The 42062-nt window shown below is 31.4% G+C and carries 43 protein-coding genes (1 of these 43 cut by a window edge); 13 read left to right on the plus strand and 30 right to left on the minus strand.

All coding sequences use genetic code 11. The annotated features are described in order from the left end of the window. The 3 genes in view from ACQRC6_RS02695 to dpaL are tightly spaced (at most 11 nt apart) and all read right to left on the minus strand, a layout consistent with a single transcriptional unit that may run on beyond the window. A protein-coding gene (locus tag ACQRC6_RS02695; protein ID WP_427847622.1) for an N-acyl-D-amino-acid deacylase family protein crosses the window boundary here: on the minus strand, positions 1 to 1253 show its 5' portion. The gene continues 334 nt to the left of window position 1, outside the view; only the first 1253 of its 1587 coding nucleotides appear in the window; it begins with the start codon at positions 1251 to 1253; its stop codon lies off the left edge, out of view. Positions 1254 to 1264: 11 nt separating this feature from the next. Continuing rightward, a complete protein-coding gene (locus ACQRC6_RS02700) occupies positions 1265 to 2437 on the minus strand; it encodes a YgeY family selenium metabolism-linked hydrolase (protein ID WP_427847623.1) in 1173 nt (390 codons plus the stop codon). Further along, positions 2434 to 3648 (minus strand): diaminopropionate ammonia-lyase, encoded by a 1215-nt coding sequence (dpaL, locus tag ACQRC6_RS02705; protein WP_427847624.1) that lies wholly within the window; start codon positions 3646 to 3648, stop codon positions 2434 to 2436. The genes ACQRC6_RS02700 and dpaL overlap by 4 nt, the downstream gene beginning before the upstream one ends. 196 nt (positions 3649 to 3844) lie before the next feature. Here dpaL and ACQRC6_RS02710 point away from each other — a divergent pair, with 196 nt between their 5' ends. Next, positions 3845 to 4528, plus strand: a complete 684-nt coding sequence (locus tag ACQRC6_RS02710) for a GntR family transcriptional regulator (protein WP_427847625.1) — start codon at positions 3845 to 3847, stop codon at positions 4526 to 4528. A gap of 186 nt (positions 4529 to 4714) precedes the next feature. Here ACQRC6_RS02710 and ACQRC6_RS02715 read toward each other — a convergent pair whose 3' ends face one another. The 7 genes from ACQRC6_RS02715 to ACQRC6_RS02745 form a co-directional block, all read right to left on the minus strand. Beyond that, positions 4715 to 5734, minus strand: coding sequence for a transposase (locus ACQRC6_RS02715; protein WP_427847626.1), 1020 nt, complete (start codon positions 5732 to 5734; stop codon positions 4715 to 4717). A gap of 96 nt (positions 5735 to 5830) precedes the next feature. Further along, the gene (locus tag ACQRC6_RS02720) at positions 5831 to 6487 is read right to left on the minus strand and encodes a Fic family protein (RefSeq protein ID WP_427847627.1); all 657 of its coding nucleotides are present in this window, start codon (positions 6485 to 6487) and stop codon (positions 5831 to 5833) included. 62 nt (positions 6488 to 6549) lie between these two features. Then, positions 6550 to 6729 carry a hypothetical protein gene (locus ACQRC6_RS02725; RefSeq protein ID WP_427847628.1) on the minus strand — a complete coding sequence of 60 codons (180 nt, stop codon included), beginning with the start codon at positions 6727 to 6729 and terminating at the stop codon, positions 6550 to 6552. Between the two features lie 366 nt (positions 6730 to 7095). After that, a complete protein-coding gene (locus ACQRC6_RS02730) occupies positions 7096 to 7740 on the minus strand; it encodes an ABC transporter permease (protein ID WP_075660049.1) in 645 nt (214 codons plus the stop codon). Beyond that, positions 7733 to 8707: an osmoprotectant ABC transporter substrate-binding protein gene (locus tag ACQRC6_RS02735; RefSeq protein ID WP_427847629.1), complete on the minus strand. Its 975-nt coding sequence runs from the start codon at positions 8705 to 8707 to the stop codon at positions 7733 to 7735. The genes ACQRC6_RS02730 and ACQRC6_RS02735 overlap by 8 nt, the downstream gene beginning before the upstream one ends. Continuing rightward, positions 8707 to 9342 carry an ABC transporter permease gene (locus ACQRC6_RS02740; protein ID WP_427847630.1) on the minus strand — a complete coding sequence of 212 codons (636 nt, stop codon included), beginning with the start codon at positions 9340 to 9342 and terminating at the stop codon, positions 8707 to 8709. Before ACQRC6_RS02740 ends, ACQRC6_RS02735 begins: the two co-directional genes overlap by 1 nt. Continuing rightward, positions 9335 to 10555, minus strand: coding sequence for an ABC transporter ATP-binding protein (locus ACQRC6_RS02745; protein WP_427847631.1), 1221 nt, complete (start codon positions 10553 to 10555; stop codon positions 9335 to 9337). The genes ACQRC6_RS02740 and ACQRC6_RS02745 overlap by 8 nt, the downstream gene beginning before the upstream one ends. A 203-nt stretch (positions 10556 to 10758) precedes the next feature. Between ACQRC6_RS02745 and ACQRC6_RS02750 the strand changes: the two genes are divergently transcribed. Further along, the gene (locus ACQRC6_RS02750; protein ID WP_427847632.1) at positions 10759 to 11055 is read left to right on the plus strand and encodes an encapsulin-associated ferritin-like protein; all 297 of its coding nucleotides are present in this window, start codon (positions 10759 to 10761) and stop codon (positions 11053 to 11055) included. A 78-nt stretch (positions 11056 to 11133) separates the two neighbouring features. Here ACQRC6_RS02750 and ACQRC6_RS02755 read toward each other — a convergent pair whose 3' ends face one another. The 4 genes from ACQRC6_RS02755 to ACQRC6_RS02770 are packed head-to-tail and all read right to left on the minus strand — an operon-like array spanning position 11134 to position 15226. Next, positions 11134 to 12357: an AI-2E family transporter gene (locus ACQRC6_RS02755; protein WP_427847633.1), complete on the minus strand. Its 1224-nt coding sequence runs from the start codon at positions 12355 to 12357 to the stop codon at positions 11134 to 11136. 9 nt (positions 12358 to 12366) lie between these two features. Further along, entirely contained in the window at positions 12367 to 12879 is a 513-nt protein-coding gene (locus ACQRC6_RS02760) for a hypothetical protein (protein WP_427847634.1), read from the minus strand. Position 12880: 1 nt separating this feature from the next. Continuing rightward, positions 12881 to 13747 carry a radical SAM protein gene (locus ACQRC6_RS02765; protein ID WP_427847635.1) on the minus strand — a complete coding sequence of 289 codons (867 nt, stop codon included), beginning with the start codon at positions 13745 to 13747 and terminating at the stop codon, positions 12881 to 12883. Between the two features lie 24 nt (positions 13748 to 13771). Further along, a complete protein-coding gene (locus tag ACQRC6_RS02770; RefSeq protein ID WP_427847636.1) occupies positions 13772 to 15226 on the minus strand; it encodes a nicotinate phosphoribosyltransferase in 1455 nt (484 codons plus the stop codon). Between the two features lie 289 nt (positions 15227 to 15515). Between ACQRC6_RS02770 and ACQRC6_RS02775 the strand changes: the two genes are divergently transcribed. From ACQRC6_RS02775 to ACQRC6_RS02790, 4 genes are all read left to right on the plus strand, one after another. Then, positions 15516 to 16334, plus strand: coding sequence for a tRNA lysidine(34) synthetase (locus tag ACQRC6_RS02775; protein WP_427847637.1), 819 nt, complete (start codon positions 15516 to 15518; stop codon positions 16332 to 16334). An 8-nt stretch (positions 16335 to 16342) separates the two neighbouring features. Continuing rightward, on the plus strand, positions 16343 to 17107 hold the full coding sequence (locus ACQRC6_RS02780; protein WP_427847638.1) for an exodeoxyribonuclease III: 765 nt from the start codon (positions 16343 to 16345) through the stop codon (positions 17105 to 17107). 14 nt (positions 17108 to 17121) lie between these two features. Then, entirely contained in the window at positions 17122 to 18327 is a 1206-nt protein-coding gene (locus ACQRC6_RS02785) for an FprA family A-type flavoprotein (RefSeq protein WP_427847639.1), read from the plus strand. A gap of 653 nt (positions 18328 to 18980) precedes the next feature. Next, entirely contained in the window at positions 18981 to 19331 is a 351-nt protein-coding gene (locus ACQRC6_RS02790; RefSeq protein WP_427847640.1) for a Spx/MgsR family RNA polymerase-binding regulatory protein, read from the plus strand. Positions 19332 to 19396: 65 nt separating this feature from the next. Here ACQRC6_RS02790 and ACQRC6_RS02795 read toward each other — a convergent pair whose 3' ends face one another. Both ACQRC6_RS02795 and ACQRC6_RS02800 read right to left on the minus strand, forming a co-directional pair. Then, positions 19397 to 20923 carry a ClC family H(+)/Cl(-) exchange transporter gene (locus tag ACQRC6_RS02795; protein ID WP_427847641.1) on the minus strand — a complete coding sequence of 509 codons (1527 nt, stop codon included), beginning with the start codon at positions 20921 to 20923 and terminating at the stop codon, positions 19397 to 19399. After that, complete coding sequence (locus tag ACQRC6_RS02800) at positions 20920 to 22110, minus strand: hypothetical protein (RefSeq protein ID WP_427847642.1); 1191 nt, start codon at positions 22108 to 22110, stop codon at positions 20920 to 20922. The genes ACQRC6_RS02795 and ACQRC6_RS02800 overlap by 4 nt, the downstream gene beginning before the upstream one ends. A 208-nt stretch (positions 22111 to 22318) precedes the next feature. Here ACQRC6_RS02800 and ACQRC6_RS02805 point away from each other — a divergent pair, with 208 nt between their 5' ends. Further along, complete coding sequence (locus tag ACQRC6_RS02805) at positions 22319 to 22642, plus strand: type II toxin-antitoxin system Phd/YefM family antitoxin (protein ID WP_427847643.1); 324 nt, start codon at positions 22319 to 22321, stop codon at positions 22640 to 22642. Next, positions 22639 to 22968, plus strand: coding sequence for a type II toxin-antitoxin system RelE family toxin (locus ACQRC6_RS02810; protein WP_427847644.1), 330 nt, complete (start codon positions 22639 to 22641; stop codon positions 22966 to 22968). The genes ACQRC6_RS02805 and ACQRC6_RS02810 overlap by 4 nt, the downstream gene beginning before the upstream one ends. Positions 22969 to 23687: 719 nt before the next feature. Here ACQRC6_RS02810 and ACQRC6_RS02815 read toward each other — a convergent pair. After that, complete coding sequence (locus ACQRC6_RS02815) at positions 23688 to 25040, minus strand: MATE family efflux transporter (protein WP_427847645.1); 1353 nt, start codon at positions 25038 to 25040, stop codon at positions 23688 to 23690. Beyond that, positions 25033 to 25656: an NAD(P)H-hydrate epimerase gene (locus ACQRC6_RS02820; RefSeq protein WP_427847646.1), complete on the minus strand. Its 624-nt coding sequence runs from the start codon at positions 25654 to 25656 to the stop codon at positions 25033 to 25035. Before ACQRC6_RS02820 ends, ACQRC6_RS02815 begins: the two co-directional genes overlap by 8 nt. A 386-nt stretch (positions 25657 to 26042) precedes the next feature. Here ACQRC6_RS02820 and ACQRC6_RS02825 point away from each other — a divergent pair, with 386 nt between their 5' ends. From ACQRC6_RS02825 to ACQRC6_RS02845, 5 genes are all read left to right on the plus strand, one after another. Continuing rightward, on the plus strand, positions 26043 to 26678 hold the full coding sequence (locus ACQRC6_RS02825) for a helix-turn-helix domain-containing protein (protein WP_427847647.1): 636 nt from the start codon (positions 26043 to 26045) through the stop codon (positions 26676 to 26678). 56 nt (positions 26679 to 26734) lie between these two features. Next, complete coding sequence (locus ACQRC6_RS02830; RefSeq protein WP_427847648.1) at positions 26735 to 28174, plus strand: MBOAT family O-acyltransferase; 1440 nt, start codon at positions 26735 to 26737, stop codon at positions 28172 to 28174. Positions 28175 to 28182: 8 nt separating this feature from the next. Then, on the plus strand, positions 28183 to 29211 hold the full coding sequence (locus tag ACQRC6_RS02835) for a hypothetical protein (RefSeq protein ID WP_427847649.1): 1029 nt from the start codon (positions 28183 to 28185) through the stop codon (positions 29209 to 29211). A gap of 175 nt (positions 29212 to 29386) precedes the next feature. Then, the gene (locus ACQRC6_RS02840; protein WP_427847650.1) at positions 29387 to 30259 is read left to right on the plus strand and encodes a LysR family transcriptional regulator; all 873 of its coding nucleotides are present in this window, start codon (positions 29387 to 29389) and stop codon (positions 30257 to 30259) included. 1 nt (position 30260) lies between these two features. Continuing rightward, entirely contained in the window at positions 30261 to 30785 is a 525-nt protein-coding gene (locus tag ACQRC6_RS02845) for a phosphatase PAP2 family protein (protein ID WP_427847651.1), read from the plus strand. Between the two features lie 35 nt (positions 30786 to 30820). On the opposite strand, the gene ACQRC6_RS02850 is transcribed toward ACQRC6_RS02845, so the two are convergent. The 12 genes from ACQRC6_RS02850 to ACQRC6_RS02905 all read right to left on the minus strand — a co-directional run bounded on the left by ACQRC6_RS02850 (position 30821) and on the right by ACQRC6_RS02905 (position 41631). Beyond that, a complete protein-coding gene (locus ACQRC6_RS02850) occupies positions 30821 to 31516 on the minus strand; it encodes a hypothetical protein (RefSeq protein WP_427847652.1) in 696 nt (231 codons plus the stop codon). Positions 31517 to 31554: 38 nt separating this feature from the next. Continuing rightward, positions 31555 to 32211: a C39 family peptidase gene (locus ACQRC6_RS02855; RefSeq protein ID WP_427847653.1), complete on the minus strand. Its 657-nt coding sequence runs from the start codon at positions 32209 to 32211 to the stop codon at positions 31555 to 31557. Positions 32212 to 32240: 29 nt separating this feature from the next. Then, positions 32241 to 32906: a DUF4130 domain-containing protein gene (locus tag ACQRC6_RS02860; RefSeq protein ID WP_427847654.1), complete on the minus strand. Its 666-nt coding sequence runs from the start codon at positions 32904 to 32906 to the stop codon at positions 32241 to 32243. Positions 32907 to 33201: 295 nt separating this feature from the next. Continuing rightward, a complete protein-coding gene (locus tag ACQRC6_RS02865; protein ID WP_427847655.1) occupies positions 33202 to 34800 on the minus strand; it encodes a Na/Pi cotransporter family protein in 1599 nt (532 codons plus the stop codon). 136 nt (positions 34801 to 34936) lie between these two features. Beyond that, positions 34937 to 36160 (minus strand): MFS transporter, encoded by a 1224-nt coding sequence (locus ACQRC6_RS02870; protein WP_427847656.1) that lies wholly within the window; start codon positions 36158 to 36160, stop codon positions 34937 to 34939. 113 nt (positions 36161 to 36273) lie between these two features. Then, a complete protein-coding gene (locus ACQRC6_RS02875; protein ID WP_427847657.1) occupies positions 36274 to 36759 on the minus strand; it encodes a hotdog domain-containing protein in 486 nt (161 codons plus the stop codon). 116 nt (positions 36760 to 36875) lie between these two features. After that, the gene (locus tag ACQRC6_RS02880) at positions 36876 to 37289 is read right to left on the minus strand and encodes a hypothetical protein (RefSeq protein WP_427847658.1); all 414 of its coding nucleotides are present in this window, start codon (positions 37287 to 37289) and stop codon (positions 36876 to 36878) included. Continuing rightward, complete coding sequence (locus ACQRC6_RS02885) at positions 37265 to 38038, minus strand: cation:proton antiporter (protein WP_427847659.1); 774 nt, start codon at positions 38036 to 38038, stop codon at positions 37265 to 37267. Before ACQRC6_RS02885 ends, ACQRC6_RS02880 begins: the two co-directional genes overlap by 25 nt. Before the next feature lie 267 nt (positions 38039 to 38305). Next, positions 38306 to 38965 carry a TetR/AcrR family transcriptional regulator gene (locus tag ACQRC6_RS02890; RefSeq protein ID WP_427847660.1) on the minus strand — a complete coding sequence of 220 codons (660 nt, stop codon included), beginning with the start codon at positions 38963 to 38965 and terminating at the stop codon, positions 38306 to 38308. 191 nt (positions 38966 to 39156) lie between these two features. Beyond that, positions 39157 to 39675 carry a ClbS/DfsB family four-helix bundle protein gene (locus ACQRC6_RS02895; RefSeq protein ID WP_427847661.1) on the minus strand — a complete coding sequence of 173 codons (519 nt, stop codon included), beginning with the start codon at positions 39673 to 39675 and terminating at the stop codon, positions 39157 to 39159. 555 nt (positions 39676 to 40230) lie between these two features. Continuing rightward, a complete protein-coding gene (locus tag ACQRC6_RS02900) occupies positions 40231 to 40890 on the minus strand; it encodes a DNA alkylation repair protein (RefSeq protein ID WP_427847662.1) in 660 nt (219 codons plus the stop codon). Between the two features lie 123 nt (positions 40891 to 41013). Beyond that, positions 41014 to 41631: an SAP domain-containing protein gene (locus tag ACQRC6_RS02905; protein ID WP_427847663.1), complete on the minus strand. Its 618-nt coding sequence runs from the start codon at positions 41629 to 41631 to the stop codon at positions 41014 to 41016. Positions 41632 to 42062 lie beyond the last annotated feature (431 nt).

The raw sequence follows: 42062 nt of genomic DNA on the forward strand, positions 1-42062 counted from the left end.
TTTGCTCCTATTATTCCATCTGTACAAACATTTTGTTCATCTCTTTTCATAAATGTCTTTATATGTTCTTCCTTACCATAAAAATCTACTAAACCTACAATATTTTCTTCATCTCTGATTAAATCAAATATTGCATCATAGGGATCTTTACCAGTTGCTTCACCTAGTTCAATAAGATTCATTCCAACATATTTTTCTGACTCTTCGTTTTTAACAAAGGTTATAAAAATTCCCTCAAGCCCTGCAAAATCAATAAAGTTATCCCAGCCTGGTATTCCTTCTTTTATGTCTTTCTTCATTTTTTCGCGAAGTTCTTTATCATTAAGTCTTTCTATTAATTTGTCCGTTCCCCCATCGTGAACCCATGGTGGAAGAATTACAGACATCATTGTAGAGCCTGCAACATATGGATATTGGTCAAAAGAAATTGTAAGCCCTTCTTCTTTTGCGTCATCTAGTTTTTGTAAGATGTCAGGAATCATATCCCAATTGTTTTTTCCACAGATTTTAAAGTGTGAAAAGTGAGTTCTACATCCACCTTCTCTTGCAATTTTTAAGATTTCATCCATTGATTCAAGCATTGCATCTGCTTCTGATCTTTGATGAGTTACAAAAACCCCGCCATTTTTCTTTATTACTTTCCCTAATTCAATAAATTCATCTACATCTGCATATACACATGGCGGATAGATCATTCCTGTGCTCATCCCAAAAGCACCAGCATCAAAAGCTTTTTGAAGTTCTTCATTCATTCTTCTTTGTTCTTCTGCTGTTGGTTTTCTATTTTCAAGCCCCATGCTAACCATTCTCACATTTCCATGTGGTGCAAGATATGCAATATTTGGTCCAAGATCAAGTTTGTCAATTTTATTTAAGTATTCTTCTATACTTCTCCAGTCCCATTCATAATCATATTCACCTTCTAGTCCAGCCATTGCTTTCTTCCAAGGTTTTACTGTTTCATTGTTTACAGGAGCAGGTCCCATTCCATCTTGGGCAACAAGCTCAGTTGTTATTCCCTGAAATAGTTTTGGTGCAAGATAAGGATCTTCAATTACAAGCATTGAAGAATGGGAGTGTGTGTCGATAAATCCTGGAGTTACAATTCTTCCTTTAGCATCAATGACTCTCTTTGCTTCAACATCTCCTTCAACAAAATACATTTTTTCATCTTTAATAGCTATATTTTTATCAAAGGGTTTTGTTCCAGTTCCATCTACTATAGTTCCGTTTTTAATAAAGATATCGTACATATTTATCTCCTTTATACTAATAACGCTTCCATTACCGCTTCATAAGAATCCACAACTTTTTCAAGCTCGGAAACTTCTATATACTCATTGACAGTATGTGCTAAATTTTCTCTTGAAGGTCCAATGCCAAGTGTCTTTATCTTTGCCTCTCCAGCATAATGACTTCCATTTGTGCAGAAATTATATTGAGTTATTTCTGGATTTTGTCCCTTATCCTTTAGCTTTGCGACAACTTTTTTTACCCATACTTCATCTTCGTCAAATATCCATCCTGGGAAAAATCTTTCTCCTCCAATAGTTTCTCCAGTAAAACATTTTTCTTCAGCCTCTGTATAATAGGCTCTAACTTTTAATTCGTTATCTTCTTTCATTAACTTTTCTAAAAGTTCATTTATTGGAGCTAAAACAGATTCTTTAGTTTCATTAACTAATAATCTTCTATCATAAGTCGCAACACATTTTTCTGGCACAACAGATGCCCCTGGATATGGACTTGACTTAATATCTACAAGCTCTAAAATTCCATCGCCCAATCTATCATGATGAGTTGGTTTTAAATTTTTAATAGCCTCAATTACTTTACACATTTTATAAACTGCATTGATTCCCTTTTCAGGATTTGCTGAATGCGCTGGCTTTCCTAAAACTTCAACTTTAATTTCAGCTCTTCCTCTTTGCCCAATTTTAACATTGCAGTTTGAAGCTTCACCAATTATTGCATAGTCTGGATTTATGTAAGCGCTTACTTCTCTTGCAGCAACACCTTCAAAGCATTCTTCATGAACAATTCCTGCGACAAAAATTTCTCCAGCAAAATCCCCCTTAGTTTTTTCTTTAAAATTGCTTGCTGCAACTGCCATTGATGCCAAAGCACCCTTCATGTCACTTGATCCTCTCCCGTAAATTTTCCCATCGTGAATTTCTGCTTCAAAAGGAGGATACTCCCATTCACTCTCATCAGTTACAGGAACTGTGTCCATGTGACCATCAAATACAATTTTTGGTCCAGGTCTATTCCCTTTTATGTGACCAATAGTGTTTCCATACTTGTCTACATGAACATCATCAAATCCATTATCTCTAAAAAATTTTGTCAGTTCTTCTGAAACACCTTCCTCCTTTCCTGAATAGCTTTGTCTTCTGATTAACTTTTGCGTTAACTCTACTGCACTTATCTTACTCATTTTCTACCTCCTGTACTTTCATATTTTCCATCCCATACAATATCTAAATAGTTTTTAGCATCAGTATCGCCTTCCGTAGAAACAAATATTAAATTTGAATCTGAATTTATATTTAATTCCTTTCTTGCATTTTCAAAACTATCATCGGTTAAAATTTTAATAATTGCACCAAAAGGAGCTGCCCCACTTTCTCCCGAAATAATTCTTTTATCATCCTTATAAGGATTTCCAAGAACTCTCATACCAAAAGCCGCAAATTCATCCGAGGCCTTAATATAATGCTCACAATTATCTAAAAGGACTTTTAGTCCAAATGTATTTGGTTCGCCACAAGCAAGCCCTGCCATAATCGTTTTATGATCTCCCCCAACTAAAACTCTTTTATTTGCAATAGCTGATTCATAAATACAAGCAACAGTATCAGGCTCTACAATAGTAATACTTGGCTTGTCTTTACCTTCATACATATTTATAAAAAATCCAGTAGTTGCTGCTGCAAAAGAACCAACACCAGCTTGCAAAAACACATGAGTCGGTTTAATATTTTTTTCTTGCAAGGTTTCATACATCTCCCAAGCAAGAGTCATATAGCCCTGCATAATCCACTTTGGAATATCTTCATATCCATCCCAAGCAGTGTCTTGAACCATGATGTAACCCTTTTCCTCAGCTAGTTTATTAGCTTCTCTAACGCATTCATCGTAGTTCATATCTAAAACTTTTACAGTTGCTCCTTCTTTTTCAATATTCTTAACTCTTTCTTCAGCTGATCCCCTAGGCATAAATACAATTGATTTTTGATCTAATTTATTAGCAGCCCATGCAACTCCACGACCATGATTTCCATCAGTCGCAGTTATAAAAGTAATATCTCCTAATTTGTCTTTAACTTCTTTAGAAGTTAATTTTTCAAAATCCAAATTTTTAATGTCCATATTTAACTTTTCTGCAATAACTTTCCCAATAGCATAACTTCCACCGAGAACTTTGAATGCATTTAATCCAAACCTATTGGATTCATCCTTAACCAAAATATTTTTTACACCTATTTTCTCCGAAAGGTTTTTTAATTCAACAAAAGGTGTTTCTTTATACATTGGAAAGTTATTGTGATAATTATGAACTTCCATTGCTACATCCTTATTTAAAAAGCTTATATCATATCTTTCCCTTTTTTCTTTTTGATCTTTAGTAAAAATTTCTAATTTCATAGACTCCCCTTTTTATAAATTTTGAATATATTTTTTAACATCTTTTAATAAAAGATAAAATATAATTATTTATTAACTAATTTTTTAAGTATTATGTGATATATTACATAATACTTTACTTGTCTTTTTTTGTCAACACTACTTTTTATAATTATTTTATGATATACTTAAGATTAATAATGAAAACGAGGTTTTAATGTTGAATATGCTATTAGAAAATAGTAGAAACGAAAAAATAAATAGAACTTTTATTAAAGATGAAGTTTATGATACGCTTTCTAACTGGATAATAACAGGTTATTTGGAGCCTGAAACAAAAATAAATATAAATAGTCTTTCAGAGAAACTTGGAATAAGTAGAACTCCTATTAGAGAAGCCATCCTAAAATTAGAAAATGAAGGGCTAATACTTTCAAAGGCTAATCGTTGGACAATTGTTGCGCCCATTGATTTAGATGCTTCCTTTTATACTTATTCAGTAGTAGCCAGCTTGGAGATGCTTGCACTTGAACAAGCTTTTGATAAAATTGACGATGACTTTATTAATAACCTTCAAAAAATAAATGCAAAATTAGATCTGGCTTTTAAAAATCTTGACACAATGGAACTTTTAAATTACGACAATGAATTTCACGACAGTTTTATTTACTTGTCAGGGAATCCAGAATTGCCTTCTATTATCCATCCTCTTAAAAAGAAAATTCAACGTGTTGAGCTCTCTTTTTTTAAAGACAATGATGGCAAATCAAATACCTTTGGAGAACACAAGGCTTTGATAGACGCTCTTAAAAAAAGAGATTTGGAATTAGCTAAACTTTGTTTGAAGGCAAATTGGTACAACTCCATAAACTTAGTAAAAGAAAAAAATAAAAGAAAATAAAATTTCGCACAAAAACGGTGCTGTTGCAAAATAGAATTACCTATTTTGCAACAGCACCATTTTTATTAAATATTTAAAATTAGCCGTTCCATTTTTCCGCCTAAAAAAATTATTTGAACAGATTTATCCAATATTTCATAAAAATGGGTAACTTTAATAAAGCTATACTTTTGAAAAATTTTTTTCTTAAGCTGCTTTGTATTTTATGATTTCTAAGTCTTTTTTTATTATTTTTGATGCTAATTTATTTAGGTTTATGGCTACTGATATGAGATTTATTTCACTTATTATATTTGCCTTCCCTCTATGATGGAATCTAGTATAGGATAATCCTTCTTTTATTTTTGAGAATGCTCCTTCTGCTTGGATTGAGCGGTTTATTCTTTCTTCTATTCCTTCTTTTGATGTTATATTTTTTAAGGATTTTTCTCTATATTTTTGGAATGTTTCTGAGATATAGATTCCTTTTGTTTTTTGTCCTTTTGTATTCCAATCAAAGCACCTATATACTTTAGTTGTCGATATGTATCCACTTTTCTTTTTTGTATGTTTGTCTTTGCATCTTATGAATTCTTTTCCTTCCAGTGTTATGTATTTGTCTTGTTTTTCATCATATTTTAGGTTCTTTCTAAACTCCATGTCTTTTTTGTATTTTTCTAGTTTTTCCTTCCAGTCTTTTAGCTTTTTTTGATGTTTTTCTATTGACCCTCTCCATACAAAGCTGTATATGTTGGCATAATCCTCTATCTTTGTTCCGTCTATGTATATGCTTGATAGGTCTATTTGCTTTTCTTCTATTAATATTTGAACCATCTGATTAAGTAAACCTGGCGTTAATTCTGTTATTTTTTGTCTAAATCTATTTATTGTGCTATGGTCAGGTGCTTGTTCTGTATCTAGTAGATATTTAATTCTTAAGTCATATTTACAGGCTTTTTCTATTTCTCTTGATGAAAATATTCCTTCTGAATAGCAAAATATTAATATTTCAAGCATTGTTACAGGATTTACAACTGTTTTTCTTCCATATGATGAATAGACTTTTTTTAATTCTGATAGATTCATCCTTTCAATTATATTTTTTACAAGCCTTAGTTTTACATCATCTTGGATATATATTTCTGTATTAAAGTTTATTTTTAATTGAATTGTGTCATTAACTAGCGTATAATTAGTTAATGACAATGTGTGTTTTTTTATGTTCATAAATACATTGTATCAAAAAAGACGAGGTTTTTTTAATTATCCTCGCCTTTTTTATTTTGGGACTTTTGCAACAGCCCCTTTACATCTTATATTCTCTTATTCTTTATCAATCCCATTTATTGCATTATTATAAATAAAATTGATTAAATTTTCTTCTTCATCATATGAGTAATATCTATTTAAGAGTGTGTTAAACTCATTAATTTTATCTGTTGATATAGATATTATTCCATTACCTTTTTTTATCATCTCCTTATTAGCTATTAACATTGCTGTTCTCTTATTCCCATCCCAAAATAATTGGGATTTCATAAGATAAAGCATAATTTTTATTGCACTTAATGTATTAGGCTCTATTTTCTTCAGTTCTTCTAACTTATTTATTACTTCTTTTTCATCTGGTATTGGTGGTATATAGTCTGTTCCACTTATACCCACCTTTCCAGTTCTTAATTTTCCCCACTCTAACGCTTCATCTTTTGCAACTTCTTTATGAATGTTACATATATAATCAAGCGTTAAATCTTCATCATAACTTGTAAATATCTCCTGCCAAGCGTGTTTTAAGTTCAATATTGTGTTTACTTCTGCAATATCTGCATTTTTGACTTTTAACTTATTGACTATATCATAAGTATCTGGAAAAGTGATATTGATGCCCTCTAGATTTGCACTTTTCCAAATAGAATCCACAATATTTCTTTTTGCAAGGTATAGATTTTCTTTTTCTGTCATATTATATCTATCTTGCATTTCACACCCCCTTTAATTACTTAATTTTATTTTATATCATTTTTTCTCATCTTGTAAATAATCTAAACTTTTTTCAACATCTCAATCAGTTTATATTTGCAAGTCTGTTCAAAACCTACATTGAATTTTAACATAATATCCAGCAATTCACTATTAATATCATTGACTGTTATTTCTGACGTCTTATTTTTTGCAACTGCCATTATTCTATCCAGTTGTTTAATATATTCTTTTATCTTCATAAACAACTCTCCTTTTTTTTACCTGTCATTTCTCTTACTTACAAATAATAGATAACTTAAAAATTTAAAATATTATATAGAATTTTCAAAAAGAATATATAAAATCTCCTCTTGGAGTTTACAGTTTATACAACTTAATTGTAAATCTAAGTTCCTGAATTTCTTTTTATTTAATTGCTATTTTATACACTATAAAGGTGGTGTTGCAGAATAGAATTATCTATTCTGCAACACCACCTTTTTTATTTTGGGACTTTTACAACAGCCCCTTTTTCTTTGCTATTAAATATTTTGTCTTATAAATAGTCTTATTTATAATTTTTTTAATTTAAGTTGTTTTATAAACTTGATTTACTTTTAATGAAATTAAACTTTTGTAAATGTTCTTGGTGTTAGTTTGTTTTCTATTATTCCAAGTATAAAGTCTGCCAATACTGCCATTAGTGCCGTTGGTATTGCTCCTGCAATTATTATCGGGCTTCCATTGGCAACAGTTATTCCTCTTGTTATTATATCGCCAAGTCCTCCTGCACCTATGAAGGTTCCCACTGCTGTTACTCCTATGGCAAGGACTAGTGCATTTCTAATGCCGCCCATTATAATTGAAATTGCAAGGGGCAATTCAACTTTTGTCATTAGTTGAATTCTTGTCATGCCCATACCCATTGCTGCGTCAACAAGTTCTGGCGTTACAGAATTTATGCCAGAAACTGTGTTTTTTAATATGGGAAGAATTGCGTATAGAAATACGGCAAAGACCACTGTATTTGGCCCCGTTCCTATTAAAAACATGAGCATAGCAAGCATTGCAAGGGAAGGTATGGTCTGCATTACATTTGCAATGCTAATTGTAAGCCTTGAAAGTTTTCTTTTTCTCGCCACAAAAAATCCAAGAGGTATTGCAATTATTGATGCAAATAAAACTCCATAAAGGGAAATTAAAAAGTGCCTAATAAATTGCTCGAAAACATAGCTTGAATTTTGTGCGTAGTACATTATTACCTCAGACATTTTTTCCTCCTTCCACAAAAGTTTTATACTCTTGTAACTTATTTTTGTCGACTTTTACATCTTCAAAATAATTATTTTTTTTCAAAAAGTTTTCCGCTACCTTTGCTGGTTCAATTAAATCTTCATCTGCTTGTCTATTTAATTCCTGCATAGTTTTTGATGAAATTTGTCCTACTAGTTTCATTATTGCAATTTCTACTTCTGGATATTTTTCCACAATTTTTTCTGATGCAACAGGTGATGCGTCATAGGGTGGGAAAAGTCTTTTATCATCTTCTAATATTACTAAATCGTAAGATGAAATTTTTCCGTCAGTTGAATATCCAAGGACTACATCCATTTCACCACTGGCAAGTGCTGTATAGACAAGTCCAATATCCATTGGGTAGATGTTTTTAAAGCCGTAACCGTAAGTTTCTTGAAAGGCCTTATATCCGTCGCCCTCTCTCTTTATCCAAGCTGTGTCAACTCCAACGCTAACTTTGTCCTTTATTTTTTCTAAATCTGAAACTTTTTTAAGATTGTTTTCTTCTGCAAATTTTTTAGTAACCATAAAGGCATATGTGTTGTCAAAGCCAAAGGATGGATACCAAAATCTATTCCACCTCTTGTAATATTCTTTCATTACAACTTCTTGTGCTTTTTTTGGATCTCTTATTGGTTTCATGCCAAGCTCGCCACTAAGTGCAGTACCTGTGTACATAGCACCAACTACATTAACATCTCCCTTTAACATAGCTATGTGGTTTAAGACTGATGATGACAAATTTGTTATTAATGAAACATCAAGGTCTGTGTGATGTTCTATCATTTGCTTAACTATTTCTCCTAAAATTTGTCTTTCTGTATTTGACCCAGTGGCGACAACTACGTTTGTTTTTGTGTTTCCACCAATGCCAGGTAAGGTGCAAGATGTGAAAAATATGGAAATCGCAAAAATTAAAGTTAATTTTTTTAATCTCTTCATTACGCCACCTCACTTGTCTTGTTAGGTGAAAGTTTGTCTTCTAAAATTCCAAAGAAAAAGTCCACAATTATAGCCATTAGTGTTACAGGAATTGTACCCCATACCACCATTGGCATTATAGCATTTGTAAGACCATTGAAAATAAAATCTCCAAGTCCTCCTGCTCCAACATAGGATGCAAGAGTAGTCCATGCAAGTACATAAATGGCAGAAAGTCTTATCCCACTCATAATTACTGGCATAGCCATTGGTATTTGTACTTTAAAAAGAACTTGCGACCTCGTCATGCCCATGCCCTTTGCTGCATCAATTAGTTTGTCATTTACTCCTGCTATTCCAAGATAAGTGTTCCTCAAAATTGGAAGCAGTGAATAAATGAAAAGGGAAACTATGGCAGGCGTTTTGCCAACTCCAAAAATTGGAATCATTAGTGCCAATAATGCAAAGGAAGGCACGGTTTGAAGTACTGATGCAATTGCCATTACAATTTTTGCTATTGTCTTTGAACGAGTTAAAAATATTCCTAAGGGCACTGCAATTAAAACTCCAAAAAATAGCGAAATTGATGCAATAAAAAGGTGCTCTATTGACTTTGATAAAATTTCTCCACCATTAGTAAGTAAAAAATCAATCATTGTCTTCACCTATCTTTTTAGATGCTTCTCCCGATGCATCTTTAATAAGCTCTGACAGATTGTCCTTTTCAAAAATTTCTTCAGTTTCTTCGCCGTCTTCATTTTCCCAAAGGTTTGTGTAAATTGTATCTACTATGGAAGCTCTAGTTACAAGTCCAACAAGTTTATTATCTATATCCACTACTGGAAGGTTTTTTATATCCAAGTTGTAAATATCTCTTATGGCATTCATAATAACTGTGTCTTCTCTTATTGCGTAGACTTTTTCCATTACTTCGTCGAGAGATTTTATTTTTTTACCAAATCTTCCTATGTCAAACATTCCAACTGCTCCAAGAAGATGTCCTTCTTCGTCAGTTACAAAAATTGTGTCTACCCTTCTCTTTCTCATAAGGGCAAGGGCATCGTAAGTAGACCTGTCGCTAGAAAGTGAAACTGGATCTTTTAACATAATCGTCTCTACAGTTCTATAAGATGTTTTTGCTTCATTTAATTTTTCTTCGCCAAGCATATCTTCCACATATTTGCTCTTTGGATTTTTTAAAATATTTTCAGGCGTGTCAAATTGTTCCACATGTCCCTTTCTCATTATTACAATTCTATCTGCAAGGGATAGTGCCTCGTCCATATCGTGAGAAACAAATACTATGGTCTTTCCCATTTCCTTTTGAAGTCTTTTCACAAGTTTTTGCAAGGCATCTCTAGTTATTGGGTCAAGTGCTCCAAAGGGTTCGTCCATTAGAATAATATCTTGGTCTGCTGCAAGGGCTCTTATTACTCCAATCCTTTGCTGTTGTCCTCCAGATAGTTCTGATGGATATTTATCTAAGTATGATAATGGCAGGTCTACTTTTTCAATTAAATTTTCTGCTATTGGTCTAAGTTTATCCTCGTCCCACTTTAAAAGTCTTGGCACGAGGACTATATTGTCGTAGACTGTCATATGTGGAAGTAGTCCAATTTGTTGAATTACATATCCAATTTTCCTTCTCAGGTCAACTGGGTCCATACTTTTTATGCTAACTCCATTTATCAAAATATCTCCACTAGTTATATCATTCATTCTATTGATCATTCTCATGCAAGTTGTTTTGCCCGATCCACTGGCTCCAATAAAGCATATAAACTCGCCATCCTTAAACTTTAAATTTATATTTTCAGCTGCAACCTGATTGCCGGGATAGATTTTACTGACATTTTTAAACTCTATCATTATAATCTCTCCTTTTTTATAATTTATAATCTCTCTTTTTTTAAATCTATAAATCACCCCTTTTTATAATTATAATCTCTCCCTTTTTAACTATTTTTATTATACCCTAAATAAAAATATTTCAAAAATTTCTCGCTTTAACCTTTTATATATTAATGTTATAATGTTTTTGTAAGTATAATTTTTGTTTTAAGGAGGATATTATGGCTAACGATTATCATGAACCAGCAGAAGAATTAACAAAAAAATCAAGGGATATTATTAGAGCAATTAATTCATTAAAAGAAGAAATTGAAGCAGTTGACTGGTACTATCAAAGAGTTTCTCTTTCTGAAGATAAAGAATTAAAGGAAATAATGTGGCACAATGCAAAAGAAGAAATGGAACACGCAATGATGACACTTGAATGGTTGCGTAGAAACCAAGAAGGTTGGGACAAGCAAATGAGAACTTACCTATTCTGCGAAGGCGACATTATGGACGCTGAAAAAGATAAGTAAGCATAGATAAATATTATAAATTAATAAAAATAATATTAAAAAATTGGCTAAATATTTTGTATATCTAGCCAATTTTTATTATGCCCTTTTAATTTTTAAATCTAAATTTTTTTCTTTAATTTTATATGCAGTATATTCTCTCATTAGTTCATATAGAGTAGATGCTAAAGGTATAAATACCCACATTCCCACTACTCCAAAGAGAGAGCCGCCGACAGTAATCGCAATTATTGTCCAAAGTGATGGCAGACCTACTTTATTTCCAACTATCTTTGGATATACTAAGTTGGATTCAATTTGTTGGAGGATTAAAATTAAAATTATGAATACAATTCCCTTTGTTGGGTCTTCTATTACAGTCATTATAAAGCCCATGGTTCCGCCCAAAAAGGGTCCAATGATTGGAATGAGATCTGTAACTCCAATTATAACTCCAAGAGTTGCTGCATTTGGCACTCCAATTACAAAACAAGATACAAAAGTTGCAATTCCTATAAAAGTGGATACTGTCAGTTGTCCACTTATAAATCCAAAAAAGTTCTCGTGAAGAAGATGCATTACATGAATTATTTTTTCTGCAATTTTGTTATTAAAGAAGGAATAACAAATTCTCGTAGCTTGATATCCCAGTCTTTCCTTGTCAGCCAAAATATAAATTGATGTTATAAGGGCAAGCATAAAGGATACTAGTCCGCCTAATATACTCGATGCAGTTGAAATTGCACTGTTAAGTATATTCGATGGCCTTTCGCTTGATGTTACAAAGTCCCTAATTCTATTAAATATTTCGTTCCAACTTAAATTGTTGTACTCGCTTTGCAATTTGTCTGAATAATTACTTAGATATGGAATTTCTCTAGTCTTGTCAATTGCCATTTGCAAAAAGCTTGGCAGTGATTTTCTAATTCCGTCAAAGGAATTGATTAACTGAGGTACAATTATTGCCATTATTATAAATATTACTAGGATAATAAATATAAAGCTTAGGGCTATGGAAATTGTCCTCTTATGCTTTTCTATTTTTTCATTTTTTATTTTGCTAAAAACTTTTCTTTCAAAAAAATTTAAAGGTATTTTCATTATAAAGGCAATTACTCCTCCAAGTATGAAGGGTGCCATTATGCCAAGCAATGTGCCAAAACCTGTAAATATACTTTTGCTGTTTAAAAATAAATAGGCAATGAATAATAGTGCAAGTCCCATTAAAAAAATCTTTTTATAAACTTCATTTTTAAAGGATAATTTCTTTAACGGGTTATTCACACTTTCTCTTATTTCTCTTATTTCTCTTTTTTCTTCCATTAATTCTCCTTATTTTTTTGAAAGACTATCTAAAAAATTAAAATACTCTTCCAAAAAAGATTTTTGCATATCCGCTATGCTATTGATGTAGATTTCAGAAAAACTAAGTGCCAATTTCATTTGTCTTGAGAAGAGCTCTCTATAATCGTCTATAACGCCAAGAGTTTCCTCTTTAACTTCTTCTTGATTATAAAGCATTGGCAAATTACTTTTCCTTTTACTTTTTTTCTTTTTATCTTCATAAATATTTGGATTTATTTCCATAATTATTTCAAAGCCCTTGTCGTCAGGTTTTTCCTTTTCCTTTAAGTCAATTTCAAGATTTTCTTCTTTTAAAGGAGCTTTGCTATAATCTAGTGGGAGTAAAAATCTAACGGGATTTACCGCAAGAGATTTTTTATCTTCTTCTTCTTCTTTTGTAAAGGAAATTACACCGCTATTTTGATGTTTTGAAATTTCTTTTAACTTTAAATCCTCTAATTTTTTTGAATATTCATTATTTTTTAAATCTTTTTTACTCAATTTAAAAACCTCTCAATGCATCAGGTCTAAAATTTTTCTTTTTCAAAGTTTTTTCTATTGCTCTAATGAGATCTAGTCTGTCTTCATTTAGATTGCCCGCAAGTAGAACATAATTTGACGCATGATTAGACCTAAAGACTGTACCTTCTGAATCAACGTGCTCCAAAAATATTTTCATTTCTTCTAAAATTTCGCCTGCACTAGGCATTTTAAATTTGCCAGAAATATAATCTGAGTAAAGTGGTGTATTCTTGTAAATTCTCATAGTTAGATATCCCAAGAAGTCCGGCTTAGTTTCCGATACAAGTTTTGCAGTTCCCACTGCATTTCTTTCCATTCCTTCAACTCCGCCTAAGCCTGCAATAATAGTTACAGAAGTTTTAAACCCTGCTTCCTTTGCCTTTTTCATCGCAGTTACGTACTCATCATAGGTAATACCCTTTTTGATTTCTTTTAAAAGCTCTTCGTCCCCAGTTTCAAATCCAATGTATAACATTTCAAGTCCTTCTTCACGAAGGCTTTTTAATTCATCAAGGGACTTTCTATTTATGTCTTGAGCAGTTGCATAAGATGAAACTCTATTTACATTGGGATAATATTTTTTTATAGTCCTTAAAATCTCAACTAGGTCTTCTGTCTTTAAGATTAGTGCATCTCCATCAGCCAAGAATATTCTTTCAAAATAATCTCTATATGAGCTCATTTCTATTAAATCCTTCTTAATATCTTCAAGAGGTCTTATCCTAAAGTCATCATCTTTATACATATAACAAAATGTACAATTGTTGTGAGAACATCCCACAGTCGCCTGAATAATTAATGACCTTGCCTCACTTGGCGGTCTAAAAACATTTCCGTAATACTGCATATTTCTCCCCTTCTAATTTTATTTTTAATTTTTGCCGTGCTTCTTTAACAAATTGTCCTTAATCTTCCAAAGTTTTTCTGACAAGTCCACGATGTATTCATTTGGATTGTCAAGTCTCTTAGTTTCCTCCCACAATGTGTCCAGTTCCATCTCAGCCTTTTTCTTTATTTCCTCAAGACTTGGAAGTTTGTATACAAGTTTACCCTTGTCGTAAATTTGTACGAGAACTTTCTTTGCAGTGTAATTTGTAAGGGTTTTTCTCTTCCATGTGTAAACTGGGTGGAAAATTTCATAATTATCTTCTGGTATTTCTTCATCTCTCAATGCAACTACATCTGCCATTGCCTTTCCAGTTTCATTTTCGTAAAATCTATAAAGTTCTTTAAAACCTGGAGTAGTAATTTTTATAACATTCTCGGATATTTTTATCTTTGGAATAATTTTTCCGTCATCGTCAATAGTCGCAACTAATTTGTAGACTCCTCCAAAAACTGGAGATGATTTTGATGTAATAAGTCTTTCGCCTACTCCAAAGGAATCTAGCTTTGCTCCTTGGTGTAAAATTGTCCTTATTGTGTATTCGTCAAGTGAGTTTGATGCCATAATCTGTACATCGGGATAGCCTGCATCGTCAAGCATCTTTCTTGCCTTATTTGATATATATGTTATATCTCCTGAATCAATTCTAATGCCCTTAGGTCTAAATCCACGAGGGACAACTTCTTCGTCAAAAACTTTTATTGCATTTGGCACTCCCTCTTTAAGAGTGTCGTAAGTATCTACTAATAAAAGACAGTTGTCTGGATATACTCTTGCAAAGGCTCTAAAGGCTTCAAGTTCTGTGTCAAACATTTGAACCCAAGAGTGTGCCATAGTACCAAGGGCTGGCACTCCAAACATTTTGTCAGATAATGTGTTGGCAGTCCCTGCGCATCCACCAATGTATGCAGCTCTCGCCCCTAAGTTTGCGGCAGAATATCCCTGTGCTCTCCTCGATCCAAATTCAACAACCGGTCTGCCCTTTGCTTGTTTTACAATTCTTGATGCCTTTGTAGCAATCATTGATTGATGATTTAAGGTTAAGAGAACCATTGTTTCTAGCATTTGTGCTTGAATTGCAGGACCTCTTACTGTAACAAGAGGTTCGCCAGGAAAGGCTAAAGTTCCTTCTGGCATTGCCCACACGTCGCATTCAAATTTGAAATTTCTTAAGTAATCTAAAAATTCTTCGTCAAAAATATTTTTGCCTCTCAAAAATTCTATGTCATCTTCAGAGAAGTGAAGATTTTCCATGTACTCGATTAATTGTTCTAGCCCAGCAACAATTGTGTACTCGCCATTGTCAGGCACTTCTCTAAAAAACATATCAAAGATGACTTTCTTTTCTCTCATGTCCTCTTTAAAAAATCCATTTGCCATTGTTAACTCGTAAAAATCCACAAGTAGCGTGAAGTTTTTCTTAACATTATAATTTACCATTTGATACTTCCTTTTTTTCTCTCTACAATATAACGCTCTTAATTTTGTAGCGTCTTTAATTAAATTATATAAATTATACCACATTGCGAAGGTTTTTGATATTTTATGGTCTTTAGAACTTAAACAAAAGTTATCAAAGAATTTAATTTTTAATAACTCATTGTGTTATAATTTTTAAGCAAAAGTTTAGGCGATACAAAAATATTTTAGCGCCTTTACAAATTGTATTTAGTTAAATTTAAAAAATAACTGTGCTATAATGAGAATAGATTGGTAAAGGTGAAATTTTTTGGAAGCAATAAAAAGCACTGTGGACATAGAAAGGTCCCTTATAAAAACATATAGACGAGATATTTACAAAAAATTTGTACAAGGTGTAAATAAATATGAATTAATCAGTCCCGGCGACAAAGTTGCCGTTGCAATTTCTGGCGGCAAGGATTCCCTTACTCTTGCAAAATTATTGCAGGAATTAAAAAGGCATAACAAAGTACCCTTTGAACTTGAATTTATAACAATGGATCCAGGTTATCTTCCTGAAAATAGAGAAAGGCTTGAGTTCAACTGTGAAAAAATGGGCATACCAGTTAAAATTCACAACTCCGATGTTTTTTCTGTTGCAGAAAAAATGTCCGAAGGCGGTTCTCCTTGTTATATGTGTGCTAGAATGCGCCGTGGAAATTTGTACAATAGGGCGAAAGAACTTGGCTGCAATAAGCTTGCCCTTGGTCATCACTTTGACGATGTCATCCAAACAGTTATGTTAAATATTATTTATGCCGGCGATTTTAAAACTATGATGCCAAAATTAAAATCGCAAAATTTTGAAGGTCTTGAACTTATTAGACCAATGTATCTAGTTCGTGAGGAAGCAATCATACGCTTTATGAAATCCACTGGACTATCTGCCCTTGATTGTGCCTGCACTGTTACAAAGAAAAAATCTGGCAATAAGAGGTTTTTTATAAAGGACTTAATCGAAGAACTTAAAAAAGAAAACAAAAATGTTGACATAAATATTCTTCGTGCTACTGAAAATGTAAATATGGAACAAATCTTAGGCTTCAAAGAAAAAGGTGAAAGACACGACTTTTTGGAATTTTATTAGGAGGACATATGCAGGAATTTAAAATGATTTCTTGGAATGTAAATGGACTTAGAGCTGTTATTAAAAAGGGGTTTATGGACTACTTTAAGGAACTTGACGCTGATATATTTGCACTTCAAGAGATAAAACTCCAAGAGGGTCAAATTGAAATGGACCTGCCTGGTTACTACGAATTTTATAATTATGCAGAGAAAAAAGGTTACTCGGGTACGGCAATTTTCTCTAAGAAAGAACCTATTAACGTAAATTATGGAATTGGAAGGAAGGAACACGACAACGAGGGACGAGTTATAACGCTAGAATTTGAAAATTTTTACTTCGTTACTTGTTATACACCTAATTCAAAGAGAAAATTAGAAAGACTTGATTACAGACAAGTTTGGGAAGACGACTTTAGAGCTTATCTAAATGATTTAAAGGCAAAAAAGGGTGTAATTTTATGTGGCGACTTAAATGTTGCTCACAAAGAAATTGACTTAGCAAATCCATCTACTAACAGAAAATCTGCAGGTTTTACTGATGAAGAGAGAAATAAATTCACAGAACTCTTGGATAATGGATACATCGACACTTTTAGATATTTTTATCCAGAGCTTACCGATGAATATTCGTGGTGGAGCTATTTTGCAAAATCGAGAGAAAGAAACATCGGCTGGAGAATAGACTACTTTGTAGTATCAGATAGCCTTGAAAAAAATTTAGTAGACGCAAAAATTCATCAGGAAATTATGGGATCGGATCACTGTCCTGTTGAACTTAAAATAAAACTTTAAATATAGGAGGTATTATGAAAAATTTATTGTCAGTTCCTATTAAAAATGATATTTATTATATAGGTACAAATGATCGACAAACAGAATTATTTGAGGGAATGTGGCCTCTTCCAAATGGAGTAGCTTATAATTCCTACTTAGTTAAAGGCGAAAAAAATATACTTTTCGACTTGGTAAAAGTTAACACAGTAGATGATTATATTCAAAAGATAAATGAAATAGTTGGCGAAGGTGAAAAAGTTGATTACATAATAATCAATCACATGGAACCGGACCACACATCTTCTCTTAAATCAATTTTGGACATTTATCCTGAGGCAAAACTTGTTACAAATAAAAAAGCTGTTGCAATGTTAAATAATTTCTATGAAGTTACGGACAATATCGTAGAAGTAAAAGAAGGCGAAACATTAGAACTGGGAAATAGAAAATTTACTTTCTACATGACTCCTATGGTTCACTGGCCTGAATCCATGGTAGCATACGAAGAAACTACAAAGACACTTTTCTCACAAGATATTTTCGGCGGCTTTGGGACTCTTGACGGCGGTATTTTTGATGACCGAATTGACTACAACGACAATTACCTTGAAGAAACTACTAGATATTTCATAAATATTGTGGGCAAATACGCTACACAAGCACTTAAAGCCCTAAAAAAATTGGCTGTTCTTGATGTCGAGTTAATTTGTCCAGATCACGGACCAATTTGGAGAGAAAACCCTAAAAAAATAATCGACATCTACACATCTCTTGCAAAACAAGAAACAATTGACGGTTGTGTAGTAATTTATGGATCAATGTATGGAAACACAGAAACAATGGCAGAAGCTGTTGCAAGAGGACTTTCCGAAGGCGGACTTACAAATATTAAAATTCGCGACATAACAAAGACTTCTTTCTCCTATCTACTATCAGATATTTGGAGATACAAGGGCGTTATCTTAGGTTCATGTTCCTACGACAACAATCTATTCCCACCAATGAATTATCTATTGACAGAAGTTTCTCACCAAAGGATGAAAAATAATTATTGGGGAATTTTTGGATCTTACTCATGGTCTGGCGGAGCACTTAAAACTCTAAAGAAATACATGGAAGATGGAAACTACAATGTACTCGACACACAACTTGAAATTCAAGGTGCGGCAACTGACGAAGAAATTAAACAGTTAATCGACTTTGGAAAAGAAATGGCTGCAAAAATTTTAGATAAATAAATTAATCGTCACGATTTCGTGGCGATTTCTTATTTTTATTTATTTTGAATAAAATCTCTTGCACCAATTTTTAACTGTTTAGAAAGAGATTTATAAAATATTACTTTTAGCTATATAGCATAAAAATGCACAAAAAAAGAATGCCATATTAATTTACAAATGACATTCTTTTTAAATATCCAATTCCATCCAATTTAAACTTTTTGGTTCAATCACGTCTATCACCTATATTCTTGTTTTACCTAAGTTCTATACAATTTGATATTGCTCACAGTCCCAACTCTAAGCCTGTGTACCTCATCATATAAAAACTAAGAGTAATATCAAAACAAACTATTTACCATCATTTTACACATTATAACGTCTATTAAAAACTATTCGATTTATATAAAAGTCTTGGCGTTTTAAGTCAAAACTCGTAAATTTAACAAAATCAAAAACATTTTTACGAATATTGGATGGAATTGTCATGTTTCTCCAAATAAGATTTTACTTTTATTTATTTTCTACTTTAATACAGTAATCTTATTTGGTACTAATATTATACCTCGTATTTTTATTTTTAAACACTTTTTATGAAAATTTTTTTATTTTTTTATAAATTTTTTTATAATTATATGTAGTATAATGTTTTTAAATTAAGGAGGCTAAAAATGAACACATTAATCGGTTATAAAAAATGTAGCACTTGCAAAAATATAGAAAAATTATTAAAAGAAAAAAATATTCCTTATGAATACAGAGAAATCGACAAGGATCTATTGTCAGCAGATGAACTCAAAAAAATAATGGAAAAAGCAGATATTGATGTGCTAAAACTTTTTAACACAAGTGGCATAAAATATAGGGAACTTGGACTAAAGGACAAGAAAAATGACATGACTGAAGATGAAATATTAGAACTACTTTCAACAGATGGAATGTTAGTAAAAAGACCAATACTTTTAAAAGATGACAAAGCCTTTGTAGGCCCTCAAGTAAAAAAATATTTAGAAAGCTTATAATCAAGAATTTTATAACTTAAAATAAAAACTAGAATTGATTTTATTTCAACTCTAGTTTTTCTATTTTATTCATTTTTAAAAAAGTCGTCTATCTCTAAGGCATCTTCCGCTTTTACTAACACCGTTACTTTATCTCCATAAAGTATGATGTCATCTGCTGTTGGGACGATTTCAACTCCTTCTCTTTCTATTGACATTATTATTATATGTTTTGGGAAATTTATATCTCTCAAAGTTTTTCCTATAAATTTTAATCCATCTGTTATCGTGTACTCGAAAATTGAATAGTCGCCAAGCTCTCTTTCCTTTGGACTAAGTAAATTTTTGTCCTTTAATTGTCTTTCGAAAAGTGTGTCATAAATTGGTGCAACTTTTAAAATTTCTGCCACATAGTAGGAAACCATTACAACTATGGAAAGAGCTATTAAATGCTCAAATGTTGAAGTCATTTCCGATACTAAAATTACTGAAAGTATGGGACTCCTAACTACTGATGCTAGAATCCCGCTCATGCCAAGGATTATAAAGTTTACATAATACTCCTCTATTCCAAAATTATTTTGTAATATTGAAAAAATAAGTGCTCCACAAGATCCGCCGATTACAAGGACTGGCAAAAAGATACCTCCTTGTACTCCTGAGCCGTAGCAAAATGTTGTGTAAAATAATTTTACTAAAAGTATTGCTAAGATGTATTTCGCTGGAAATTGTCCCTTTGCCATTTTTTCTAGGAGTCCATGACCTCCGCCAGTTCCTTCAAAGAACGTAAATCCAATTATAATAGTAACGCCCATTAATAATGCGTACTTTAAAAATTTTGAATTTATTTTCTTAAAAAGATCTTGGAATTTTGTAATTAAATAATTATAAACTCCGCCAACTATACCTGTTAGTATTCCAATTAAAATTGCCACCCAAATTAATTTCATTGGAAGAGATTTTGTTACAAAGAAAGAAAAGGATGTCTCTGCTCCCATTATTACAAAGGAAACATAATTGGCAACTATTGATGCTACAAGTGAAGGCAAGAGAACAAATTTTGAATAGGATTTATGGAGTTCTTCTATTGCAAAAATACAACCAGCCATTGGTGCGTTAAAAGCTGCTGCAAGACCAGCTGCTGCTCCTGCTGTAATCATGTATTTTATTTCATCTGGAGGTCTTTTTATTGCCTTCCCAATAAATTTTGCCGCTGCGCCACCCATTTGTATTGATGGGCCTTCTCTGCCAAGGGAAAAACCCATGAGATTTCCCAGTCCTCCACCTACAATTTTTGATGTAAGTGTTGGCACTTCATCCATTTTAAATTTGCCCAGTATTTCTCCTCGAATTTGCGGAATTCCACTTCCACCAGATAGAGGCGCCCATTTTAATAATATATAAATTACAAAGGAAATTATTATTGCAAGGATAATTAAAACCAAAATTGATTTTAAGTTAAATTCACTATATAAATTTTTTCTGAAAAAATCCATTTTCATTATTACAAATCTATACAATACTGAAAAAAGTCCCGCAAAGGTTCCTACAATTAGGGAGTCAAATAAAATTCTAAATATTAATTTACCCTTGTTGTTAAAATCATCTTTCATTTACTTGCTCCTTTTATTAAATTATTCCAATCCTTTTTGCTTAATTTTAAAATTTCTATATATTTTTTTTCTTTTTCAATTTTATTTGGAGTCGTATAAAAATTAAGACTCACTTTTTTTATTTTGCTTCCATCTATATCAGCTATTACCTTAAACTTTTTTGACTTTATTAGATTATAAAAGCTTGCATTGATGTGCATAAATTCGTCGTGATAGATGAGATTTTTATTTTTTGGATAATAACTCATCCTAAAATTCCTTTGGTTTATCTTTCCCTTAATTGTCTTTAAATTTTCATTTTCTTCATGCTTTATAAAAATATGCCTGTGAGGAATTTTTAATTCAAAGTCCTTTTTTATTTTTAGCATATATTTCCCATCATCGGACTGAAGCTTTAAAAGATTTTTGTCATCGTCAGTTTCCATATAAAAAACTATTACATCTCTTTTTTCTAAGTCGTCATAAATATTTGAAAATTCTTTTTTTAGGACTTCACTTAAAATTGTAAAGGGAAAGTAATTTTCTTCTTTATAAAAATCTTCAATTTTATTCATTAGTTTTTCAATGTCTAGGGACTTTACACTAATTTCATATATATTTGTCGAAATATTTTTTACATTAGTTTTTCTAATTATTCTAGTCCACTCTTTTTTTACATATTTTTTTAGCTCTAAATTTTTTTCAGAAAAAGAAACTGGCGGCAAAAATAATTTTTTGTTATTTATGTCGTAGCCAAGATCTCCCAAGACATTGGAGTCGTGAGATAAATTTACCATTGTATTTCTATCGATATAAAGAGGCAGATCGGAAATTTCATCTCTATAAAGATAGATATCGCTATTTACAATTTTTTCTCCCATTGTCTTTATCTTCTTATCTTCTTCTTTTCTTTCAAGCAAGTACATGGATTTATTTGTCGCACTTTGAAAATTTATAATGTTTAATTTGTCGCCATTTTCCTTAATGTTACTCAACCTTAGACCATAATCTCCCGAACTTTTAACTTTTTCAAAAATATCACTTATGCCAAAATCTTCGATATAGTCATCTGCAAAGGCAAAAATTCTATCGTCAATGGTGTAAAGCACTTCTGCCACAGCTTTTTTTGGATAGCGTCTAAAATTATTTACTCCCCAAAAAATCAATGCAACTAAAATAAATATTAAAAAAATACTTTTCTTTTTCATAATATCACTACTTCATATATATTAGTTATAGTTTACAATAAATCTTCCCTTCATTGCAATTAAAAAGGCATCTTTCGGCGCCAATTATTTTACATAGCAATATTTTTTCTCCCTTTGCCAAATTTATCTCCTTGCCAAAGATATATTTATCAGTATTTTTATTGATGTTTTTATCGATTTTTAGTATACTTACCTTGAGGTGATAAGCATGAATTTTGTAAAAGAACTTTCAAATAAAACTGTTTCCATTTCTGAATTTAATCGTGGACTTGCTGGTCGTATTTTTGATGACGTCAAAGCAAATGGTTCTAAAGTTGTATTAAAGAATAATACTCCTGAGTGCATTCTTATTTCTCCAGATGAATATACTAAACTCATTGATGAACTTGAAGACGCAAGAGACCTTATGCTTGCCAATGCAAGGATTTCATCAATGGATAAATCCAATTTAATTTCACAAGATGAATTTGAAAAATCCTTTAATATAAATTTAGATGAAGTCTCTCCTCTTGATGAGGATGAAATCGAATGAACTACAAATTGTCTTTTATTAATGAGGCTATTGAAGACTACAAATCCTTAGATGGATCGCAACGAAAAGTCGTCGATAAAGCTCTTAAAAGAATTTTATTAAATCCTCTCCCTAATACCCAAGGTGGTTATGGCAAGCCTCTTTCTAATCTATCTAATTCTAAACTTGCAGGCCTTATGAAAATCAAATTAAAAAGTTCAGGTCTTAGAATTGTTTATAAATTAGAACAATTAGATAATGAAGTTCTTATCATTATTATTGGTGCAAGATCTGAATCCAAAGTATATAAAGACGCCGAGAAAAGAGTAGCTAAGCTTGAAGATTAAAACTTATCAAAATCTTCTTGTGTCGCTACTCTTTGTGTTTAAAGCCATCATTAATTTTTCCATGAAGATATTCTTTCTCCATCTCTTGTCTTTACTCTTTCGGGTAAATATTATATTTAAAATGTTTATATTACTACTTTCTGAAATTCTAATACTTTAAAAATCTTTTAAATGCTTGATCTTTTTCTGTATTTAAAGTAATATAAATATACCAACAGTAAGTCTTATTCAAGTGCCGTTGTCTAGGTAAGCGATATGTGTTATCGTCACTCATAAGCAATTGGTCTACATATTATAGCCACCTCTATGGTGGCTTTTTTCATACACTTTTGTCCAGGGCTATCTATCTCATCGCTTCCTTTACCGTTGATTAAGTCTTATTGTCCAAGGGAATTTTCTTCTGCTGAGTTTGTTTACATAGTTAAAAGCCTCTAACACTTCTTCTGTTAATAATAAAAACACTTTTACTGCGAAAAGAAGCATGAAGGTGAACAAATTCGTTATTTTCTTCTATTCTATTTGCAATTATATCTTTATGACCAAAGAGATTTATGTAAAAAAATCTGTTGGAGATTTTACTCCCCAAAAGATTTTATAGAGCCTTTATAAACTGAAGGATTAGAAGTAATTAAACTCATAGTCTTTTAATTTGCCATTTAAAGACTTCTTCATTATGTTTTTATTTTAATCCCTAATTCAATGAACCTTAGACGCCAATATTACATAGCAATATTTTTTCTCCATTTGCCAAATTTATAATAAATTGTCATGAGAAGAAAGTTTACAAAATATGAAACTGGATAAATTATACTTATTACTCTTATGGAATTAAATATTGGCATTGCAAAGTAAACTACCACTAATCTAAAAATACAAATTGTCAAAAGGGAAATGACCATTGGTCCCATTGCGTTTCCACTTCCTCTAATAAATCCAGAAATAGTTTCTGCAAGTCCAAAGGACCAAATTCCAAGACTTATTATCCTCAAAAAATCAGAACCATAGTCCACTACATTGGGATCAGAATTAAATATTGAAATAAGTGGTCCAGCAAAGGCAATGGCAATTACTGATAGGACTGCGGAAATCCCAAATACAATCAAAAGGGAAACCTTAATCCCCTCGCGAAGTCTGTCGTATTTTTTTGCGCCAAAATTTTGTCCCGAAAAAGTCGTCGCCGCAAGGGCAATGGCTTGAAGGGACATAAACAAAAATCCGTCAATCCTTCCTTCTGCTGCAACACCTGCAATAGCATCGGGACCAAAGGAGTTTATTTTTGCTTGAAAAATTACATTTGTAAAGGATAAAAGTGCCGTTTGAACTCCCGTTGGTATTCCAACTTCAAAAATTCTTTTTGCTTCAAATTTGTGAAGTCTTATTTCTTCTTTTCTAAGCTTGTAAGACCCATCTGTTTTTAAAAGCGAATAAGTAACGAGAACTGCTGATGCAATTTGCGATGCAAGAGTTGCAATACCAGCACCTAGTACAGACATTTGAAGCCATCCTACTAAAATTAAGTCGAGAACAATATTTACAAGGGCAGAAACGCATAGAAAGTTAAAAGGTCTCCTAGAGTCCCCTGTTGCCCTTAAAATAGATGCCCCCATGTTGTAAATCAAAATTGGTATAGTTCCCAAGAAGAAAACCCTCATGTAAATTATTGCATCGTCAAAAATCTCTGGCGGCGTATCCATAATTCTAAGAAAGAATGGTGTCGTAAAATAGCCAAAAATTGTTATAAAAAGCCCTGACACTAGCCCGAGAAAATAAGAAACACCTACGGATTTTTTCAATCCATCCCTATCATTTGAACCATAGTAAAGGGAAATAATGACAGATGCACCAGTAGTAAGCCCTAGAAAAAGTCCAATTAATAAGTTTGAAACAGGTCCCGTTGCGCCAACTGCTGCCATGGGATTTTTCCCTGCAAATCTTCCTACGATCATAAGGTCCGCTGTATTATATAATTGTTGCAAAAAATTCGTAAGAAGAAGGGGAATTGCAAATTTTATAAGTCCCTCTGCAATTGAACCTTCTGTCAAATTTATATTTCTGCTAATTTTTTTACTCATCTTTGTACCTCACAATCCCAATATATATTTTTTTAAGCTCTCCCACATTGCTGTTTAAAAGCTCTCCATTTTTTATATCAGATATTGCATAGGTAACATTACAAGCTACACAATTTCCATATTCTTCGCCTGTATCTGCATCCATGCCAGAAGGTATATCTACGCCAATAATATAATTTCCATGAACATTTATAGTGTCAATTAAACGTCTATAAAATTTATTTAAGTTTCTATTAAGTCCTGTGCCAAAAATCGCATCCACAGTAATTTCATTTACTTCAATAGACTCGATTAATTCATCAAAATTATCGTCTTCAATGTATTTTACATCTGTTAGTTTTTTTATAATCTCTAAATTTTTGGAAAACTCCTTTGTTTCCTTGTCTCCAACTACAAAAACTTCAACAATTTTTCCATTAAGTATTAAATGTCTTGCGATTACAAGTCCATCACCGCCGTTGTTTCCCTTACCGCAAATTATTGTAAAGGAATCGTACTGATTAATTTCACGAAAAATTCCCATACCTGCGTTTTCCATTAAAATAAGGGAATCAATTTTAAACTCCTCTATAGTTCTCTTTTCTAGTTCAATCATTTTGTTTTTTGAAATTGTCACAGTAATCCCTCCCTATGGTTATTATATGATATTTATTGAAAATTAACACCATATTATGCTAATTTTTGGACTTTATTAACTATTTTTATTTTAATTATTGTATCGAATAACTTATTGTTTTCTTTCTTTATTTTAATTCCTCACAATAAATTTTTGCAAGGACATTATAGTACAACAAAATTCTTAAAATTGCAAAAATCTTTACATTTTTCATCTCCCTTTAAAAAATTTAAAGAAAAATAATTTTATTAGTTGATATTTGATATCATTTGAGTTATAATTAAATTAAATTTTTAGTGGAAAAAATAATTAAATTGTATTTTTAATGAAAATATTAAGTTAAATTTTTAATGAAAAAAATAAATTATAATTAAATAGGAGGAATTATGACAAATTATCTTACAATTGCAGAGAAAACAAAACCAGAGTGCATAAATTGTGCCCAAGAAATTTTTGAAAGCATCTCAAAAAGTTCAATTACAAAATCTCTTGATAAGGTGAAAAAACAATTAGACGACTTAAATACATTTTTATATACATACTTTCTCATTACCTATAATAAAGACCTTACAGATATTCACGACGATTTTACTTTTAAAATCAAAAATGTCTGTGATAAACCTTCTTTGAAAAATGTCGCAAATAGCTTGATAGAAGCTTATTCCAATTCTTTACTTGATGAAATGCAGTTTTCAAGAAACGAAATTATAGACAATGCACTTAAAATCATTAATAAAGAATATGCAACGGGATTAAATTTAGAAGACCTTGCAAAAAAACTTCACCTTTCCAAAAATTACCTTTGTTCACTTTTTAAGGAAGAAACTGGCTTTACATTTTGCCAGTATCTAAACACATTAAAGACAAATAAGGCAAAAAAACTTCTTTCAGAAGACAAAAAAACTTTAGAATACATTAGTTATGAATGTGGATTTTCTTCACAACCGCATTTTACTATGACTTTTAAAAAGTATACTGGCAAAACTCCTCGTGAGTACAAAATGAGCCTAGCCTCCCAATAATCTAATTATTGAAATCCTCCATACTTTGCTATATTATATAGTAATTGGAGGATTTTATGCTTTTTAATTCACTTGAATACTTGATTTTCTTGCCCATAGTTGTTATTTTATACAACTTATTTCCAAGAAAATTTAAAAATATATTTTTACTATTGGCAAGCCTCACATTTTATAGTTTTTGGAATGTTAAATACACATTTCTAATGCTCCTATCAATATTTATAACCTATATAACTGGAATATATATTGAAAAAAATAGGGCAAATGTTAAAAAAATGAAGCTTGCTGTATTTTTATGCTTTTTTATAAATTTGGGCATACTCTTTATTTTTAAATACTTTAATTTTTTCGCCGATATAATAAATAGTTTTTCCAGCAATAATTTTAATATAGCAATAGACGTGCTACTTCCCGTTGGGATTTCCTTTTACACTTTCCAAGCACTTGGCTACACGATTGACGTATATAGAGGAGATCTCCACGCAGAAACAAGTCTTGTGGACTATGCACTTTTTGTATCCTTTTTCCCACAACTTGTGGCTGGACCAATTGAAAGAAGTGTGAACTTACTACCACAATTAAAAAGTCCAAAAAAATTTAGCTACGACAATCTCCTTCACGGTCTAGTCCTATTTACCTATGGAATGTTTTTAAAATTAATTATCGCCGACAGAGCTGCAATTCTCGTAAATGAAGTCTTTGGAAATTATAAAAACTTTCCTAGAGAAATTTTAATTATCTCAGGCATTTTATTTACACTCCAAATTTATTGCGACTTCTATTCCTATTCCATAATGGCAAAGGGCTCTGCAAAAATCCTTGGCATCGACCTAATGGATAATTTTAAAGAGCCACTTTTATCTAAATCCATTACTGAATTTTGGAGAAGATGGCATATTTCTCTTTCCACTTGGTTTAAGGACTACCTCTACATTCCTCTTGGCGGCAACAGACGAGGAAAGCTAAGAAAATATTGCAATTTGATTATAGTCTTTTTGGTTAGCGGACTTTGGCACGGCGCAGATCTTTCCTTTGTTTTATGGGGACTAATCCACGGAATTTTCAATGTCCTAGAAAATATTTTTGGTCTTAATAAAAAAAGTCATCACAAAAATATTTTTGTGAATACCTTTAGAAGATTTGTAACTTTTATAATAGTTGTCTTTGCCTTTATTTATTTTAGGGCAGAAAATATTCATCAAGGCAACGAATACCTACTTGCCATTTTAAATAACAGTGGAAGCAATGATTTATTAAAATACTTGTCAAAAACTTCCTTTGGCATTTCAAATATTTATCCCCTTCTCTTTGGCGTAATTATTTTATTTATCTTTGACATTTTAAAGTACAATAAAATAAATTTAAGTGAGGGTATTTTAAAGATATTTCTTCCAATAAGGTGGATAATTTATCTAGCCTTTATCTTCGCAATAATAATTTTGGGCGTATATGGTCCTCAGTTTTCTGAATCCGCCTTTATATACTTTCAGTTCTAGGTGATAAAATGAAAAAATTTCTAAAAATTTTAAAATCAATAATATTTATTGCCATAGTAATTTTTGGCGTCATAGAACTAAATAACATCTTTATGAGAAAATCTCTTTCACAGCCTTGGGATATGGGAAATAAAATTGGCGGATTTTTTAACGAAACTGAAGACTATAATGCAATGTTTTTTGGCTCAAGTCATACTTACTGCAGCTTTGAACCTCTTGTGATTTATGAAAATACTGGTGTTAAGTCCTATGTCTTAGGTTCTCAAAAACAGCCCCTACAAATTACTGCAAGTTATGTAAAAGAAGCCCTTAAAATAAAACACCCAAGCGTAATTTTTGTCGACATACAGTCCTCAATTTATAAAATCCAAGAAGATGCTAGTGTTGTAAATTCCTACTCAGACTATTTGCCAATGTCTAAAAATAAAATAGAAATGATTGTAAAAAAAGTCCCTAAAGAATTTAAAGCAATATCAATCCTTCCCCTAGTTAGTTATCACAGCAGATGGGATGAATTAAAAGACGAAGATTACAACTTTGACAAAAATTCCTACAAAGATTATCTAAAGGGTTATGTGCTTTTAAAGGGACAAAGCAAGGACTTCAAAAAAAATATAGTCAAAGATAAGGAAGATTATTTAAATTCTATTTCTGCCTTTGATGAAAAAATTTATTTAAAAGAAAACCTAAAAGCCTTTGACGAGATCATAGACCTAGCCAACAGAAATGGCGTAAAACTATATTTCGTCAAGACACCCGTTTATGACTACAATTTGTATAAGAAAAACATAGATGTAATCGAAAACTATTTAAAGAAAAGGGAGGCAACCTTTATCGATTTTAACAAATTTTATGATGAAATAAATTTGACAAAAGATGATTTTTACGACCCTCATCACTTAAATGTCAAAGGCGCAGAAAAATTTAATTTGTTTTTTATCGACTACATGAAAAAAGAAGGCATCTTCCAAGAAAATTTAGCTAATGATAAAGCTTGGCAAGAAAATATTAAAATTTATGATATAAATAAATCTTGATAGACAGAGGTTTTTATCTTCTGTCTCTTTTTTTGTAAATCTTTTTTAATATTGATAAGTACTTTTATTTGTAATATTAAGCATAATAAATTTAATAAATAAAATTATAACCTTTTTTCTATATGTCTTGCATTTTATTAAGAATAATAATAAAATATGCTTAAAGGAGGCTAATATGACTATAAGGGATTTGGAAATATTTATTGAAGTTGTAAAAACGAAAAATATGTCGAATGCTGCCAAAAATCTTGAAATTTCGCAGCCCACTGTTTCTCATGCAATTTCATTAATAGAAAATGAGTATAATGTTAGATTATTTGATAGGGTTTCTAAAAAATTGTACATAACTGATGTTGGCTTAAGGCTTTATGATTTTGCCCTAAATATATTGGAACAATTTGAAAACACTTTGATTTTTTTGCAAAGTTCATCTACCGCCCACAATATTAAGCTAGGAGTGAGCTCAAACTTCAGCTCTAAATTTTTACTAGAGATAGTAGATGCCTATGAAAAAGATAAAGAGGACGTTAGTATAAGAGTTTTTGTCGACTCTCGTGAAAAAATAATTGAAAAATTAAATTCCGGCATAATAAATCTTGCAATAATAGAGGGAGAGGCTGGAATTGAAAATAATTCAGCAGAGCCATTTTATGAAGATGAAATTTTTATAATTTCTTCTAAAAATTCCGAAATAAAAGACAAAGAAACACTTGAACCCGAAGATTTGAAAAACAAAAAATTTGTGCTTGAAGATTTAGACGATTATTCTAAAAAAATGTTTTTAAATTATCTTCGTGAAAAAAATATTCCAATAGATTTAAAATTTATTTGTCAAAATAAAGACATGGTTTTAAATATTGTAAAAAATAGTGATGTACTTTCCATAGGCGCAAGTTCATCCTTTAGCGACGACGATATAATTAAGCATAAAATTTCAAATGTCTCAATAAAAAGAACTTACTACTTAGTTTATCACGGCGACGCTTTTCTCAAAAATAATTTAAAGGACTTTGTAAACTTCATAAAAATTAAATTTAGAATGAAATAGTATGGAAATAAAATTTTTAGAAAGTTTGCAAACTCTTAACACCCCAGTTTTAAATTATCTCATGATTTTTATAACTAGTTTGGGCAATGGAGGATTTATTTGGATTGTTGCTGCAATATATTTGCTCTTTCAAAATAATAATAAATTAAAAAGAGAGGGCTTTACCCTTGCAGTAGCACTAATTATATTTTCAGTCATTGGTCTACTAATCTTAAAGCCAATAATAGCAAGACCAAGACCCTTTACAATAGCTGATGTAAATCTTTTGATAAAAAAACCCCTAGGATTTTCTTTTCCATCAGGGCACACAGGATCATCCTTTGCAGCAGCAACTGTAATTTATTTTTACAACAAAAAAATAGGAGTGCTTGCACTTATTTTGGCAGCACTCATTGCCTTTTCAAGATTGTATCTCTTTGTGCATTATCCAACAGATATAATCGCTGGAATAATCATTGGAATAGCAGCTGGAAAATTGTCAATAAAATGTACAAATAAACTTTTAAAAAAATCATATAATAATTAAAAATTTTAAATCCAAGGTAATAACCCCGTAGTATTTTACGGGGTAGAATATTTTTCTGCAATTTTTATATTTAGTTCTTCGCCAAGGCCTCCGTAGATCTCTTGATATTCTTCGTAGACATTTTTTAGGCGGTTTAAATTAAAATCTATGGCTTCTTTGTCTTCTAACATATCTAGTTGATTTAGTGGAAATCGCTCAAACATCATTGAGATTTCTATCTCTAGATCATCTCTCATAAACTGTAATTTTTCATTACTTATGGGCAGTTCTCTTGGTCTTTCTCTTTTTAAAAAGTTCAATAGTGCTTCTTCGTTACAATTTTTGAAATGTTCTTTTGCCTTTTCAAATTCTTCTGTTGGAAATTCGTATAGGGCTGGGCTATAATAAAAGATTATTTCTCTAAATATGTCCTCGATTTCTTTTCGCTTTTCGTCTGTGATTATTATTTCTTCTTCTTGTGTTTTTACTTTGACATCTTCTTCAAGTTCTTTGAATTCTTTTTCAAATTCTTCTTGGGATTTGTTTTTTGCGTCTTCTGGCGAATATTTGTCCAATAATTTTATATTTCTTCTAAGTTTTCTAATGTTTAAGTTTAATTTATCTACATAAATTTCCAATTCGCCAAATATTTCATTATATTTTTCGTAAGTTTTTGGGATTAAATTTATTATTGTGTCTTCTTTTACAAAGATTAATTCAGACACTAAAAATTTCAAATAATTTCTCTCCATTACATCACCTTTTTCTTTAGACATAAACTTTATTATATTCAGGAGGATAAGTCAATGTTAAAAATATTGTAAGAAAAAATAGGAAAGTTTTTCAAGCCTTTTAAGTCGCTGTAGTCTATGTAGGATGGTGTTTTGTGCCAGCCGTCATAGACGTGCAATATTTTTATTTTTATTTTCTTAAATTTATATATTGAATATCCAAAGATGACTAAGGAATGTCTTTTATAATATCCACTGCCAAGGTTCATGAGAACTGGGTTTAGATTATCTATTTGATTTTTTACATGGGAATAAAAGTTGCCTATATATATGCCCCTTGATTTTAATTTCATTTTGTTTTTTCTAAAATATGTGTTTGCTATATGTGATATGAAAAAGGGTAGTGTGCCAATGTTTTTGAAGTAGCCATTTTTCTTTGCTATTTCAAAGATTTCTGCGTAAATTTCAAATTTGTCGAGGTCTTTAAAGTAATATTTTATAATTCGTGTCAGGCTTGTGATTGTGCAATTATTGCTTCTTTCTTCAAAATCTCTCTGCAAAAAGTTTTGCATTTCTATTTCTCTCAACTCTAATAAAGCTGCTTTGGGATAATTTTTTTCTATATATTCTTTTAGATTTGCAATTCTATTTTTTCCATTTTTCCCTCCGATTTTTATATACCCACTTTGCATTAAAAAAGCTTTATGATTTTTCATAAAACTTTCTCAATTTGTATTTTGTGTTTTTATGTCCAAAAACTTTCTTTTTCTTCTCTGGAGGCTATTACGTCGTTAAAAATTTGCCATAGTGTTACATAATTGTCTTCTATTTTAAAATTTTCTTGCATTTCATAATCAAAAAATTCTGCCCTAATTCCGTCATAAAATACTGCTTGATTTCGCCCTGTGTCTGCTATTATAAATTTTGTATTTGTAAATTTTTTTTTGAAATGGTTAAAGATGTGGTACAAAATATTGTTTTCTGGGCTAAATTTTGCAAATAGAAAGCCCTCTTTTTTGTCAAAGTATAGGTGGTCTTTGTAGGTTTTGATTTCTTCTGAAACTTTTTTTAATATTTTTCTAAATAAGGCTATGTATTCGTCGTCGCTTTCAATGTAATAAAATCCCTTTACATATAATTTTTTCAAGGTCTTTGCTATGGCAATTTCTTTTTTTCCACTGTTTGCTGAAAATACCATAAAGATGTTTCTGTAAAAGGAATAGGAAAAATTTTTTATTATGGAATTTTTTACACGTCTTGCCTTGTCTATTTCTGTTTTGCATTCTATTTTGTCTTTGTTAGGGTATCTTTCCCTACTTTTGACTATGTCTTCTACTTCTTCTAAAACTTTGTAAGAATGAAAAATTACTGTGAGAAGTCCTTGGAAACTTCCGTCATATACATATATCATATTTACCTCTCTACCTCGCATATAATTAAATTATGATTGCTATAAATTTTCCAAATTATCTAATATTATATTTTTAATTTTAATTTTATTTGTCGTAAAAGCTATTTATATTTTGTCGCCTCAATAATGTCTTTGGCTTTCAATGGATTTATGCTGTCAAGGTAATTGTATCATTAAAACCTTTGTTTTGTAAACATATATTTTTATGTTGAAATAATTTTTCTTTCTTCTGTTTTTTATTTTTTTATAAATTTCCAATAAAAAATCTGCTTCTATGAGCAGATCTTTAAAAGTATTAAATTGCAAGTTTCCCTGCGTTGGAAATGTAAGATGAAATTCTCTCCATTGCTGCAAGTGTTTTTTCGTATAAAAGTCCACTTTCAGGGTTGCAAATTTTTTCTCTCATCCTAAGCATATGATTGTTTCTAAATTGAGAGGCTTCTTTTTGCACTAATTCGTTGGATTCACGCAAGAAGGCGACTCTTTCGCCTTTGTCTAATTCTGAAATTGCTGAGTTAAACATCTTCTCGATTAATTCATTTATTTCTTTTAATTCTTCAAAGGTTTTGTCTGTAAATTCAAGTTTTTGGTCTTCTTTTAATTTGGCAACTTCGGCTATATTTTTGGAGTGGTCTCCAATTCTTTCCATATCTCTGGATATCCTTAGATATGCTGCAAAGTTTGCTGAAGTGGTTTCATTCATTGCAAGTCCAAGGGAGTCAATTATAAAGACTGAAATTTCTTTATTTAAATAATTTATTACTTCTTCTTGTCTAAATATTTTATCGTATATTTCTTCGTCAAATTTGCTAAGTAATGATACTGAGTTTTTGTAGTTTTCGTTGCAAATTTCAAGGAGTCTTTTTATTTCTGCTTTTACATCAGTGAAAGTTGCTGGTGCGTCTTTGACAATATTTTTGTTTATATATTGTAGGGACATTTCTTCTTGTTCCTTGTCTATACCAGGGATGAGCTTAAAGGATAGGTCTGCAAGTTTTTTAGAGAAGGGGAAAAGCATAAGTGTAGTCGCCACGTTAAAGGCTGTGTGCAAGTTGGCAATTTGTGCTGCTGGCAAATCTCTTGAAAAATTCATTATTATTTTATCAATAGGTATGATAAAGGATAATGTTACGAATATTATTGTCCCAATAATATTAAATAGCACGTGGACTAATGCTGTTCTTTTGGCATTTTTAGAAGAGCCAACTGATGACAAAACGGATGTAATACAAGTACCAATGTTAAATCCAAAGATTATATACATTGATGATTGAAGTGGTATTACTCCCTGATTTGCTATTGCCTGCAAAATACCAAGTGATGCTGATGATGACTGAATTATTGCAGTGATAATCGTACCAGCAAGTACGCCAAGTATTGGATTGTCAAATTTTGTCATTAGTGTTACAAATCCAGGATATTCTCGCAGTGGTTCCATGGATTTACTCATAAATTGCATTCCCATAAACAAAAATCCCAGTCCTATTATTGCTTGACCAATGTATTTTTTCTTTTTATTTTTTGAAAATGTATTTAATAAGAATCCAACAAAGGCAATTATAGGTGCTATTGTGGAAATATTTAGTGCAACTAATTGTCCAGTTATAGTTGTACCAATGTTTGCTCCCATTATAATTCCAACTGCTTGATAAATTGTCATGAGTCCAGCATTTACAAAACCCACGACCATTACCGTAGTGGCGGAAGAGGACTGAATTATTGCTGTTACAAAGGTTCCTACTAGTATTGCCTTTAAAAAACTCGATGTCATTTTCTCTATGACAACACGAAGTCTGTCGCCTGCAACTAGTTCCAAGCCGCTGCTCATCATTTCCATACCATAGAGAAATAAAGCAAGCCCTCCCAATAGTTCGATAAAGTAGTTAATTGACATAATTCCTCCCAATTTTTTATTCAATTTAATCTTACAATATAATTTGATTTTTTTAAAGACAAAGTAATAAAAATGTAAATATTAAGTAAAAATCTTTGAGTGTTAATGCAATAAAAGGACGATCTATCGTCTAAAATTATTTTGTCTTTGCAACTTTTAAATAAAGTGGAAGGGCGAGAAGTTGTGCAGACATAGAAATAATTATCATAGTAGGAATGGATATGCTATACATTACTCCAAGTAACCATGAACCCAAGAACCAGAAAAATCCAAAGGAGCATTCAAAAATCCCATAGCCAGTGGCTCTATTTTCTTTTGGAACCATGGAAGTTACTGCTGCCTTTAAAATTGATTCTTGTGCACCCATGCCAATTCCCCAAAGGACTAAGCCAAATAAAAGTGCTGGAAGACTTTTAAATCCAAAGATAAAAATTGAAAAAGGTGCAGAAATAATTGTGGAAATCACTAGTGCCTTTACTCCATTTTTGTCGTATATATGGCCAAAAATCAGTGCCGCAATGGCATCTACAAGCATTGCTCCTGCATAAAGTAGTGGAATTGTTCCGCTGTTAATTATATTTGATGTTTCTTGGAAGTTCCCTGCTACTGATGTGAAATTTTTTGTTATGTGCATAATTATTATTGAGTAGTCGATAAAACCAAAGGCAAAAAAAGAAATTCCTGCAATATAATATATAAAGGACTTTTTCATTTTAAAGGGTTCTTCCTCTTTTGACTGTGGTTCAAAATGCTCTGGGTTTGGAAATTTCATCTTCGTATAAAATAAAAAGAGAATTGTAATAAAACCGGGAATTGCCAAAAATGCAAAACAAGTTCTATAAATTTCAAAGGTGCTGCCCTCTGTTTTAAATAACATCACTAAATATAAAAGAACTGGACCTAGAAATGCTCCAATTTGATCTAGCATCTCTTGTATGCCAAAGGACTTTCCCACTCCCTCTTGTGATGCTGCAAAGGACATAATGGTATCTTTAGCTGGTTTTTTTATTGCCTTACCCATTCTTTGCACCACAAGTAAAAGCGATGCAGCAACCCAACCACTTTCGCCCACAAGTGCAAGAGCAGGAACAGCCAAGATATCTAGCACGTAACCAAAAATTACCATTGGCCAATATTTTTTAGTTTTGTCAGTAATTTTTCCAAAGACATATATCATGGAATAGCCAACTAATTCGCCAAGCCCCGAAATAAAACCAATGGTACCTGCCGATGCGCCAAGTACAGTAAGATAAGCTCCTCTAATGCTTGATGCTCCTTCATGTGTCATGTCTGAAAATAAACTAACAATGCCAAATAAAATTATAAATAACATGGCAGTAGAAATTCTTTTTTTCTTCAAAATAATCTCCCCAAAAGCTTTTATTTTATTATTATATCATCATATTGTAAATTTATTTCAAAAAATAAAAATGATGTTGCAGAATAATTTTTATCCACAACATCATCTTTAAGCTACATATTGTCCTTTACTCCAACGGCAACCATCCTTGCCTTTGCACGAACTTCTCCAGCAGCTTCCATTACCATGTTTACAATGACTTTTCTTTCGCCAATTTCTTCGGCAGTTGCTGTAACTATAACTTCCTCGTCCATTGGAGTTGGCTTTTTGAAATCAACTTCAAGTCTTGCTGTAATGAAGCGACCTATCACCGTGTCTTTAGTAAGTTCAAGCCCTAAATCGTGATGTTTAAACCATGCAGCAGATGCAGTTCCGTGACAATCGAAGATCATTGCAATCATTCCTCCAAAAAGATTTGCAGGAACGCCACCAGTATATACAGAATCTGGAGTAACCTTTGCGATACACTTACTTCCATCTTCAGATGGATAAGATTTTAGGTGCATACCTTCGTGATTTTTAGGACCGCAACCCCAACAGTATTGGAATCTTTCGCCATAAGTTTCTTGAATGGCAATATTTTTATTTTCTTTATTCATTTTATTCTCCTTAATTATGATTTTATATAGAAATTATATCACTTCAAAAATTATAATTCATCTTTCTAATTATAATTAGGATAAACTTTAAAAATAACTCATTATTTGTCTAATAACTACTTACTCTCGATCTTTGTATTACTCAATTCTCCTGCCCATTGGAATCCTTTTTTTGCAGTTATTACTGCAATAATTTCGTTAATTACGGCTGCTGCTGCAATGGTTCCTTGAACAATTTTTGAACACTTTGGAGCTGGCGTAGCTAAAACTGAAACGGCAATACCAGTAAATACCAAGGAAACGCCAGAGTGTGGCAAAAGTGTTAAGCCAAGATATTTCTTTACAGTTTCAGGACATTTTGTAATGCTCGCTCCAAAATATGCTCCAAAATATTTTCCTGCTGCTCTTGCTATAATATAAATTACAGTAAATAAACCAGCTCCAAGAATCAAGTGGTAATCTAAAGGTGCTCCTAAGTTTAGAGTTACAACAATCATGGAGATGCTTAAAATAGGGCTAAAGCTATGCATGATCTGTACAAGACGTTTTTTGAAACCATATTGGAAAAGGTTGCGGAAAATGCCATGCCGATTAGCATAAAATTTAAAACAGGTCGAGGCAAAATCAATATATTAAAAATAAATCCATCAGAAGATGCTACTATAATCATGGCAATCAACAAAATCAATGTAGAAGATTTGCTTCGCTCTTTTTTCAATACTAATCCAGCTAACAAACCTGTTACAATGCCTATAAGCAAAGGCAGTATTACAATAAGAGTAATCATGTATGCTGGTAAATCGCTGGCAGAAAGATTGCCTGCAACTATTGCAATAGTCGTGAAAAAGACTATACAACCTACAATATCATCTAAGGCTGCCATGGGGATTAAGGCTTCGTTAACTGGTCCTTTTGTATTAAATTTTCGTACAATTGATAAGGCTGGAGCTGGTGCTGTTGCAAGTGCAATTCCTCCAAAAATGAATGCCAAATATATTGGGATATTCGCTTTGTAGAATACTATGCTAAAAACCATTGATACAATTAAAAATGTGCCCAAGGATTGTGTCAATGTAGTTATTACAATAGCCTTCCCAGACTCTTTTATTTTGTCCCAAACAAGTTCAGTCCCAATCATTAAACCAACACCACATTCAAGAATGTGATTCATTGTCTGATACCACTGAGCATCTAAAAGTGTTTGATTCATAAGTGAGAGTGCATGAGGTCCTAAAAACATTCCAGCAATCAACCATCCCAATATTGATGGCAATTTCAATTTTGAAACAACCTTACCCACAAGAAAAGCAATCCCTGTTGTGAGTAATAGCCTAAAAAATAATATAATCATTTTGTTTCACCTGACCTTTCTGAAGGGAGTGCATATGCTGCTCCTTTTTTTTATTAATGACTTGAATAACAAATCCATTCTTATTTCCTCTTTTTATTGAAAAGTATCTTTCAAAATACTTGTTAAAGATTCTAAAAAATTTTTATATTAGTTCAATATTTGCTTAATACCAATAATTACTATATAAAAGTAAACTTACTCCGATTTCAATTTTTTATCTTTAGGATTTTTTTCTTTTGGTTCCTTTGCGACACCATAGAGTATAATGTCAAAAATTGCAGACAATCTTCCCTCGTGGTCATTGATGAGTTCTCGATAGTCGCCATTTTGTTCTGATTTTTTTTGAAAATATCTATTGAACATTTCACTAACACCTAAAAAGTATTCCAATGCCATCTCTTTTGTAATCCCATCTCGCAATGTAAGACAATCCAAAAGGTCAAGATAATACTTACTGAAATATTCATCAAAACCACTGCGCAACTGGGCAAGTTCATGAGTTAAATGTTTTGGAGGTTGTAAGACTGCATTAAAAAAAATATTGGCATACTGTGGGTTGTCTTGAAAAAATTTTTGTCTAATCATGAGGAAATTTTGCAATCCATCTTTAGCACTTTTAATTTCAAAAGGTTGTGCTTTCAAAGTCGCTGTCAATTCATCATAGCAAGCTTTTACGCAAAGCAAGTACAGCTCATCCTTTCCCTTAAAATTGTGATAAATCAATCCTTTGGAAATCTTTCCTACTTCACAGATGCTATTAACTGATGCTCTATAATAACTTTTACTACCAAATTCTTTAAGTGCAGCAGCAATAATACGCTCCTTAGTTTTCTGAGTCTTTTCTTGTTTTTTCATCTTTACCTCCTTGGTATTATTGACTACATGGTCTATTATAGTAAAATATGGACCACATAGTCAATAACTAAAATTTAAACTCTCTGTCCTTTCTATTTAATTTTTAGCAATAAAAAACAGTAAACCTATTGATTTACTGTAATGTTGCCATTTATAACATGATATTTAATTTTTGAGTTAAATAACAGTAATTATAAGGCTATCTTCTTCCATTTTCTTATTTTTGTTCTAAATGTTCCAAAGGGTGCAACAGTATTAACATGAATAAACTTATATACTTCCCATACTGCTGTTTTAGTCGCTTCATCAGCCCACTTTCGCATATGTGGTTTAAATAATTCTTCCTCGCTTAATAGATCAATCATCTCATAAATAGAATTAATATTTTCATTTAATTTGGCTTTTAACTCTTGTAGAGATAAATGAGCGTAAGTATCTGTGAAATGCTGATATAACTCGCCTAATTGATTCCATTTGAATTTATCGGAAGGTGTCTTTACTTGAATGCCCTTTCTTTCATCTTCTTCCCATTTAAGAACTAAAGTCGTCCAGCCTACTTGATAAGCAAGATTTTCCGCTGGAGTTCTGTCAACTTCATTAACTCTCTTATCTTTTAAATTTTCTGGAATGTCATCAAATTCTGAAATATATTTTTGAAAGGTCTTATTTATTTCAGCTTTGAGTTCCTCTTTATTTTCATATACGCGCAAAATTCACCTCTAAAACTTTTAATTTATATAACTTGATTTAATTAAGCCTATTTTATCATTGATAACTTGCGAAAAGCAATAATGCCGCTCAAGAATTAATATTATACACGAACTTATAATCCAGTAGCAATGCCTATGCACCTATGGTAGCTTTTTTATCTCCTTTATCACTGATGAGTTTGTGTTTTCTTTTAATTTTTCATAATTTTAACCTACTATTTTATTTATGAGTTTTTGTTATTTACTAGTGTCTTTTACTAACAACGCAGTAATTTCTACTTCCCACGTGAATTGACTGCTCCTAAGTATATCAACTAAATCTATCCGTATATATAAAAATATACATGAACCTTTTAACAATATGTAGGGCTATCCTTAAATAGTTTATTATAAAACAAGTCTTATCACTCTACCGCTTTTTTAATCTCTGCACAAGTGGCAATTTTCTACGTCAATTACCATATTCCAGACTTCCTGAATATCTCAATTAATAAATGCTCTTATATTTGATATCATCATAAATTATTATAATCAAACTCATTATTGGTTCTAATTTTAAAGATACTTGCTCGCTTCTTTAACGCTTAATATGTCCATTTTATCTTGTTGTTCTTGTATAAAACTAATTACCCACTCCCGATTTGTCTTTGAGTACTCTCTTAGTGCCCATCCAATCGCTTTGTTTATAAAAAATTCATCTGTATTCAGACTATTAATTATAATATTTTCTAGAATTCTAGTATTCGTTTTTTCTTTCAATCTCAACTGATATTCTATTGCCGTTCTTTTTATCCATATATTTTCTTCACTTGACCACTCTAACATTAATTGATGCACCCTTTCATCCTTAATTGCTATGTTACCAATCACCTGTGCAAGAAAATCTATTGTATCCCACCAAGATTTAGCTATTATTAATTCCCTGATTTTTGAAATATCTTCATAAAATAAAAACTCTCTCATTTTAAGTAAGTAATCATACACAAGATACTGAAACTCTCTATACTCATTCTTATAGCATTGAAATAAAAAATTCCAATCTACAACTCCATTTTTCTTTTCAATTTTCAAGAATTCATTATAGATTTTTCTCCTTTCAGGAGTTGCAATACCAAAAAATAAAAATTTATTTCTCATGTATTTTGACATTGAAATAGCTTTTATTTCATTACGATGTTTTTCAAATTGCTCTTCGATGCTTCTATACTTATTCATATTTCCTATCCTCTTCAATTTATTGCCAAGTCATATATTAACTATAAGGTAACAGATATATAATTTTTAACAATAAGTAGGAGTTACGGTTAAAAGGTCTCAGTTATACAAAATAAAAGCTGTTTACTTACAGTAATCCTCTATTTTGTATCCGTATTCTTTTAGAAGTTCCCTTGAATAAATTTTTTCATTTTTTGAATTTCTAATTTCTTTCCAGAGTATAGCTGCAACCTTTAATTTATTAGAATAATTATTACTAAATTCATCTGTACAAAAATCTTTTAGAAATTGATTCCACTGACAAGCTGAATTATCATACTTGGCATAGTCTGACTCTCTATAATAAACATCTAACATATCTTTAATGGTAAAATTTTCATCGTTCTTTCTTTTTACTTTTCGCCAAGCCGTTGCCATATCAGCATTAAATTTAAAGCATCTAGTTTCCGTTATTTCTGAAAAATAGTTTCGAAATTTTTGATTGAATGAAAATCCACATTCAAGTAATGAAGTATCTAGAGTTATTACGTCTATTTTTTTCTTATTTACTTTCCTTGAAGATTTCTCTATTTTATTGCCTTTGAAATATTCTTCTATAACATGATTCAGTTCCTTTTTTGTGCCACTGCACTCTAGTCCAAGAGATTTACAAATTTGTGAAAGTTCTTCTCGAAACCAATAATATGTATTAAATTCTTCAAATGTTTTTATATCTTTAAAATCTGGTCTGCTTTCTCTCATATAATCACCTTCATAACATCTCATATAACTATTTTTTATTATACCAGTTAAAAAACAATTAGTCTTCTGTCATCATAAATAGATTCACTGGTATCATTTCTGCTTCTAATAGCCCTATCAAGTACCATATAGCTATAACTCCGTCAATCTTTTCTGTGGATTTTTCTTTGTCTGACTTATATTTCCAGCTGGCTGTTCGTATGAAGATATATCCTTAATCCATCTAAGGACTGGATAAAAACTTTACCTTCAGTTGTTTGGATATCGTCTTGCTTTTGCCAAATGTCATAATTTACATGGTCCCTCTTGTCCATTGTCATCAATCTCATCGCTTGCTTGACTCATTGGTTAAGTCTTAATTACCTAAAAGAAATTTCTTCTTCTGAATTTTGTTTGCAGGGTTAAAATTTTGTTCTGCTTATTTTTATCTT

Source organism: Peptoniphilus sp. SGI.035, assembly GCF_050315115.1.
Taxonomy (GTDB): domain Bacteria; phylum Bacillota; class Clostridia; order Tissierellales; family Peptoniphilaceae; genus Peptoniphilus_A.

What these genes read in the sequence shown, in the direction of transcription:
- dpaL (WP_427847624.1), bottom strand. Translation starts at nt 3,648, where the DNA reads ATGAAATTAGAAATTTTTACTAAAGATCAAAAAGAAAAAAGGGAAAGA.
- ACQRC6_RS02805 (WP_427847643.1), top strand. Translation starts at nt 22,319, where the DNA reads ATGAATTTTGTAAAAGAACTTTCAAATAAAACTGTTTCCATTTCTGAA.
- ACQRC6_RS02825 (WP_427847647.1), top strand. Translation starts at nt 26,043, where the DNA reads ATGACAAATTATCTTACAATTGCAGAGAAAACAAAACCAGAGTGCATA.
- ACQRC6_RS02745 (WP_427847631.1), bottom strand. Translation starts at nt 10,555, where the DNA reads ATGATAGAGTTTAAAAATGTCAGTAAAATCTATCCCGGCAATCAGGTT.
- ACQRC6_RS02735 (WP_427847629.1), bottom strand. Translation starts at nt 8,707, where the DNA reads ATGAAGAGATTAAAAAAATTAACTTTAATTTTTGCGATTTCCATATTT.
- ACQRC6_RS02740 (WP_427847630.1), bottom strand. Translation starts at nt 9,342, where the DNA reads ATGATTGATTTTTTACTTACTAATGGTGGAGAAATTTTATCAAAGTCA.
- ACQRC6_RS02810 (WP_427847644.1), top strand. Translation starts at nt 22,639, where the DNA reads ATGAACTACAAATTGTCTTTTATTAATGAGGCTATTGAAGACTACAAA.
- ACQRC6_RS02720 (WP_427847627.1), bottom strand. Translation starts at nt 6,487, where the DNA reads ATGCAAGATAGATATAATATGACAGAAAAAGAAAATCTATACCTTGCA.
- ACQRC6_RS02765 (WP_427847635.1), bottom strand. Translation starts at nt 13,747, where the DNA reads ATGCAGTATTACGGAAATGTTTTTAGACCGCCAAGTGAGGCAAGGTCA.
- ACQRC6_RS02715 (WP_427847626.1), bottom strand. Translation starts at nt 5,734, where the DNA reads ATGAACATAAAAAAACACACATTGTCATTAACTAATTATACGCTAGTT.
- ACQRC6_RS02845 (WP_427847651.1), top strand. Translation starts at nt 30,261, where the DNA reads ATGGAAATAAAATTTTTAGAAAGTTTGCAAACTCTTAACACCCCAGTT.
- ACQRC6_RS02770 (WP_427847636.1), bottom strand. Translation starts at nt 15,226, where the DNA reads ATGGTAAATTATAATGTTAAGAAAAACTTCACGCTACTTGTGGATTTT.
- ACQRC6_RS02830 (WP_427847648.1), top strand. Translation starts at nt 26,735, where the DNA reads ATGCTTTTTAATTCACTTGAATACTTGATTTTCTTGCCCATAGTTGTT.
- ACQRC6_RS02840 (WP_427847650.1), top strand. Translation starts at nt 29,387, where the DNA reads ATGACTATAAGGGATTTGGAAATATTTATTGAAGTTGTAAAAACGAAA.
- ACQRC6_RS02900 (WP_427847662.1), bottom strand. Translation starts at nt 40,890, where the DNA reads ATGAATAAGTATAGAAGCATCGAAGAGCAATTTGAAAAACATCGTAAT.
- ACQRC6_RS02850 (WP_427847652.1), bottom strand. Translation starts at nt 31,516, where the DNA reads ATGGAGAGAAATTATTTGAAATTTTTAGTGTCTGAATTAATCTTTGTA.
- ACQRC6_RS02780 (WP_427847638.1), top strand. Translation starts at nt 16,343, where the DNA reads ATGCAGGAATTTAAAATGATTTCTTGGAATGTAAATGGACTTAGAGCT.
- ACQRC6_RS02875 (WP_427847657.1), bottom strand. Translation starts at nt 36,759, where the DNA reads ATGAATAAAGAAAATAAAAATATTGCCATTCAAGAAACTTATGGCGAA.
- ACQRC6_RS02880 (WP_427847658.1), bottom strand. Translation starts at nt 37,289, where the DNA reads ATGCATAGCTTTAGCCCTATTTTAAGCATCTCCATGATTGTTGTAACT.
- ACQRC6_RS02755 (WP_427847633.1), bottom strand. Translation starts at nt 12,357, where the DNA reads ATGGAAGAAAAAAGAGAAATAAGAGAAATAAGAGAAAGTGTGAATAAC.
- ACQRC6_RS02795 (WP_427847641.1), bottom strand. Translation starts at nt 20,923, where the DNA reads ATGAAAGATGATTTTAACAACAAGGGTAAATTAATATTTAGAATTTTA.
- ACQRC6_RS02855 (WP_427847653.1), bottom strand. Translation starts at nt 32,211, where the DNA reads ATGAAAAATCATAAAGCTTTTTTAATGCAAAGTGGGTATATAAAAATC.
- ACQRC6_RS02785 (WP_427847639.1), top strand. Translation starts at nt 17,122, where the DNA reads ATGAAAAATTTATTGTCAGTTCCTATTAAAAATGATATTTATTATATA.
- ACQRC6_RS02865 (WP_427847655.1), bottom strand. Translation starts at nt 34,800, where the DNA reads ATGTCAATTAACTACTTTATCGAACTATTGGGAGGGCTTGCTTTATTT.
- ACQRC6_RS02890 (WP_427847660.1), bottom strand. Translation starts at nt 38,965, where the DNA reads ATGAAAAAACAAGAAAAGACTCAGAAAACTAAGGAGCGTATTATTGCT.
- ACQRC6_RS02710 (WP_427847625.1), top strand. Translation starts at nt 3,845, where the DNA reads ATGTTGAATATGCTATTAGAAAATAGTAGAAACGAAAAAATAAATAGA.
- ACQRC6_RS02725 (WP_427847628.1), bottom strand. Translation starts at nt 6,729, where the DNA reads ATGAAGATAAAAGAATATATTAAACAACTGGATAGAATAATGGCAGTT.
- ACQRC6_RS02800 (WP_427847642.1), bottom strand. Translation starts at nt 22,110, where the DNA reads ATGAAAAAGAAAAGTATTTTTTTAATATTTATTTTAGTTGCATTGATT.
- ACQRC6_RS02730 (WP_075660049.1), bottom strand. Translation starts at nt 7,740, where the DNA reads ATGTCTGAGGTAATAATGTACTACGCACAAAATTCAAGCTATGTTTTC.
- ACQRC6_RS02860 (WP_427847654.1), bottom strand. Translation starts at nt 32,906, where the DNA reads ATGATATATGTATATGACGGAAGTTTCCAAGGACTTCTCACAGTAATT.
- ACQRC6_RS02835 (WP_427847649.1), top strand. Translation starts at nt 28,183, where the DNA reads ATGAAAAAATTTCTAAAAATTTTAAAATCAATAATATTTATTGCCATA.
- ACQRC6_RS02905 (WP_427847663.1), bottom strand. Translation starts at nt 41,631, where the DNA reads ATGAGAGAAAGCAGACCAGATTTTAAAGATATAAAAACATTTGAAGAA.
- ACQRC6_RS02790 (WP_427847640.1), top strand. Translation starts at nt 18,981, where the DNA reads ATGAACACATTAATCGGTTATAAAAAATGTAGCACTTGCAAAAATATA.
- ACQRC6_RS02700 (WP_427847623.1), bottom strand. Translation starts at nt 2,437, where the DNA reads ATGAGTAAGATAAGTGCAGTAGAGTTAACGCAAAAGTTAATCAGAAGA.
- ACQRC6_RS02750 (WP_427847632.1), top strand. Translation starts at nt 10,759, where the DNA reads ATGGCTAACGATTATCATGAACCAGCAGAAGAATTAACAAAAAAATCA.
- ACQRC6_RS02815 (WP_427847645.1), bottom strand. Translation starts at nt 25,040, where the DNA reads ATGAGTAAAAAAATTAGCAGAAATATAAATTTGACAGAAGGTTCAATT.